This is a genomic window from Prevotellamassilia timonensis (genome assembly GCF_900106785.1).
Taxonomy (GTDB): Bacteria; Bacteroidota; Bacteroidia; order Bacteroidales; family Bacteroidaceae; genus Alloprevotella; species Alloprevotella timonensis.
Map to the genome: position 1 here is coordinate 115,343 of NZ_LT629839.1, position 48,699 is coordinate 164,041.

The 48,699-nt window shown below is 54.0% G+C and carries 37 protein-coding genes (1 of these 37 running past the window's edge); 16 read left to right on the plus strand and 21 right to left on the minus strand.

From position 1 onward, the window contains the following. The 7 genes from BQ5453_RS01255 to queA form a co-directional block, all read left to right on the plus strand. On the plus strand, positions 1 to 199 hold the 3' portion of the coding sequence (locus BQ5453_RS01255; protein ID WP_071121806.1) for a BamJ family beta-barrel-assembly machinery protein. Its footprint begins 659 nt before the window's first position; the window shows 199 of its 858 coding nt (coding positions 660–858); its start codon lies off the left edge, out of view; its stop codon occupies positions 197 to 199. 198 nt (positions 200 to 397) lie between these two features. Next, complete coding sequence (locus BQ5453_RS01260; RefSeq protein ID WP_083361080.1) at positions 398 to 1,297, plus strand: BamJ family beta-barrel-assembly machinery protein; 900 nt, start codon at positions 398 to 400, stop codon at positions 1,295 to 1,297. Between the two features lie 329 nt (positions 1,298 to 1,626). After that, the gene (locus tag BQ5453_RS01265) at positions 1,627 to 2,520 is read left to right on the plus strand and encodes a cell division protein FtsX (protein ID WP_071121843.1); all 894 of its coding nucleotides are present in this window, start codon (positions 1,627 to 1,629) and stop codon (positions 2,518 to 2,520) included. A 143-nt stretch (positions 2,521 to 2,663) separates the two neighbouring features. Continuing rightward, the gene (locus BQ5453_RS01270) at positions 2,664 to 2,918 is read left to right on the plus strand and encodes a DUF3098 domain-containing protein (protein ID WP_022101455.1); all 255 of its coding nucleotides are present in this window, start codon (positions 2,664 to 2,666) and stop codon (positions 2,916 to 2,918) included. A 36-nt stretch (positions 2,919 to 2,954) separates the two neighbouring features. After that, positions 2,955 to 3,779: an undecaprenyl-diphosphate phosphatase gene (locus BQ5453_RS01275; RefSeq protein ID WP_071121807.1), complete on the plus strand. Its 825-nt coding sequence runs from the start codon at positions 2,955 to 2,957 to the stop codon at positions 3,777 to 3,779. Between the two features lie 228 nt (positions 3,780 to 4,007). Beyond that, the gene (truB, locus tag BQ5453_RS01280; RefSeq protein WP_071121844.1) at positions 4,008 to 4,679 is read left to right on the plus strand and encodes a tRNA pseudouridine(55) synthase TruB; all 672 of its coding nucleotides are present in this window, start codon (positions 4,008 to 4,010) and stop codon (positions 4,677 to 4,679) included. A gap of 91 nt (positions 4,680 to 4,770) precedes the next feature. Further along, positions 4,771 to 5,823 carry a tRNA preQ1(34) S-adenosylmethionine ribosyltransferase-isomerase QueA gene (gene queA, locus BQ5453_RS01285; RefSeq protein WP_071121808.1) on the plus strand — a complete coding sequence of 351 codons (1,053 nt, stop codon included), beginning with the start codon at positions 4,771 to 4,773 and terminating at the stop codon, positions 5,821 to 5,823. Positions 5,824 to 6,011: 188 nt separating this feature from the next. Here queA and BQ5453_RS14265 read toward each other — a convergent pair whose 3' ends face one another. The 9 genes from BQ5453_RS14265 to BQ5453_RS01325 form a co-directional block, all read right to left on the minus strand. Continuing rightward, entirely contained in the window at positions 6,012 to 6,179 is a 168-nt protein-coding gene (locus tag BQ5453_RS14265; RefSeq protein WP_154668726.1) for a hypothetical protein, read from the minus strand. After that, on the minus strand, positions 6,176 to 6,991 hold the full coding sequence (locus tag BQ5453_RS01290) for a hypothetical protein (protein ID WP_143033245.1): 816 nt from the start codon (positions 6,989 to 6,991) through the stop codon (positions 6,176 to 6,178). The genes BQ5453_RS14265 and BQ5453_RS01290 overlap by 4 nt, the downstream gene beginning before the upstream one ends. Next, positions 6,933 to 8,147 carry a hypothetical protein gene (locus BQ5453_RS14405; protein ID WP_071121810.1) on the minus strand — a complete coding sequence of 405 codons (1,215 nt, stop codon included), beginning with the start codon at positions 8,145 to 8,147 and terminating at the stop codon, positions 6,933 to 6,935. Before BQ5453_RS14405 ends, BQ5453_RS01290 begins: the two co-directional genes overlap by 59 nt. A gap of 1,112 nt (positions 8,148 to 9,259) precedes the next feature. Beyond that, on the minus strand, positions 9,260 to 10,561 hold the full coding sequence (locus tag BQ5453_RS01300) for a THUMP-like domain-containing protein (RefSeq protein WP_235860003.1): 1,302 nt from the start codon (positions 10,559 to 10,561) through the stop codon (positions 9,260 to 9,262). Positions 10,562 to 10,732: 171 nt separating this feature from the next. After that, a complete protein-coding gene (gene argH, locus BQ5453_RS01305) occupies positions 10,733 to 12,076 on the minus strand; it encodes an argininosuccinate lyase (RefSeq protein ID WP_071121812.1) in 1,344 nt (447 codons plus the stop codon). A 155-nt stretch (positions 12,077 to 12,231) separates the two neighbouring features. Then, positions 12,232 to 13,104, minus strand: a complete 873-nt coding sequence (gene murI, locus BQ5453_RS01310; RefSeq protein ID WP_083361083.1) for a glutamate racemase — start codon at positions 13,102 to 13,104, stop codon at positions 12,232 to 12,234. After that, positions 13,082 to 13,624: an OmpH/Skp family outer membrane protein gene (locus tag BQ5453_RS01315; protein WP_071121813.1), complete on the minus strand. Its 543-nt coding sequence runs from the start codon at positions 13,622 to 13,624 to the stop codon at positions 13,082 to 13,084. The genes murI and BQ5453_RS01315 overlap by 23 nt, the downstream gene beginning before the upstream one ends. A 416-nt stretch (positions 13,625 to 14,040) precedes the next feature. Beyond that, a complete protein-coding gene (gene typA / locus BQ5453_RS01320) occupies positions 14,041 to 15,840 on the minus strand; it encodes a translational GTPase TypA (protein ID WP_022101394.1) in 1,800 nt (599 codons plus the stop codon). 531 nt (positions 15,841 to 16,371) lie between these two features. Beyond that, positions 16,372 to 17,232, minus strand: coding sequence for a hypothetical protein (locus BQ5453_RS01325; RefSeq protein WP_071121814.1), 861 nt, complete (start codon positions 17,230 to 17,232; stop codon positions 16,372 to 16,374). Positions 17,233 to 18,007: 775 nt separating this feature from the next. Between BQ5453_RS01325 and BQ5453_RS01335 the strand changes: the two genes are divergently transcribed. The 7 genes from BQ5453_RS01335 (at position 18,008) to BQ5453_RS01365 (ending at position 24,136) form a co-directional block, all read left to right on the plus strand. Next, positions 18,008 to 18,433 (plus strand): HU family DNA-binding protein, encoded by a 426-nt coding sequence (locus BQ5453_RS01335; RefSeq protein ID WP_022102253.1) that lies wholly within the window; start codon positions 18,008 to 18,010, stop codon positions 18,431 to 18,433. Then, on the plus strand, positions 18,426 to 18,671 hold the full coding sequence (locus BQ5453_RS01340) for a hypothetical protein (RefSeq protein ID WP_071121816.1): 246 nt from the start codon (positions 18,426 to 18,428) through the stop codon (positions 18,669 to 18,671). Before BQ5453_RS01335 ends, BQ5453_RS01340 begins: the two co-directional genes overlap by 8 nt. Positions 18,672 to 18,690: 19 nt before the next feature. Next, entirely contained in the window at positions 18,691 to 19,086 is a 396-nt protein-coding gene (locus BQ5453_RS01345) for an N-acetylmuramoyl-L-alanine amidase (RefSeq protein ID WP_071121817.1), read from the plus strand. A gap of 264 nt (positions 19,087 to 19,350) precedes the next feature. Next, the gene (locus BQ5453_RS01350; RefSeq protein WP_071121818.1) at positions 19,351 to 19,731 is read left to right on the plus strand and encodes an HU family DNA-binding protein; all 381 of its coding nucleotides are present in this window, start codon (positions 19,351 to 19,353) and stop codon (positions 19,729 to 19,731) included. A 571-nt stretch (positions 19,732 to 20,302) separates the two neighbouring features. Beyond that, positions 20,303 to 21,538: an anaerobic sulfatase-maturation protein gene (locus tag BQ5453_RS01355; protein ID WP_071121819.1), complete on the plus strand. Its 1,236-nt coding sequence runs from the start codon at positions 20,303 to 20,305 to the stop codon at positions 21,536 to 21,538. Positions 21,539 to 21,763: 225 nt separating this feature from the next. Next, a complete protein-coding gene (locus BQ5453_RS01360) occupies positions 21,764 to 23,305 on the plus strand; it encodes a glycine--tRNA ligase (protein WP_022102258.1) in 1,542 nt (513 codons plus the stop codon). A 168-nt stretch (positions 23,306 to 23,473) separates the two neighbouring features. Beyond that, a complete protein-coding gene (locus BQ5453_RS01365) occupies positions 23,474 to 24,136 on the plus strand; it encodes a BamJ family beta-barrel-assembly machinery protein (protein WP_071121820.1) in 663 nt (220 codons plus the stop codon). A 188-nt stretch (positions 24,137 to 24,324) separates the two neighbouring features. On the opposite strand, the gene BQ5453_RS01370 is transcribed toward BQ5453_RS01365, so the two are convergent. Beyond that, entirely contained in the window at positions 24,325 to 24,978 is a 654-nt protein-coding gene (locus BQ5453_RS01370; protein ID WP_071121821.1) for a response regulator transcription factor, read from the minus strand. A 390-nt stretch (positions 24,979 to 25,368) separates the two neighbouring features. Here BQ5453_RS01370 and BQ5453_RS14410 point away from each other — a divergent pair, with 390 nt between their 5' ends. Next, positions 25,369 to 28,050, plus strand: coding sequence for a hypothetical protein (locus BQ5453_RS14410; protein ID WP_071121822.1), 2,682 nt, complete (start codon positions 25,369 to 25,371; stop codon positions 28,048 to 28,050). A gap of 245 nt (positions 28,051 to 28,295) precedes the next feature. Here BQ5453_RS14410 and BQ5453_RS14650 read toward each other — a convergent pair whose 3' ends face one another. Further along, positions 28,296 to 28,418, minus strand: a complete 123-nt coding sequence (locus BQ5453_RS14650; RefSeq protein ID WP_262503117.1) for a hypothetical protein — start codon at positions 28,416 to 28,418, stop codon at positions 28,296 to 28,298. Between the two features lie 72 nt (positions 28,419 to 28,490). On the opposite strand from BQ5453_RS14650, the gene BQ5453_RS01380 reads away from it, so the two are divergent. Continuing rightward, complete coding sequence (locus BQ5453_RS01380) at positions 28,491 to 30,407, plus strand: tetratricopeptide repeat-containing sensor histidine kinase (protein WP_071121823.1); 1,917 nt, start codon at positions 28,491 to 28,493, stop codon at positions 30,405 to 30,407. A 61-nt stretch (positions 30,408 to 30,468) separates the two neighbouring features. Here the strand turns inward: BQ5453_RS01380 and BQ5453_RS01385 are convergent, their stop codons facing one another. The 10 genes from BQ5453_RS01385 to BQ5453_RS01430 form a co-directional block, all read right to left on the minus strand. Next, a complete protein-coding gene (locus BQ5453_RS01385; RefSeq protein WP_071121824.1) occupies positions 30,469 to 31,890 on the minus strand; it encodes an outer membrane protein assembly factor BamD in 1,422 nt (473 codons plus the stop codon). Next, positions 31,887 to 32,624, minus strand: coding sequence for a hypothetical protein (locus BQ5453_RS01390; RefSeq protein ID WP_071121825.1), 738 nt, complete (start codon positions 32,622 to 32,624; stop codon positions 31,887 to 31,889). The genes BQ5453_RS01385 and BQ5453_RS01390 overlap by 4 nt, the downstream gene beginning before the upstream one ends. A gap of 15 nt (positions 32,625 to 32,639) precedes the next feature. Next, positions 32,640 to 33,494, minus strand: a complete 855-nt coding sequence (locus BQ5453_RS01395; RefSeq protein WP_071121826.1) for a hypothetical protein — start codon at positions 33,492 to 33,494, stop codon at positions 32,640 to 32,642. Between the two features lie 75 nt (positions 33,495 to 33,569). Then, on the minus strand, positions 33,570 to 35,450 hold the full coding sequence (locus BQ5453_RS01400; RefSeq protein WP_071121827.1) for a hypothetical protein: 1,881 nt from the start codon (positions 35,448 to 35,450) through the stop codon (positions 33,570 to 33,572). Between the two features lie 5 nt (positions 35,451 to 35,455). Next, positions 35,456 to 37,081 (minus strand): outer membrane protein assembly factor BamD, encoded by a 1,626-nt coding sequence (locus BQ5453_RS01405; RefSeq protein WP_071121828.1) that lies wholly within the window; start codon positions 37,079 to 37,081, stop codon positions 35,456 to 35,458. Between the two features lie 20 nt (positions 37,082 to 37,101). Next, entirely contained in the window at positions 37,102 to 37,770 is a 669-nt protein-coding gene (locus BQ5453_RS14415; protein WP_202614957.1) for a DUF805 domain-containing protein, read from the minus strand. Between the two features lie 23 nt (positions 37,771 to 37,793). Next, on the minus strand, positions 37,794 to 38,888 hold the full coding sequence (locus BQ5453_RS01415; RefSeq protein ID WP_143033246.1) for a hypothetical protein: 1,095 nt from the start codon (positions 38,886 to 38,888) through the stop codon (positions 37,794 to 37,796). 5 nt (positions 38,889 to 38,893) lie between these two features. Next, positions 38,894 to 41,605, minus strand: a complete 2,712-nt coding sequence (locus BQ5453_RS01420) for a S8 family peptidase (RefSeq protein ID WP_071121830.1) — start codon at positions 41,603 to 41,605, stop codon at positions 38,894 to 38,896. Between the two features lie 17 nt (positions 41,606 to 41,622). Next, positions 41,623 to 44,442, minus strand: a complete 2,820-nt coding sequence (locus tag BQ5453_RS01425) for a virulence factor SrfC family protein (RefSeq protein WP_071121831.1) — start codon at positions 44,440 to 44,442, stop codon at positions 41,623 to 41,625. A gap of 14 nt (positions 44,443 to 44,456) precedes the next feature. Further along, positions 44,457 to 47,522 carry a virulence factor SrfB gene (locus BQ5453_RS01430; RefSeq protein ID WP_071121832.1) on the minus strand — a complete coding sequence of 1,022 codons (3,066 nt, stop codon included), beginning with the start codon at positions 47,520 to 47,522 and terminating at the stop codon, positions 44,457 to 44,459. Positions 47,523 to 48,699: the final 1,177 nt, after the last annotated feature.

The following is a 48,699-nucleotide window of genomic DNA, read 5'->3' on the forward strand; positions in this document are numbered from 1 at the left end:
CCAGCCTGGTGGCACAGTCACATTCAGCCTCCGCAACGTCATCAAGGGTTGGGGCATCGCCATTCCCAAAATGACCGTTGGCTCTACCTGGGAAATCTACGTACCTTACCAGGCCGCCTATGGCGAGCAGGGCACAGGCCCCATCCCCCCATTCGCAGCCCTCACATTCAAGGTAACCCTCGTTAGCATTAACAAGTAATAGGGCAGGGTAGAGCCAGGCTTATTTAGAGGCTCTAGCTTTTCTAGAGCTTCTAGTTTTTCTAGAGCTTCTAGCTTTTCTAGAGCCTCTAGCCTTTCTAGAGCCTCTAGTTCTTCTAGAGCCTCTAGCTTTTCTAGTTCTTCTAGAGCCTCTAGTATTTCTAGCCTATCTAGCCCCCTCCCAAAAAAAGAAAGCTCAATGAAACTTCAAACCATCATAACCCTTGCCCTTGCTGTCACCCTTGGCAGCACCGGCGCCATGGCCCAAAAAGCCAAGAAAACCAGCAAAAAGTCAGCCCGTAAGGCACAGCCCGCAGCCACCCTCACACCAGCCCTCAAGGCCGTCGATGGCAAAACCTTCAGCTACGCCCTCGGTGTAGCCCAGGGCGAGAGCCTCAAGCAGTACCTCGTAGGCCAGCTCGGCGTAGACTCAGCCTATGTGCCCGAAGCCATACGCGCCATGACCACCAACATCTCTCCTGAAGAGCGCAAAAAGGCCGAAGCATTCGCTGCCGGACTCCGCATTGCCGAAATCAACAAGCGCAACCTGCCCATGATCAGCCAGCAGGCCGCAGGCAAGGGCGACTCAACCTACGTCAGCCAAGCCGAATTCGAGCGCGGTCTCACACAGAGCGCACTCGGCACAGCCACCACCCTCACACGCGACAGCGCCATGCAGATAGTCGAAGGCCAGTTCCAGTACCAGGCCGCCCGCTACAAGCAGGCCAATGCCGACTACCTCACGGCCAACGCCAAGCGCAAGAGTGTCACCACACTCCCCAGCGGCCTGCAGTACGAGGTGCTCACCAAGGGCAACGGCCCCGTAGCCACCGACTCCACCCAGGTTGAGGTACACTACGAAGGTTCACTCATCGATGGCACCGTGTTCGACTCATCATACAAGCGTGGCAAGGCAGCCACCTTCCGTCCCGACCAAGTCATCAAGGGTTGGAAAGAGGCCCTCACCCTCATGCCCCAGGGTTCAGTTTGGAAGCTCTACATTCCTGCCTCACTCGGCTACGGCGAGCGCGGCACCCAGAGCATACCAGGCAACTCAACCCTCATCTTCACCGTCGAGGTCATCAAGGTTGGCAAGTAAGCAATAGGTAAGCAGTAAGCAAGCAGTATATTATGCCTAATGGGCCTAATATGCCTATTATGCCTAAGCTTATTGGGCATAGCCTAAAGCCTATTGGGCCTATTAAGCCCATTATGCCCATTATGCCTATTGCCCATTATCCCCATTCCCAGGCTGGCGCCATAGCGCCAGCCTTTTTTTTGCCCCCACGCCGCCCATCAACGCGTTAATCAGCGTTAAAGCCCCCCACCAATCCGCGCCAACCCCCAATAATATTGTACATTTGTACCAATTTAGCCGCAAAGTGCACCAGTCACAGCGGCACAACCCCACAACAACCCACACACCACATGAACAAAGCCCATAAGCGTCCGCGCCGTCACACAGGCCGGTTCGGCACATTCACCACCTGCATCAGCATCACCATGGTGCTCATCATGATAGGCATCATCACCCTCTTTGCAGGCATGGCCACCAACTACAGCAACCAGCTGCGCGAAGGACTCACCGTCGAGCTAATGCTCACCGACAGCATCACACCGCAGCAAATGACAGCCACCCAGGCACGCCTCAAGGCAGCACCCTGGGCGCGCCAAGTCACCTACATATCACAAGAGCAAGGCCTGCGCGACATGAACGAGGCCATGGGCACCGACATAGGCACCTTCGACGGCACAAGTCCCGTGCCCGCCGAGTTCGAGGTAAGTCTCAACGCCCCCTACGCCAATCTCGACAGCATCAAGCATTACGAGCCCTCCATGCTCGCAATGCCCGGCGTGGCCGAGGTCAACTACCCCCGCGACATCATGCAGAGCCTCGACCGCACCATACCCGCCGTCACCCTTGGTTTGCTGGCAGTAGCCGCCCTTCTCGCCCTCGTGTCGTTCTCACTCATCAACAACACCATGCGCATGAGCGTCTACGCCCGTCGTTACAGCATACACACCATGAAGCTCGTCGGAGCCAGTTGGGGCTTCATACGTCGTCCCTTTATGTGGCAAGCCATGCGCATAGGCTTTGTGTCAGCCATCATAGCCGGCGGACTCCTTTCCGCCGCCATGTGGTATCTGCAAACACAGGCCGGAGCCGGCAGCATCTACCTCAACACCCTTGTCACCCCCCTTGTGTGGGCCACCACCCTCGGTGCCATAGTTATTTGCGGCCTTGGCCTCACCGCCCTCTGCGCCTCCCTCTCGGTTAACCACCACCTCCGCCTCCGCGGCGGCGAAGTATACCTCAGATAAAGAAAAGATAGAAGCTATAAAAGGCTAGAAGGGCTAGAAGCTCTAGAAAAACTAGAAGCTCTAGAAACTCTAGAATATCTAGAAAAACTAGAACCCCTAGAACCCCTAGCCCCCCTAGAAACCCCCAAAAACACAACCAAACAATGCAACAGCAGCAAACACCCCTCAAAACTCCCAAGCAGCCAGTGTTCGCCTTTGGCCGCACCAACTTCATACTCCTTGCCGTAGGCATGGCAGTAGTCATCATCGGCATGGTGCTCATGTCAGGCTCAGGCTCAGGCGAAACCACCTTCGACGCCAGCATCTTCGATGCACGTCACATCAAGTTAGCCCCCGCAGTATGCCTCCTCGGCTACCTCTTCATGATATACGCCATCGTGCGCAAACCACGCAAATAACCCCCTCCTATATTATTATAGCACACCCCCGATAGCATGACCACCATACAAGCCATCATCATGGGCCTCATACAAGGCCTCACCGAGTACCTGCCCGTAAGCAGCAGCGGCCACCTCGCCATCGCATCAGCCCTCACCGGCGTCGACGGCGAAAGCAGCATGACCTTCACCATAGCCGTACACGTAGCCACCGTGCTCAGCACCATCGTCGTGTTAGGCCGTCAAATAGGACAAATCATAGTCGGCACATTCAGTCCCCTCGGCCCCGGCACAGGACTGCAGCGCCTCAATCCCAGCCAGCAGTACCTGCTCAACATCGTCATCTCCATGGTGCCCATAGGCATTGTCGGCGTATTCTTCAAGGACCAGGTCGAAGCCATCTTCGGTTCGGGCCTCACCATCGTAGGCATCTGCCTCCTCGTCACAGCCCTGTTGCTCACCTTCAGCTACCTGGCACGTCCGCGCCAGCGCCAGAGCATCAGCCCCCTCCACGCCTTCATCATAGGCATCAGCCAGGCCCTCGCCGTGCTCCCCGGTCTCAGCCGTTCGGGCACCACCATTGCCACCGGCCTCATGCTCGGCAACAACAAGGCAACCATGGCCCAGTTCTCATTCCTCATGGTCATACCCCCCATATTGGGTGAAGCACTGCTCGACGCCATCAAAATGATGAAGGGTGAAGCCATTGGCGGCGACATAGCCATGCTCCCCCTCATAGCCGGTTTCATAGCCGCTTTCATCTCGGGCTGCGCAGCCTGCAAGTGGATGATAGCACTCGTCAGCCGTGGCAAACTCATCTATTTTGCCTACTACTGTGCCATAGCAGGTGCCGCCACACTCATCTATAGCCTTGTGGGGTAACGGGTTAACTCCTCAACTTTTCAACTCCTCAACTCCTCAACTTTTCCCCCCCCCATGTTCCCCACCCACTACCTGCTGCCCGACGCAGCCCTGCAAGCCCTCACCCCCGCAGAGCGTCAAGCCCTGCCCTGGGCCGGTTTGTCAGAGTTAAGAGCCTACATAGCCCAACCAGCGGCCTTCAACACCCCCGACGGCAATCCACCCTCGGGAGGCATAGTGCCACTCATCATGGCCTTTGACAAGCCCCTGCACCAAACCTCCTTCCAGCTTGTGGCACAAGTGCGCCGCACCCTCACCCGGGCCTTAGGCGGCCAGAAAGTCAAGATAGGCCATGCCGGCACCCTCGACCCCCTTGCCACAGGCGTCATGGTCATTTGCGTGGGGCGCGCCACCAAACTCATAGAGCAGATGCAAGCTGGCGAGAAAGAGTACACCGCCACCCTGCAATTAGGCGCCACCACCCCCAGCTACGACCTTGAGCACCCCGTCGACCAAACCTATCCCACGGCGCACATCACGCGTGAGGCCATAGAGCAAGCCCTCGAGCAGTTCCGCGGCCCCATCATGCAGGTGCCCCCGGCCTTCTCGGCCTGCAAGGTCAACGGCAAGCGCGCTTACGACATGGCCCGTCAGGGCCAGCAAGTGGAGTTGCAGGCCAAACCCCTGCACATACACGAGCTCGAGCTTGTCAGCTTCGATGCCGCCACCATGCAGCTCGACTTGCGCATAGTGTGCTCAAAGGGCACATACATTCGCGCCTTGGCGCGCGACATTGGCCAGGCCCTTGGCAGCGGTGCCCACCTCACGGCCTTGCGCCGCACCCGCGTGGGCTACTTCACCGCCGCCCGCTGCTTCGACCCCAACCAACTGCCCGACGACCTGAAACAAGAGAAGAAATAAATAGGCTGGAGGCTCTAGAAAAACTAGAAACTCTAGAAAAGCTAGAAGCTCTACCCCCAGCCCCCCTCCTCGCAACTACCAACAGCAAGATATGAAACTCTCACAATTCAAGTTCAAGCTCCCGCAGGAGAGCATAGCCCAGTACCCTGCCCCCCACCGCGACGAATGCCGCATGATGGTGCTCCACCGCACCACAGGCGACATAGAACACCTCATGTTCAAAGACATACTCAGCTTTTACAGCCCCCACGACGTGTTCGTGTTCAACGACACAAAGGTGTTCCCCGCGCGACTCTACGGCAATAAGGAAAAAACCGGTGCACGCATCGAAGTGTTCCTGCTGCGCGAACTCAACCAGGAGCTGCGCTTGTGGGACGTGCTCGTCGACCCCGCACGCAAAATACGTATAGGCAACAAGCTCTACTTTGGCGACGACGACTCCATTGTGGCCGAAGTCATTGACAACACTACCAGCCGCGGACGCACACTGCGCTTCCTCTACGACGGCGACCACGACGAGTTCAAACGCTCGCTCTACGCCTTGGGCGAGGCGCCCATACCACGCTTTATAGGCCGCGAAAGCGAACCCGAGGACCTTGAACGCTTCCAGTGCATCTTTGCAAAGCACGAGGGCGCCGTCACTGCCCCTACGGCCGGTATGCACTTCTCACGCGAGATGCTCAAGCGCATGGAGATAAACGACATCGACCGCGCATTCATCACCCTGCACTGTGGACTTGGCAACTTCCGCAACACCGATGTGGAGGACCTCACCAAGCACAAGATGGACTCTGAACAGATGTTTGTCGACACCCCATGCTGCGAACTTGTCAACCGTGCCAAGGACGAGGGACGCAAAGTGCTCGCCGTAGGCACCACCGTGCAGCGTGCCCTTGAGGCTGCTTGCAGCACCGACGGCCACATCAAGGAGTATGAGGGCTGGACCAACAAGTTTATTTTCCCGCCTTACGATTTCACCGTGGCCGACAGCATGCTTGTCAATTTCCACTTGCCTTACTCCACGCTGCTCATGCTCACCACTGCCTTCGGTGGCTACGACTATACCATGCACGCCTACGATGAGGCACTCAAGCATGGCTACAAGTTCGGGCCGTTTGGCGATGCCATGCTGATAATTGACTGATGGCTGCTGACAGGCAGCTGATATGCTAATGGGCTGACGCCTTAGTGTTGCAAATAGTAACGCTAAGGCGTTAGCTCTTTTTTATTATTGGGCCTAATGTGCCTAATGTGCCCAATAGGCCCATTATGCCTATTACGCCTAATAGGCCTAATATGCCCAATATGCCCAATATGCTTAATATGCCCCCCTTACCGTATATATCTCAAAAATGTGCGGTAGCCTATGCCCAGCTGCGGTTCGGCAAAGTGGCGCCATACATACTTCAGGCTGCGGGCCTGGTTGCCAGGCTCATAGTGCGCCATGGCCAGACGGCGCGCCTCAGAGCGGCGCACCAAGGTAGAGTGGCGTACGGTCATGGCTGCAAGGCCCTCCGTAGCCCGGTAAACTTGTTGCCCTCCGCGGGGCACACCCACGAGTCCGACACACGTAGCAAGCCCTCGCTCTCGGCACGCACCACCGCCGGCAACTGCTGCACACCTACCTCCACACACAGCGCCTCGCCACGCCCCGCCGCACTCACCATGGCCTCGGCACGCGTGCCAAGCAACTGCGCCACGCCACACACACGGCCCGCCGACAAGGCTGCCGCCCGGAGCCACACCTTCAGCCCCACACGGCCCCCGTCGCGCTGCAAACGCAGATAATCCTCACGCGACACGGCATGGGCCGCACGCAACCGGCGCTCCTCGCCATCGCGCCCAGCTGAGGCCTCGGCCTCAATGGCCTGCAACTCCTGGCGGCGCTGCTGCACAAACTCGTGGTGGAACGTCTGCCCCACATTGCGTACATCGAAGGCAGCAAACGAACGGCCGTACACGCCAGCCTTGTAGCGTGCCAGGAAGAGCATCACCTCGGTAAGCTTGAACTCTGCCACGGTGCCCACAAACGAGCCTACAAAAGCCTCAATCTGTGCTGCGGCTGCCGAGGCGTCGCGGCTCTGCGATGTGAGGAACAGGTGCGTCACCTGCTCGTCGAGCCACATCACCGGGCAGCGTGGCCCGAAGAGCGGCGCCAAAGCCCCCACCGTGGGACACACCCACAGGTACGCCCGCCGTGCCGACTGCGCCACCACGCCCCAGTTGGCGGGCGAGTAGTTGCGCATCACCGCCTCAAAAGTCGGGTTCTTCAGCCCCCATGCTGGCGAAATACCGCATTTGGCGAGCTGCATACTGCTCGAGAGCTTCAGCGCAAGCGCCTGCCTTTGTAGCGCACTGCTGCCGCTGCCACAGGCTTGGCTGGGGGTGGTAACTGAATACCCTTGGCTGGGGCTGCTGGAGCTGGGGCTGCTGGAGCTGGGGCTGCTGGGGTTGTTGCAGAGGTTGCTGGAGTTGTTGTTGGGATTGTTGCTGTTGGAGTTCTGCCCCGTCGTGAGCGGGTTGCACTGCATAGGAATGTTCATGGTTATTGGCACAGTTTGGTTCGGTAAAAAGGTTAGTTTGATTGATAGCGGCCATCGCGGCCGGTTGTTGGTATTGCAGTTCGCGTCGCTGCCAGTTGCGTGCAGCGGCCTGCCATGAGCGCATGGGGTTTCGTCCCACCTTCCAGCCATTAGCCTCGTAGTAGTCCACAAAGCGCTGCGCATCGACCAGCTGCAGGCCCTGTGTGCGGCAGAAGTTCTCCACCTCCCACACGGTGGGCCGCTGCATGGGTGGCGTTCGGCGGCGGGTTGCGGGCTTGGGGGCTGCGGGTTCTGCCTTGGTCTCTGCTGCGAGTTCGCTTACTGCGGGTTCGATGCTTGCGGGCTTGATGCTTGCGGCCTTGGTCTCTGCTGCCACTTCGACAACCTCGGCTGCTGCTGCCTCGGGCACTGCTACCACCTCGGCCACTTGGCTCACCTCAGCTTCAGCCACCTCACCCTCAGCTTGGGCGTGGGGCGTGGTGTCACACACCACACTACTCTCTACACTCTTCTTTGTAATCTTCTTCTTTGTAATCTTATTCTTATTGTGTGCAGTAGGTGTGTGGTAAGGTGTGTGGTAAATTTCAGTATCGTCCTTCGTAACGTCTTGATACACAGTTATTAAGGAACAAGTAGGTGTGTTGTAGAGATGTATAGTACCTTTGTTGCAAAGGCTGTCAATAAAGTGGCGCACCTTGTAGCGCGACCACTCCCACCTTTGGCCCAGATATGCTTGTGTGGCAGCAATTTGTCCGCTGCGCACCGTCACTTTTGCTCCACCCACTTCTCTTTCAGTTGGTTCGGAGCCATAGTAGGCCATTTGTAGCAAGTCGAGGTATGCCTCGCTCTGCGTAAAAACTCGTTTGCGCCGCCACTGAGCAGTGTCAAAAAAATCGCGCGGCACGGATACATAGCCGTTGTTCATGGTAAAATTTGGTTTTATGGTTATGTTGTAAGGTCTTGTATGCCCCTCTGCGGGGGCTGTATACCAAAATGGGGAGGCCGTCACGCCTCCCCGAGTACTTGTGTGTCGGGTTCCGAAAAAAGGAAGTGCTTACCCGATATACAATTTGGCCTTTCGGCCCGGCACACTAAGTAACATACAATTTGGTTGCGTTTTGTATCTAATACCGATGCAAATGTAATACGCTTTTTCCAATTTTCCAAATCGGCAAAATTGGGCTTTTTTGCGTGTCAAAATATGACACTCCAAAAATCTGAAATGTTAAATTCGTGACGTAAATCGTTGAAAATCAGTATCTGCTTTTTGAGCCTCGAAGTCCCGTATTTATCTAAATGGTTGTTAATTTTCGGGGTAAAAAGGTGGTTGTTTTTTATTGTTTATTAAGAAAACGCGGCTCGTGCTGAGGCGGTGGTGTGGTGGGGGGGGGTGTTGGTTGTGGGTGGCTGGGCAGTTATTGTTTTATTGCTGCTTTGATGGTTTTTCATGGCTGCGTGCAGGTTTTGGCGCATGGCGTGCAGTGGGGCAAAAAACGCAATAATTCTGCACACAATATACAGAAGTGTGCAATAAGGTATGTGATGTTGTTAAACTTTCTTGCATATATGCATTTTTGTGGTGCGAGGGCTTGCATTTTTCTGAAAAGGCCGTATCTTTGCATCGTGTTTTTCATAGTATTAGATTTAAGGTTAACAAGGTTGGGATACAGTGGTATCCCATTTTTTTTGTCCCTATGTCAAGATGCCCCCGTTGCGTGAGGCTTGAAAGACACATGTGCCACCCCGTAAATTTATTTGCTCCGAAAGATTTTTTGCCCTGCCGTTGTTGGTGGGGGACATGGCTTGTATCTTTCTTCTCTTTTCTTCTCTTTTTTTCTTCTCATTTTTCCGACGCGAGACGCGTCGCCCCCATTAGAGGTAGCGTTTGGTGGTAGCGTTTGGTGGTAGCGTTTGGTGTTAGCGTTTGGTGTTAGAAGAAACGCAAGCTCTAATGGGGGCGACGCGTCTCGCGTCGGGATAGAGAAAGGAGAGAAAGGAGAGATAGTAGAGAAAGAAAGTGTGCTCGCGCTATGAGTTTCACACGCGCTCGCACAGCAGCAGGGTGTGGGTGCCGTCGGCCAGTGTGGTGGCAAAGATGTAGTAAGGGCCGCCGTCGCGGAGTTTGAGCCTTTTGCGTAGGGAGTCGACAGAGGCGGGAAAATTGCGCACGGCAAGGTTGGCCTGCGTGGTGACGCTGCGCAGCGCCTTGAGTTGCGCCTTGCCAAAGGTGTAGGTGGCCCGGAGCTCGAAGGTGCGGCCCTGGAACTCGGGCACGAGGTGGCTGGCGGTGTAAAGGTGGGTGTTGGTGTGCAACTTTTGCAGCTGGTAGTGCAGGGCGGTGGTTTTGAAAGCACCCGCCTTCATGATGGCCGGTCCCGGCTCGTAGATGTAGCGCAGCGGCTGCGCGGCAATGGGCGGTGTGGCTTCCGCCTCGGTTTGCGGGGTGAAGGTGAGAGAGCCGCTGATTGTGCCGTCGGGCAGGAGACTGGTGGCTGTGATGAGCGGATTGGTGCCGCCCTGGGCCTTGGCCTGGCGTGTGATGACGAGCAGGAGGTCCTTGCACTCGCCGGCGGTGGCCACGATGTGCACCTGGCTGACGCAGCCGAGGGCGCGCACGGCGGCTGCTATGTCGAGCATGGTGGATAGTTTGACCACTACCACGGGGGCTGCTTTGAGCATGCTTGGCGCGAGGGTTATGATGTCGGGCTGGCAGTCCTCAATGAGCACTGTTTTGCGGCCTGTGGCGGAGCGCCTTGCGGGGTCGATGAATATGAGGCTTGCGCTGTCGGGTGCGAGCTGTGTGAGGTGTTGTGTGGCGTCGGCATTGACGATGTGTGCTTGTGGCAGTGCGAGGAGTGGCAGGTTGTGTGCTGCGAGCTGGCAGAGCTGTGGTTGCTGCTCTACGTAGGTGGCTTGTGCAAAGAGTGGTGCCATGAATGAGAAGTCTACGCCGAGTCCGCCGGTGAGGTCGACGAGGTGTTGCCTTTGTGCGGGGAGGGGCAGCAGTTGCTCTACAAGGCTGGCTTTGTACTGTGCTGCGGGTTGCCCGGAGCATTGCTCGAGGGCGAGTCGGGGTGGGTACTCTATGCCGGGGGTTTGTGCCCAGAGTGGCACTTTGGTGGCCATGCGGCGGCGGCCTTCTTCTTGCTGGAGTATGTGTGCTGCGTTGGGCACGTGGTTGGCGGCAAGGTGAAGGGCCAGGCGGTCGAGTGGGAGGGTGGTGATGGGGTTGTTGGGCATGGGGATGGGCTTAATGGGGGATATTGGGCTTAATGGGCATAATAGGCGATGGGCATAATAGGCATAATAGGCATAATAGGCGATAGGCATATTAGGCATAATATTAGGCGATAGGCATATTAGGCTTAATAGGCATATTAGGCATAATATTGGGCGGGGGGCATATTAGGCGAGCGCTTGCTTGATGGGCGCTTGCCTAATGACAATAGGCATAACAGGCTTGCTTGGTGGCTTGCTTATTATGCCTATTGTGTTAAGTTTGGTGGGGTGTTATTTGGCTGGTTCGTTGAGCAGGCTGGCTATGGCTGCGTCGACCTTGGCAAAGTCGATGCGGGCGAGCGTGTTGCTCATGAGCTGGGCTATGCGGTCGTTGCACAGGTTGCCAATGCTGCCGGCGTGGGTGTGGTGAATGTTTTTGTCGGGGTGGAACTGGCCGGCTTCGATTTCGAGGCCTACCTTTTTGTAGGCGTCGCGGAAGGGGGTGCCGGAGGCTGCCAGACGGTTGACCTCCTCGACAGAGAACATGGGGTCGTAGCGCGGATCGTCGGTGATGTGCTCGTTGACCTTGATGCGCTCGATGATGTAGGTGGTCATGTGCAGACAGTCGATGAGGCGGTCGAAGGCGGGGAGGAAGGCCTCCTTGAGCTCTTGCAGGTCGCGGAAGTAGCCCGAGGGCAGATTGTTCATGATGAGTGTCATCTCCTGTGGCAGGGCCTGCAGGCGGTTCATGCGGGCACGTATGAGTTCGAACACGTCGGGGTTCTTTTTGTGCGGCATGATGCTTGAACCTGTGGTGCATTCGTCGGGGAGCTTGATAAAGCCAAAGTTTTGTGAGTTGAACATGCAGGCGTCGAAGGCGAGTTTTGCCACTGTGCCTGCCACTGAGGCGAGTGCGTAGGCCACGTTGCGCTCCATTTTGCCGCGTCCCATTTGTGCGTACACCACGTTATAGTCCATGGAGTCGAAGCCGAGCAGTGTGGTGGTCATTTGCCGGTTGAGGGGGAATGATGAGCCGTATCCGGCTGCCGAGCCGAGCGGGTTGCGGTTGGTGAGTCGCCATGCGGCTTCGAGGTAGAGCATGTCGTCGGCCAGGCTTTCGGCGTAGGCTCCGAGCCATAGTCCGAAGCTTGAGGGCATGGCCACTTGCAGGTGGGTGTAGCCCGGCATGATGATGTGTTTGTAGCGTTCGCTCTGCTTTTGGAGTTCGTCGAAGAGTTGTTTTACGGCCTCGATGACTTGTTGGAGTTTGTGGCGTGTGTAGAGTTTGAGGTCGACGAGCACTTGGTCGTTGCGTGAGCGTCCGGAGTGTATTTTTTTGCCCATGTCGCCGAGTTTGCGTGTGAGCATGAGTTCTACTTGTGAGTGCACGTCTTCAATGCCGTCTTCGATGACGAATTGTCCGTTTTGTGTGGTGTGGTAGATGTGGCGCAGTTCGTTGAGCAGTGGCTGGAGTTCGTTGTCGGCAATGAGGTTGATGCTGTGGAGCATGGTGACGTGTGCCATGGAACCGAGCACGTCGTAGGGTGCGAGGTAGAGGTCGAGCTCGCGGTCGTGGCCTACGGTGAAGCGGTCGATTTCTTCGAGTGGTTGTGTTGATTTTTCCCAGAGTTTCATAGTTGGATGTTGATTGGGTTATTGGGGGGGGTGGGCATATTGGGCTTGATAGGCATATTAGGCTTGATAGGCTTATTAGGCTTGATAGGCATATTAGGCTCAATAGGCATATTAGGCTTGATAGGCATATTAGGCTCAATGGGCTTGTGTGTGCCTTATAGCTCTATTTGTTCGGCGCTGACATTTTCGTGCATGAACATGGTGGCGCTTTGGTTGAATTTGTCGGGGCTCTCGGTGCTGAGGTAGTGGCATGTGCCGCGCTGTGAGAGCATGGTGTTGAGTTCGGGGTGCCGCATGAGGTACTGGCGCAGCGCTGCTGCCACGTACTCGCCCTGTGGCACGATGCGCACGCCGGGTGGGGTGTACTTCACGATTTTGTTCATGAGCAGCGGGTAGTGTGTGCAGCCGAGAATGAGTGTGTCGATGTCGGGGTCGAGGCGCATGATGCCTTCGATGCGCTTTTTGACAAAGTAGTCGGCGCCTGGCGAGTCGTACTCAAAGTTTTCGACGAGTGGCACCCACATGGGGCATGCGAGTGATGTGACGGTGATGTCGGGGCATAGTTTGTGCAGCTCGAGTGTGTAGGAGCCGGAGTTGACGGTGCCTTGTGTGGCGAGCAGTCCGATGTGGTGGGTGTGTGTGAGCGGGCCTACGGCCTCGACGGTGGGGCGTATGACTCCGAGCACGCGGCGTGTGGGGTCGAGTGTGGGGAGGTCGCGCTGCTGTATGGTGCGCAGGGCTTTGGCCGATGCGGTGTTGCAGGCGAGTATGACGAGCTGGCAGCCTTGCTGGAAGAGTGCTTGTACGGCTTGCAGTGTGTATCGGTAGATGATGTCGAATGAGTGTGAGCCGTAGGGTGCGCGTGCGTTGTCGCCGAGGTATATGTAGTCGTACTGTGGCAGCAGTTGGCGTATTTGTCGCAGTATGGTGAGTCCGCCGTAGCCGCTGTCGAAGATGCCTATGCGTGCCTGTCCTGGTGTGATGGACGGCAGTGGCGTGTGGGGGTTAGTGTTGGGTGTGTTGTTCATCGCGTAGGGGTTGTAGTTTTTCGATGACGTAGGGTGTGGCGTCTTGTCCGGCTTGTGGGTGTATGAAGGGGTAGGCGCCTGTTGAGGTGTCGATGATGTATTCGTAGCCGTGTTCGAGTCCGGTGTCTTTGATGGCTTGGTTGAGTCGTTGGCGCACGGGGGCGAGCAGTTGTTGCCATGTGGCGGCTATGAGTGAGTCGGCTTGTTGCCGGAACTTGATGTTTCGGTCGAGTGCGGCTTGCAGGTCGGCTTGTCGCTTGGCGAGTATGTTGGGTGTGAACTGGCTTTGGCCTTGTAGGAGTTCGGTGTACTGGCGCTGGAATGTTTGCTCGTTGTATTGTGTTTCGGCCTTGTAGCGCTGTGTGAGCTGCTGGAGGTCGGCTTGTGCCTGGTGGTAGTCGGGCATGGTGTGTAGTATGGAGTCGGCGTTGATGTAGCCGAACTTGATGGTGCTTTGTGCCATGGCTGCTGCGCTGATGAGTGTGGCGCAGATGAGTGTGATGGTGCGGTGTGTGCTCATGTTGTGTTGGAGGGATTGGTTTGTGCTGCGAAGATACGAATTTTAGGAGGAATAGGCGTAATGGGGGTGGGCATATTAGGCTTGATGGGCTTAATGGGCGCTGCAAGAAACGCAAGCTCTAATGGGGGCGACGCGTCCCGCGTCGGAAAAATATGCAGCTATTATTTAGTAGCGCTTGTATCTTTCCTTTTCATTTTTCCGACGCGGGACGCGTCGCCCCCATTAGAGCTTGCGTTTGGTGGTGGGGTTTGGAGCTTGCGTTTGGAGCTTGCGTTTGGTGGTGGGGTTTGTTGGTAGTTTTTTGTTGGGGTATTGTGCTTGATGCCCAGAGGTGTATTATAAGGAAAAGGCTGGCGCCTGGCGTTGCTGCTTGCAACGCTGAGGCACCAGCCTTGTGTGTGGGGTGTATGTAGTTATTACTCGCGGTTGGCACGTTTGCGTGCGAGGTGGTCGAGTATGACTTTGCGCATACGCATGGACTTTGGTGTGACTTCGACGTATTCGTCCTCCTTGATGTATTCGAGGGCCTCTTCGAGGCTGAATACGACGGGGGGGATGATGCGGGCCTTGTCGTCGGCACCTGATGCGCGCATGTTGGTGAGCTGCTTGGCTTTGGTGACGTTGACCACGAGGTCGTTTTCGTGGACGTGCTCGCCTACTACCTGTCCGGCATATACTTCGTCCTGTGGGTTGATGAAGAAGCGGCCGCGGTCCTGCAGTTTGTCGATGGCGTAGGCAAATGCGGTGCCGGTTTCGAGTGAGATCATTGAACCGTTGGAACGGCGCTGTATCTCGCCCTTGTAGGGCTGGTACTCCTTGAAGCGGTGGGCCATGATGGCTTCGCCTTGTGAGGCTGTGAGCACGTTGGTGCGGAGGCCGATGATGCCGCGTGAGGGTATGTTGAACTCGATGTCGACGCGCTCGCCCATGTTTTGCATGGAGGTCATTTCGCCCTTGCGGCGTGTGACCATGTCGATCATTTTTGATGCGAACTCTTCGGGCACGTTGATGGTGAGCTCTTCGATTGGCTCGCACTTTTGTCCGTCAATTTCCTTGTAGATAACCTGTGGCTGGCCTACTTGCAGCTCGTAGCCTTCGCGTCGCATGGTTTCGATGAGGATTGAGAGGTGGAGTACGCCGCGTCCGCTGACGATCCATGAGCCTTCGGTTTCGGAGGGTCGCACGCGGAGTGCGAGGTCTTTTTCAAGCTCTTTGTTGAGTCGGTCGGCAATGTGTCGTGATGTGCAGAATTTGCCTTCCTTGCCAAAGAATGGTGAGTCGTTGATGGTGAAGAGCATTGACATGGTTGGCTCGTCGATGGCGATGGTGGGGAGCGGTTCGGGGTTTTCGAAGTCGCAGATGGTGTCGCCGATTTCGAAGTTTTCGAGTCCGACTACTGCGCAGATGTCGCCTGAGCTTACGGCGTCGGTTTTTTGTCGTCCCATGCCCTCGAAGGTGTGCACTTCTTTGATTTGTGTTTTTTCGAGTGTGCCGTCGCGGTGTGCGATGGTGCATTTCATGCCTTCGCTGATGGTGCCACGGTGTACGCGTCCTACGGCTATTCGGCCGGTGTAGTTGGAGTAGTCGAGTGATGTGATGAGCATCTGTGGCGTGCCTTCAAGCTGCTGCGGCGCGGGTATGACTTCGATGATTTTGTCGAGGAGGTAGTTGATGTTGTCGGTGGGCTGGTTGTAGTCGGGGCCCATCCAGCCGTTTTTGGCTGATCCGTATACGACTTGGAAGTCGAGCTGGTCTTCGGTGGCTCCGAGGTCGCACATGAGGTCGAATACCATTTCGTAGACTTCTTCGGGGCGGCAGTTGGGTTTGTCGACTTTGTTGACTACGACGATGGGTTTGAGGCCGATTTGCAGTGCTTTTTGCAAGACGAATCGTGTTTGTGGCATGGGGCCTTCGAAGGCGTCGACGAGGAGTATGCAGCCGTCGGCCATGTTGAGCACGCGCTCGACTTCGCCACCGAAGTCGGAGTGTCCCGGTGTGTCGATGATGTTGATTTTGACGTCTTTGTATCTGATTGATACGTTCTTTGAGAGGATTGTTATGCCGCGCTCGCGCTCGAGGTCGTTGTTGTCGAGAATGAGTTCACCTGCGTTTTGGTTTTTGCGGAAGAGGTGTCCGGCGAGTAGCATCTTGTCTACGAGAGTGGTTTTACCGTGGTCTACGTGGGCAATGATGGCAATGTTACGAATGTCTTGCATTTTACTAATACCTTTTATCTATGTGGGTGCAAAGTTACGTATTAGTTTTTTTTTGTGGTGTGTGTCGGAGGGAAAATGTGTGGCGGGGGGGTGCTTGGTAGCCGCTAACGCGGGAAACAGAAGGATATAAGGACATAAGGACATAAGGCCGCTGCGCGGCTGTTGAAGCGCTTACCGCGGGAACATAAGAACATAAGCTACATAAGAAACATATAAGGCCGCTGCGCGGCTGACGGCCACGGACTGCGTCCGGGTGGCCTCAAGAGACATAAGGGCTGACGCCGTAGCGGTGGTTTGGTAGTGACGCTATGGTGTCAGCCCTTATATAAGGTTGCTGAAAAATGCCCCGACGCGAGACGCGTCGCCCCCATTAGAGCGCGATTTCCTGGCATAACAGTTCTTTACATGGCTTCAAATCCGCTTTTTAACCTGTTAATCTGATAGGAAACGCAAGCTTTAATGGGGGCGACGCGTCTCGCGTCGGGGCATTTTTCAGCAGCTTTTATATATTATAGGTGTGTGAGGGGTGTGTTATCTTTGTCCGAAACCTCGTCCGCTACGGGTGCTGGTGGGGCGGCCTGTGCCTCGCTGGGGGGTGTCGTGGCCTGTCTGACGGTAGTTGATGTAGGTGTCGCGGAAGGCTGGACGGGCTCCTGAGTTGTTGTTATTGTTGTTGGGACGGCCTGGTCGGCCGTAGTTGCCGTTGTTGTTATTGTTGGGGCGGTCGGGGTGGTTGTAGTTGCCGTTGTTGTTATTGTAGGGACGGTCGGGGCGGTTGTAGTTGCCGTTGTTGTTATTGTAGGGGTGGTCGGGGTGGCCGTTGTTGTAGGGCCAGTTGTAGTTGTTGTCGGGGCGGTTGTGATGGCCGTGGTGGTTGTGTGGGGGTGGCGGTGGTGTGGCGGGGCCGTATCCGTGCATGCCGGCACCGCGTCTGGGACGCCATGAGGCGTAGGGGCTTGGGCGGTCGGGACGGCGGCGGTGCCATGTGCAGCCGTGGTAGGTGATGTAGATGTTGGGGCGTGTGTAGTAGTAATAGCCTATGCGGTAGTGGTCGTAGACGGGGTAGTACCAGCGTGAGGTGTACCAGCGCACGGGACGGTAGAAGTAGTCGAGTGTGCTGAGTAGGTTGTACTGCCAGTCGAAGAGTATGCAGCGGAGGTCGATGTCGCGGTATTGCCAGTAGGCGCCTGTGATGTCGGTGGGGCCGTTGAGGCTCATGAGGTAGTCGAGGTTGATTTGGTAGGCGCGGTCGTACTGCTCGGGGGTGAGGTTGAGCTCGTAGGCCATTTTGTCGGTGATGAACCATGCTTGCTGGCGCGCGTCGTCGTAGCTGATGGCGCGTGCTGTGAGTGCCATGATGGCTATGATGAGGGTGAGTAGTGTGCGTTTCATGATTGTGTTGTGTGTTTTAGGGGGGTGTTGTGGGCAAATATCGGTATTTTTTGGGAGGTGGGGGGCGTGGGGCGGGGTTTTTGTGGTGTTTTTGGGTTATTTAACCTGGGGGCGGGGTGGTAGTTGATGGGATGGTAAGTAAGGGGGCATAATAGGCATATTAGGCTCATTAGGCGTGGTGGAAGGGTGGGCATAATAGGCATAATAGGCTCATTAGGCATGATGGGGAGGTGGGCATAATAGGCATAATAGGCTCATTAGGCATGATAGGGAGGTGGGCATAATAGGCTCATTAGACATGGTAGGGAGGTGGGCATAATAGGCATATTAGGCTCATTAGGCATGATGGGAGGGTGGGCATAATGGGCATAATAGGCTCATTAGGCATGGTAGGAGGTGGGCATAATAGGCATAATAGGCTCATTAGGCATGGTAGGGAGGTGGGCATAATAGGCATAATAGGCTCATTAGGCATGGTAGGGGGTGGGCATAATAGGCATATTAGGCTCATTAGGCATGATAGGGGGATAGGCTTGTTGGGTTGCTTGCTCCGAGTGTGGGGCGGGTGTGGGCGGTGGGGCAGAAATAGTGTACAATTTGTACACTTTTTTTGGTGTTGGGGATGGGGTGGTCGTATCTTTGCACCAGAAAATAGATGAGGGCGCTGCCTTGCCTGGTAAGCCGGCTATGATGTATATATATATTAAGGTGTATGTGCGGCGCGCTTGTGATGACCAAATTGTTTTACTAACTAACCAAATTGAAGTAATAGACCATGATTAATTTTGTAGTACGTTCGAGAAAGAATTTTAAGCTTGACAAGAAGCAGTATTTTCCTACCATTGCGGCCTCGGTGCCTGTGAAGTATGATGAGGTGGTGCAGCAGGTGGAGAAGTTTTGTACGCTGTCGGAGAGTGATGTGGCGGCTGTGCTCGAGGCTTTGGAACATGTGATAATAGATGCGCTGAAGCAGGGCAAGTCGGTGAGGCTTGGCACGCTGGGGTCGTTCCGCCCGACGATAGCTGTGGTGAAGAGCCGTGAGCATGAGGAGGATGTGTCGGCTTCGGACATAAAGTTTTTGCGCTGCCGCTTTACGCCGAGTGGCAAGATGGCCCGCAGCTTGATGATGAAGGAACTGAAGTTTAAGTTGCTGAAGGGCATTGGTGCGGCTGTTGGCGGCAAGGAGGTGGGCAATGCCTGATGGCGCTGCGGGTAAAGGCCCGGCCGGCTCTGTGGGGTCGGCTTGGGCTCCTGCCTCGGCCATGCTGATGATAGTGGCGGGTATTGTGCTGGCTGGCGCTGGCTTTGTGGTGGACCCTTTGGGCGAGCTGAGTGATTCGGTGCTGTGGTTTGTGTCGCAGGGGCTGATATATGCCGGGGCCATATTTGGTGTGGCGGTGAGTGTGAGTGCGCGTCATGGCGGTGTGCGGAAGGTGTGATTGTAAAAATGTATTGTATATGCGTAAGATAGATGATATTATTATTCATTGTACGGCTACTGCTGAGGGGCGTGATGTGAGTGTGGCTGATATCAGGCGCTGGCATAAGGCGCGTGGGTTTGTGGACGTGGGGTATCATTATGTGGTGTATCTTGACGGGAGTGTGCATGAGGGTCGTCCTCTGGCTCAGGTTGGTGCTCACTGTCGTGGGCATAATGCGCACAGTGTGGGGGTGTGTTATGTGGGGGGACTGGCTGCTGACGGGCGTACGCCCAAGGATACGCGGACTGCGCGGCAACGTGTGGCGCTGGAGGCGCTGGTGCAGCTGCTGAGGCTGAATTTTCCCGGGGCGGGGGTGCATGGGCATAATGCTTATGCGGCTAAGGCTTGCCCTTGCTATGAGGTGAATGGGTGATGGCGGTGGCTTGATGGCGGGTGATGGGCATAATAGGCATAAGAGGCCTAATAGGCGGGTGTGTGATGGCGGGTGATGGGCGATGGGCATAATAGGCATAAGAGGCCTAATAGGCGGGTGTGTGATGGCGGGTGATGGGCATAATAGGTGATGGGCATAATAGGCTCAATAGGCCTAATAGGCGGGGGGGGATGGCGGGTGGTGTGATGGCGGGTTGCTTTGATTGATTTACTTTATTTACTTACTTTATTTATTTTTGATACCATGATTAAGTATAAGATTAGTTCGGTGAAGAGCCCTAAGAGTGGCTTGAAGGTTTATTTCCCAAGTATTGTGCAGGTGGCTCACTTGTCGTTTGACGATGTGGTGACTGCTGTGGAAAAGGAGTGTACGCTGACGCGTGCAGATGTGAGAGGTGCGCTCTCGGCACTGGAGTATGTGGTGCTGAAGGAGCTGAAACAGGGTAATACTGTGCGCCTCGGTGGTGTGGGGTCGTTCAGACTGACTATCGTGTCGAAGAATGGCGAGGACGATGCGGCTAAAGTGTCGGCACGAAACATTGCACGGGTGCGTACGCACTTTACGCCAAGTGGGGCTATGAGTGCGGCCTTGCAGGGCAGCGAGATTAACGCGGTGGTTCAGTAACAGGGCGACGGGTTAATATGCAGATGCGTGGGGGAGTGGGTGCGAATGGCGCGCGCTCTCCTTCGCTCTTTTTTGGGTTGCTGTAGGGATATTATGCTCACGGATTACACTGATCGCACGGATTTTTTTGCTCGCGCAACGTGCTTTAGCCCCACGGAGATGGCGGAGATGACGGATTTTGTGAGCATTGCATGCTCACTTCGCTATTGGCCCGTAACGTACCCGTGGCGAAATATGTTAGCACAGATTATGTAGTAAGCTACCTGTCCGCAGCAACGGGCTAATAGCGAGGTGGGCATGCAATGCTCACAAAATCCGTCAAATCCGCCATCTCCGTGGGGCTAAAGCACGTTGCACGAGCGAAAAAAAATCCGTGCAATCGGTGTGATCCGTGAGCATACTTTTTTTGATGTTTGTGTGCGGGGTGGGTGGGGTGGTGGTTCTTTTTTTGGTGGCGGAGGGTGGGTGTGTGGGGTGTTTGTGCTAATTTTGTAGGGCGAAGCGCTTTAAGTTGTCAACTTGTCGGCTCTTTAGCCTGAAATTCTGCCGACGGATTAAAATATTATATATAATGGATATATCACCATTTGCCTCGCCGCTGTATTTGCTGGCCAAGCCGGCGGGGGCACGTTGTAACTTGGCCTGTAAATATTGTTACTATCTGGAGAAAGGCAAGCTCTATGCCGACCGGCCGACAGAGGTGATGAGCGAGGAGATGCTCGAACGCTTTGTGCGCGAATATATCGGTGCGCAGACTATGCCCGAGGTGCTGTTTACATGGCACGGCGGTGAGGCGCTGATGCGTCCGCTGTCGTTCTATAAACGGGCGGTGGAACTGCAGCAGAAGTATGCTGGCGGCCGCAGGATAGACAACTGCATACAAACAAACGGTACGCTGCTGACAGATGAGTGGTGCCGCTTTTTTAAGGAGCAAGGGTGGCTTGTGGGCGTGAGCATAGACGGGCCGCAGGAGTTTCACGACGAGTACCGCCGCAACAAGGGTGGGCGGCCGTCGTGGGCACAGGTGATGCGTGGCATTGACTTGCTGAACCGCCATGGCGTGGAGTGGAACGCGCTGGCTGTGGTGAATGACTTTAATGGCGATTATCCGCTGGACTTTTACCACTTTTTTAAGGAGATAGGGTGTCACTACCTGCAATTTACGCCCGTGGTGGAGCGCGGGCAGCATCATGCTGACGGGCGTGGCCTGGCGTCGCCCACTGAGGCCGGCGAGGGTGGTGTGCTCGACTTTAGTGTGAGCCCCGAGCAGTGGGGACGCTTTTTGTGTGCGATATTTGACGAATGGGTGCGTGAGGACGTTGGCACGTACTTTGTGCAGCTGTTCGATGCCACACTGGCCAACTGGGTGGGGCAGCAACCGGGCATTTGCACGCTGGCTCCCACGTGTGGCCATGCGGGGGCTATAGAGTGGAACGGCGATGTGTATGTGTGCGACCACTTTGTGTTTCCGGAGTATAAGTTGGGCAATATCATGACCGACTCGATAGTGGGCATGATGCACTCTGAGCGGCAGCATGCCTTTGGGCAGGCCAAGCGCACGGCGCTGCCGGGGCAGTGCAGGGGGTGCAAGTATTTGTTTGCGTGCAACGGGGAGTGTCCGCGCAACCGCTTTGCACATACGGCCGCTGGCGAGCCCGGGTTGAACTATCTGTGTAAGGGTTACTACCAGTTCTTTGACCACGTGGCTCCGTATATGGACTTTATGAAGGCACAACTCGAACGGGAATTGCCGCCCGCGGCTATTATGGAGGCTGTGCGGCGCGAGCCCGGGAGGTTTGGGGCGTAGTTCTTGGTTCTTAGTTTTGAGTTTTGAGGTTATGAGGTTAGTTCTAAGTTTTGAGGTTATGAGGTTATAAAGTAACCTCTGCGAGTTAAACAGCAAAAGGTAACTTTATAACCTCATAACCTCAAAACTTAGAACTCCCTCCTCCTCCCTCCCCCTGCCCCCCTCTCTTGTTACTTATAAAATAAATTGCTAACTTTGCGGCCATAACAATATATATCAATTAATATGGCACAAGAAGACGTATTTAAGAAGATTGTATCACACTGCAAGGAGTACGGTTTCGTATTTCCTTCGAGCGATATATACGATGGTCTGGCAGCCGTGTACGACTATGGCCAGAATGGCGTGGAACTGAAGAATAACATCAAGCAGTATTGGTGGCAGAGCATGGTGCTGCTGCATGAAAATATAGTGGGCATTGACTCGGCTATATTTATGCACCCCACCATCTGGAAGGCTTCGGGACACGTTGATGCCTTTAATGACCCCTTGATAGATAACCGCGACTCGAAAAAACGCTATCGCGCCGATGTGCTCATCGAGGACCAGATAGCAAAGTATGAGGAGAAGATAGACAAGGAGGTGGCTAAGGCACGCAAGCGCTTTGGCGATGCTTTTGACGAGGAAAAGTTCCGCCAGACTAACCCCCGCGTGCTCGAACACCAGGCTAAGCGCGACGCCCTGCACGCACGCTACAGCGAGGCCATGAACAAAATGGACCTTGACGAGCTGAAGCAGATTATACTCGACGAGGAGATTGTTTGCCCCATTTCGGGCACACGCAACTGGACCGATGTGCGCCAGTTTAACCTGATGTTCAAAACCGAGGTGGGCTCTACTGCCGATGGCGCAAGCACGATCTACCTGCGTCCGGAGACGGCACAGGGCATATTTGTGAACTACCTGAATGTGCAGAAAACTGGCCGCATGAAGATACCTTTCGGTATAGCACAGATAGGCAAGGCCTTCCGCAACGAGATTGTGGCCCGTCAGTTCATCTTCCGCATGCGCGAATTTGAACAGATGGAAATGCAGTTCTTTGTAAAGCCCGGCACGGAGATGGACTGGTTCAAGCAGTGGAAAAAGACCCGCCTGGCCTGGCACGAGGCTCTTGGCTTTGGCGATGAATGCTACCGCTACCACGACCACGAAAAGCTGGCTCACTATGCCAACGCTGCTACCGACATAGAGTTTAAGATGCCGTTCGGATTTAAGGAGGTGGAGGGTATTCACTCGCGTACCGACTTCGACCTGTCACAGCACGCCAAATTCTCGGGCCGCAAGATTGAATACTTCGATCCTGAGGAGAACCGCAGCTATACACCGTATGTGATTGAAACATCAATCGGTGTGGACCGCATGTTCTTGAGCGTGATGTGCCACTCATACCAGGAGGAGAAGCTCGAAAATGGCGAAACACGCGTGGTGCTCAAGTTGCCCGCCCCGCTGGCTCCCGTAAAACTGGCAGTCATGCCGCTCGTGAAGAAAGACGGACTGCCCGAAAAGGCTCACGAGATAATGAACGACCTGAAGTTCCACTTCAACTGCAAGTATGAGGAGAAGGACTCTATTGGCAAGCGCTACCGCCGCATGGACGCCATAGGCACGCCTTACTGTATCACCATCGACCACGACACGCTCAACGACAACTGTGTGACACTGCGCGACCGCGACACCATGCAGCAGACGCGTGTGGCCATCAGCGACCTGCGTGCCCTCATCGAGGACAAGGTGAGCATCACTTCACTGCTCAAAAAGTTGCAGTAAGTGTCTTGCTGACTACACATAGATTTTACACATACACACACGCATTTACCACGTAACGTAATGGGGGCTTATGAGGCTTGTATTGCCCCATAAGCCCCCAATTTTTATGTTGATGGCGGTGATATGTGTGGGTGTGAACGCAAAAACTCAGATATTAAATCTCTACTTATGCGCAAAATACTTAACACGCTTGCGGCCCTTGCCCTGGTGGTGCTGCCCATGGCCATGGCTTCGTGCAGCGACAACACGGGCGAGAGCGATGATGCCGAGTTTGCCAACTGGCGCAACCGCAATGCCGCCTTTTACGACAGTCTGCTTGCTGTGGCCCGCACCGATGTGGCACAGGCCAAGGCTGCTCACCCCGACAACTGGCAGGCGTACACGCCGTGGCGCTTGTTGCCCAGCTTTTCAAAGCCGTTTGCAAGCCAATCTACCGACACGGTGGTGGCCCGCGTGATAGAAAGTGCCGCCACACCCGGTCTGACACCTTACTACACCGACAGTGTGCGCGTGAACTATATAGGCCACCTCATGCCTACCAAGAGTTACCCCAAGGGCCGTGTGTTTGACCACAGCGGGGTGTATGAAAACGAGAGCTACGTGTTCAGCGCGCAGTACTCTACGCCCACAAGTTTTGCCGTGTCAAACCTGGTGGAGGGCTATACCACGGCCCTTATGCACATGCAGGTGGGCGACCGCTGGCTGGTGTACATTCCCCAGCAGTTGGGCTACCGCTCGTCGGCCAGCGGGGTGCTGCTCCCGTATTCAACCCTCTGCTTTGACATGCAGCTCAAAAAGGTGGCTCGAAAGGGCCATTCGCTGAGCGAGTAGGGGGGGCGGGAGTTTTGAGTTTTGAGGTTATAAGGTTATAAGATTACCATTGTTTACTCAACACGCAGAGGTAACTTTATAACCTCATAACCTCAAAACTCAAAACTCCCGCCCCCCCCTAACCCCCTAAAAGTGACAAGACTCCGACACACGTATAGCGTGTGTCGGAGTCTTGTCACTTTTAGATCCTACTGTCCGAGCTTAAACTCCACCATGCCCTTTACAAAGGCCTTGATAATAAGTTCCGTAGTATTGGTAGCGTTAAACTTCGACAGCAGATGCGCCTTGTGCGTGTTGATAGTGTTCACACTCACGTTAAGAATGCGTGCAATCTCGTTAGCCCTCAGTCCGCGCGCCAGTTGTTGCAGCACATTGTGCTCCGTGGTGGTAAGGTGTCCGCACGAGTCGGGAATGTGCATCTCGATGTGCCGCACCAGCTGCTGAAAACGTTTGCAAAAGTAATTGTCGCCCCTCGCAATATTGGTAACAGCCATCTGCAGCTCCTCCACGCCACAACTCTTAAACACCACCCCGTCGGCCTCAGAGCGCATAATGGCATTGATGTTCCATATCTCCTCGTGCGAGGTGTAAACCATTGTGCGCACCTCAGGCAGCACCCGTTTAACATGCTCAATAAGCGCTATGCCCGAGCCGTCGGGCAAGTCGAGGTCCACAATGCACAAATCGACGTGGCCCCCGGAGTCGAGCAGCTGCATGGCGTTGTGCATGGTTGTGCACAAAAGCACATTGCCCACACCGGGTGTGCGCTGCAGGCACACCTTAAGCCCCTCGAGCAGTATGGCGTGGTCGTCGCAGATGAGTATGGAGTATTGTTCAGGCATGATATGGCAGATAATTTTCTTAAACTGCAAAATTATACGTTTGCTTTTGTTTGCACCTCATTAAAAATAATGATTTGCACCACTGCGCGTGCAGTACGAGGCATCTTTATGCCCACAAATGTAGCAATTGGAGTACAAAACGAGCGTATTGGGGGGGATAATTTCATTAATTTTAATGACAAAAACTATAAACAAGAATTATATATTTGCAACAGAAACCTAACGCAATGCCGTTGGCAGAACTTCTGGTTAACAAATTAACGGGTTGACAAGTTAACAAGTAAGCATGCCATACAATAGTTATAAACTTAAAAAGCTTGGCAAACTTACCCGTCACCCCGTCAACCAATTACGCCTAACGCAATACAATCAACAAAACATTTAATACGTATGAAACTTACCAACCACCTGCGCCGCGTGCTGGCCGCCACCTTGTTCGGCCTTGGCTGCCACACCGCAGCCCTGCACGCGCAAAACATCATGTTGCACCTCGATGCCCCGCAAGGCATTGATGCACAAACCCTTGCTGCCGACATCGGTACGCTAAAAATCACATTCTCAAACTCCAAAGACTTCTTCGACACCAGTCTTTACGCCGCCAACACCCTCGACCTTGGCAGCGACTACTATAATGAAGGAGGTTCTTCCAAAGACAAGTACCACAAGTATTACAGCCGCGAGCTCACCCTCAACGCCGATGATGGCAACGGCAATGCGTGGTGGGGCAACACAAACAAGATTGAATTCAAGTTTGACAATTTGCGCCGCTATGTTAGCGGCCGCACGGACCAACCCATCTACTACCGCATCTACAGCCCCCACTTCAGCCGCATCATCACGGGGCAGATCGACCCCACCGATGCCGAAGAGGTGACACTGCACCACACCGAGCTGACACAAGCCCGCCGCGTGGCCTTCATGCCACCCGTGGGACGCGACGGCAATGCCGTGCCAGCCATTCTCGCCCCCGACCTGCGCATAGGCACCTGCAACGGCTTTAGAGAGTACAACCCCAATATGCAAGACCTCACAGAACCCTTTGCACGCTACGCCTACAAGGGCGACACCCTGCGCTACCTTGTAGTGCCCAACAGCAGCGAACTCGCCCTGCATGCCGACTCCATCGTAGTGACCGACACCACCACCTGCGTCACCACCGACTACCGCAAGGCCGTGGAGTGCCGCTTCTACATCACCGACAGCCAGGGCCAGCTGTGCCCCGTCACCAACGGCCAGTTAGCTTCGGTATACTACAAGTTGCAACCAGGCTTCAAGTCTGACACAGGCTTCCGTGGCTACGGTGACTACAATTTTGGCGGCAATATTTTTGAACCCACCGCCCCCGACGGCACACATGCCGCCTATGCACTCCCGGGTCGGCAAACATTCCAGCTCCGCATGCCAACGGTGCAAACCACCGACCCCGACTTCCTCATGCCCTACAATGCCGATGGAGGTTATATTTTAGGCGAGGTGACCATACCCGCCAGCACCGAACCCGTCAGCCTGTCGATAGCCAAAAGCAAACCCCTGCGCGTCACCACCACACTGGCCGATGCCGCGCCCTATGCCGACCACCTGCAGTTTAGCGCCCACACCTATGTCAACCCGCCTTATTCATGGGCAGACGATACCAAGATGTCTGTAGAGTGCAAGGAGGTGAGCCGCCAAATCAAAGGCAACGACCTCGTTGTCACCACCCTTGTTGAGGGCAGCACATGGCCCATTTTAGCCCTCAACGCCCAATATGGCGCACAGAGCGACACCATAGCCAGCGTGCTCAGCACGTATTGCAGCCTGTACAGCGATCCGTTCGACCCCCGCACCGAGTTCAGCCTCACACTTAAAAATTTCCATTTACCCCCATTCAGCAAACTGCACCCCGTCAAGTTCATTGTGCCCTGTCACCTCTTGCAGCAAGGCGAAGAACTCTACATACACGGACAATTGTCTGTTGCCGAGGACTGGCGCTGTAGCACATTTGCCACCCATCACGAAGGCTGCGCCAAATCACTCAACCCCGGCACCGCAACCCCCGTTCCCCACGACACACTCACCGTCATACTGCCCGAGGGCAACCACGAATGGTGCGTGGGCAAAAAAGGCGAAAAACTTGACTCTGCCAACATCCACACCTTCACCCTCGGTGCCACCGACACCCTCACGCAGACTATCTACGACCGGGAGTTTGCACTGCTGCGCGTCAACTGCCTGGGTGCCGACAGCATCTATGTGTACAACAAGGTTCCTGCATGGCATCACTACTGCCAGAGCAAGTTCACCAAGGGCCGCTTTTACTATGCCGACGAAGCAATTCCTCTCCGCCCCGGCTACAACGAGCGCACCATAACCTGGCGCGAGGCAAAACTGCAAAAGGACACCCTATACAGTCTGTCATACTGGCTCGAGGCCCCAATCACCTATGTGGACGAGGACGGCAGTTACTACACCTCCTACACCTATTTCAGCCACCCCGACAACTATCTCAGCTTAGAAAAACTGCAAACCGCCACCCCCGACAGCGCCATCTGCATATCAACGGGCAGCAGAGTCAACCTTGCAGTATATACAAGAGGCACGTTCGACCCCGCACGCTTCATTACCATCAACCCTTCTGAGGCCGACACCACCGTGGCAGTTTATACCCAGAAAACCGTTCGTGTCAATTTCTTTTACAAGGGCGGAATCGTGCCAGGCTTTGAACGCTTGAACATGTGCTATGGCAATGAGCAAACGCACATCGTGCCACATAGCAGATTCTATCGCCGCAGCCGCATGGATCTCGAGCCAGGTCACTACACCATGTCGGGCGTTGTGGCATACGAGGATGACAACACTGGCTACTACGTCACCACCCCCTTCAGCATCGCATTCGATATCGAGGCCAACCACCCCACCACCATCGAGCTATGCCCCGACCCCACAGCCGTAGCCGCAGCCCCCGCCGATAGCGCCCCTGCCAAGGCAGCAGCCTGCTACGCCCCCGACGGACGCCGCATCAGCACACCGCAGCCCGGCCTCAATATCATCAAGATGACCGACGGCACTGTGCGCAAGGTGATAGTCAAATAAAAAAGTATTGCTCTACGTTCAAGCACCAAGCACAATCTCAAAACTCTACCTCAAAGCGCAACCTCCAAACGCAACCTCTAATGGGGGCGACGCGTCCCGCGTCGGAGCATTTTTCAGCAGCCTCGTCTCGTGGAAAAGGGTAGGGTAGTGATAAGGAAATGCGCCCCCCATTAGAGATTGGGGTAAGAGAAGTGATAGAGTGTACCCCAGGTGCTAAAGCGCGCAATAAATAAAAAAGAAAGCAATTACACATCACGTGCCAACTGCAAAGCATACCATGCTTGCCAGTTGGCACGTTTTTTATATATTTGCAATTCATAGGCAAAATCCTTAGTAAACAGGTCGACGAGCAGGTATGCGCTACACATATATATTATATTAAAGTAACAATAGCAAGAGACTTAGCAAACTTACCCGTCACCCCCAAACCCCAACACACTATGAAAAAACTCCTCCTCCCCCTCCTCATCACCCTCATGCTCACACCCGTGCTTGCAGCCGCACAGCCGCAAGCCGACTCCCTGCGCCACCTCCTGCGCACACAGCCGCACAACCCCCACCTGCTGGCACAAATGGCACAAGCCTTCAGCACCTCGTGCCCCGACTCCGCACTACACTACGCCCAGCTCGCCACCCAACACAAAGCCAAAGGCGCCGACATCGTCACCCTCGAGGCCGCACGTGGCGAGGCACTCGCCGCACAAGGCCACATACAGCAGGCACTCGGCCACTTTACCCAAGCCTACAAAGTGGCCCAAAAACACCACCTCGCCGACCAGCAGCACAACCAGCTATGCAGCATGGGCATCTGCCACAGCCGCCTGCAGCAATTCGACCAGGCTGCCAAATGCTACGACCAAGTCATAGCCTACGCCACACGCCACCACAACCACCAACTGGCCTTTGCAGCCTACCAAAACTATGGCGCCATGTGCAGCCGCATAGGCCGCCCCGACGACTGCCGCACCCTACTGCTCAACGCACTCAAATATGAACGCGCCGCCGAACCCGCACAACGCATCTCCGTATATGCCGGCCTCGGCACCATCCTCACCTACAACCCCGCCACCTTTGCACAAGCCGAGCAATACCTGCAGCGCGGCATCAACCTCGCACGCCAGGCCCACGAACCACTAGCCGAGGCAAGCTGCCTGTCGCCACTCATCACCCTGCTCACACAGCAGCCCAACCGCTACGCCGAAATACCAGCCCTCATAGCCCGCGCCAACACCATCGTCAGCGGCCTCGCTCCCGGCGGCACCGAACGCATGCAGCTCGAGCACGCCAAGGTCAACTACTACTTCGTCACACGCCAGTGGGCACCCGCCCTGCAGTCCGCCCTCATGCTCTATCACAACGGCCCCGCAGTATCATCAGAGCGCGACAAAGTCATGCTTATGGTAGCCCGCGCCTACGAGGGCACAGATCAGGCACCACGCGCCTGCTACTTCTACCGCGAGGCATACTACATAGCCGACTCCCTTCACCAGCTCAACATACAGCAGCAAGTAGCCGATGCCGCTGCACGCTACGATGCCAAGGAAAAACAACTCAAAATAGCCCAACTGCAAAAGGACGCCGCACAAGCCGAAGCACGCCAGTGGCGCCTTGGCGCAAGCCTTGCCGTAGCCACCCTGCTACTCATCATCACCATAGCAGGCGCCATCATGCGCCACCGCCACCAGCAGCGCAAGGCCGAGCTCGAACAGGCCCGCCGCTACATCGACGGCATCGAAACCGAGCGCAAACGTCTGGCACAAGAGCTCCACGACGGCGTGTGCAACGACCTCCTCGTGGCCGAAATGCAGATAACCAACACCGCCTCCACCGCCCAGGCCACCCAGCAGCTCAACGCCGTGCGTCAAAACATACGCCACATCTCCCACCAGCTCATGCCCCCCAACACCGCCTTTGCCACCCTCGACCAAACCCTCTCAGCCCTGGCCTGCAAGCTCCACGAGATGGGCAGCATAGCCATCACCTTCAGCGCCACCCCCGCCCATCACAACTGGGCCGCCCTGCCCGCCGCCCAGGCCCACCAGCTTTACCGCATCGCGCAAGAGCTCATCACCAACCTCATCAAGCACACCCCGCAGCTCACCCACATCAGCATCACCCTCACCCACAGCCCCGCCGCCCCCCACACCACGCTCACCATCGCCCACACCGCGGCCACCACACCAGCCGCCCCCTCACCAACTGCCGCTCCGTCTTCCGCTGGTGCCGCCCCGTCCCCCGCATCGTCCACCCCCGGCATAGGTCTGCGTTCCATCAGCGAGCGAGTCAAGGCCATCAGCGCCACCATCACCCACGCCACCGGCCCCCAGGGCCAGCACATCACCACCATCAGTTGCTAAACCAAACCCGTTGGCGGGGACAGGAGTTGGAAAATCCAACGCTTGTCCCCGCCAACGGGTTTTAGAAGTAGTATGATATAGAAGTGGCAAGATAATCGTTGTCGAGATGTCGCTTGTTGCCGAGGTCGGCTTTGTAGTAAAAGGACCAGTCCCAATGTTTCCAGGCAATGCCAATACCGCACGAAGCAGCAAATTCGTTTTCGATAGACTTGTCTCGCACAGCATTGAAATAGCCCGTGGCATCAACAAAAAGTTTGGCATTTTTACTGATATTGCACACATTGACCTTAAGCTTGGCAAAGAGTGGCAGGTGGAAACAGGTTTTCGACTCATCGTTGTAACCATACCAAACGGTATATCCCACAAGCCCGATCTTGGCGCCCAGCAGGAATTGTACGGGAGTATTATAATTGCCAAATTTCAGACCAAGTCCAACATTATAGAACCATACAATGTCAAGGTCGTTGTCAGTGTCATCATAGCATGACGGATTAAAGCCGACGTCCATCCATTCAAGGCCAAACTGAATGATGTTGCCGTTGGCACGCCGCGCGGCCATTCTGTTGCGTTTGCAGTACAGCTTGTAGTTCTTCTTTTGCCAGTCAATGTAGCGTTGCACAGCCTGTCGTGTGGAGGAGTCTTTGGCATAGCTCAAGGCTTCAGCTCCTGCGCTGTCGTAGGAATATATGGTTATGGACTGTGCTATGGCCAATGCCAGCAGGTTTGATATCTCTTTGCTGTAACAGCTGTAGGGGTAGTTTGTCAGAAAAGCTCTGAGTGCCCCTTCAGTGTTTCTGTTGCGTGCCGATGTGTAGTCAACATACTCCTGTGCTTGTTTGTAGCAGGGCTGGCTCGCAGGCGACAAGTCTTGCTCCCCGCCCGCCAGGTTGAACTCATTCAGAGCCTGTTCATATTGTTGCAGTCTGAAGTGTGCCAGGCCGTCAAGCTCGTGTATGCGCCTGTACGCATCAGCCACGCATGAGGCATCGGGGTACTTTGATATGAATGCGTAGATGTCAGACTTTTGGGCCGACAATTTTATCGCGTTCCATGCTGCAGCCGCTTCCAAATTGTTGATAGTGCTGCGCGCCTGCTGTTCAAAAAAACGGAATTGCGACATTCGCAAGTATTCCTGGCAGGCCGCTATGGTGTTAGCCTCTTTTGCTTTATCCCATAGTTTGAAGTCAGCTATGCGGTTTTGTACATCGGCGACATATTTGCCTTTAGGGTAACGTTCCAGATATTTTTCGAGAGCGTCACGTGTGGCAGTTTTGCACGCAGTTTCGTAACACTTCCTTTCTGCTGCTTGCTGTTTCGCAATTTCTTCTTTCTTCTGGTTGATATATTTCCTCAGGGGTGTTTGTGTCACCGTCACCTTGCGGGGTTTCGGGCGGTGTCGGGACCTGATGGTGTTTTGGGCGTATGCCATGTTGCAGGCGCATAGCAAGCAGACGATGTGCAGCAGCCGTGTGAGTTGTGTCATAAGTCGTTAGTTGTGTCAAGGCAATCTTGCAATTCCTTCTTGATGGTTCCGAATTTGAGCTGGCTGCGATCGCCCTTAAAGTTTCTCAGTACAGCCTCCACTTCGCACAACCTCTTGCCGAACCAAGTGCCCTTCCAGTCACTGTATTGCTTGTAGTTGATGTAGGCCGGCAAGTTGTGCAGTTTGCGCAGCTGCTCGTCAGCGTTCTTGGCAAAGGGGTTATCTAACATCTTCTCAGCTGACGTGATGAAGTCGAGCAGCTGCTTTATGTCAGCTTGATAAGATTTGAGCAACTTATAGTTTACAGAGTGCTGTGTTATAATATCCTTGTCCGTAACAGCCTCGAAAGCAGGTATGGCCAATTTCTCTACGCTGTAAGCCTCGTAGGGTATGTAAAGGAAATTTGAGGCAATGTTGAACAGACAGACATTAGCCTTTCTCTGTGCCTGCTGCAGTTCGCCACATTTGAGTTTGAATGTGGCACATTCGGTGCGTGCCGTTTGCAGTTGGGCCGCCAGTGCCGAGTCATTCTTGACTGTTTTGCTGTATTGGGACAGTAACGCCTTGTAGGCGGTCATGGCACTGTCCCGTTCGCTTTTCAACTTTTCGAGGTCGCGCATGCTGATTTTAATTTCCACTTCATTGTCAGCGTGCGCAGTAGAGTCCGCCTTGTTTTGGGCGAGTGCAGGTGCTGTCGCAGCAAGTGCGAGCAGCGGCATAATGTGCTTCAACATTTTTTGGGGGGAGTGTTAGTAATTATAGTAGTTAGTAGCCTCATCGTAATAATTGCGTGCCCTGTTCCACAGATTGTCGGTGCTGCGCTTTGAGCCGTACAGTGCCTTAGCCTGCTCGTCGTACTGGTTGACAGCCCGTTCAACGGTGGGCACTAATGAGTTCTCGTAATACTGCTGCGTCACAAAGCGGTAGTTGGCCAGTTTTTCAACCATGCCTGCCGCATAGTTGTAGTGCGCTGCGGCAATGCGCGGTCGCACACCGTTAAGCGCATTCATCAGATTGGTGCAGTTCGACAGATAAGGGTCGTTGGCCAGCTGTCGCGCCCGGTCTATGGTGCTGCGTGCTGCGGCAATGCCCCTGAACCCGCTTGCGCGGCTCACGGCACACGCCTGCTTGTAGTTGCCAATGATGTTAACTATCAGCGCCAGCGAGTCGGCCGTCGACCGCTTCAGCGCACTCGAATGGTCAATATGCTTTATGCCTCTCAGTTTGGCCACCACCGCAAGCATGTGGCTCTGGTCGTCGGTGTGCCACACGCTTTGGCGGAATTTGCCGAATGCACTGTCAAGAAACGCGGGCGCATAGATGGCCAGCAGTTTGTCAATAGCAGCATTGGCCGCCTCGTCCTCCACCTTGCCCTCGGTGGCGTAAATGCGTATTTTGCTCTGGGCGTCAGGTAGTATGGAGTCCATGCCAGCCAGGTCTGCGTTGGCCATTGCGTTGCAGCAGTTGTCAATCTGCTTGGCATATTGGTTGACAGCTTTGGTGGCCATGGGTGGAGCCACCTGCGTCTTGGCATAAAACATGACACCCCCTATGGCAAGCGCAATGGCTACGATGAGTATGATTATTTTGATTGTTACTTTCATTTTCTTTAGAGTTGAATGACGTGTTGGTGGGATAACGGGGTGCTGCCCTGAAATCCGCCAACACGTTCTGCTGTATTATTTTTTTATACTACCGCGTTTACCGTCTGTGCCGTCATTCTTACCAGCCCCACTTTTATCAGTTGCCTTTTTGGCATTCTTTTTCGCCGGCTTCTTATTTTGGGCGCTGGCCGGCCTTATGGTCTGGCCTTTGCTGTGACTTCGTGGGCTGGCTGGTGCCGGATCAGGGGCTGGGGCCTGCGTTGGCACATCATTCTGTTGGGGAACTGATGGCGTTGTCTGGCTTTGGGGCGTTGCGGTATTGGTAATGCTGTTAATGTAGTTGTTGATGTTTATCTGCTTGTCATCTTTGGTATTGTACTTACCGTCATGCGTGCCGGGGCGGCTGTCGGCAGGTATTTGCTCGAGCGCTTCCACAATTTTGCCCAGCTTGTCATTGTTCAGTGTGGCATTCCTGTCTTTTATCTTGTTAACCTCAAACTCGTTCAGTTCGTCGAACAACCCATGCGTGGCGTCAAATCGGTCAAGGCTGTCCTTGTGCCAGGTGTCATTGTTCTGCAGGTAGTTGAGAGCCTTTTGCGTGTCGGTGAGCGTGTCGTCCTCATCTTGCGTAGCTGTCACCCCCGCCGCCTGCTTGTCCACAAACTTGAATTCGCGGTCCATCACAAACACGTTCCAGCCCACATACAGCCCTACGGCCAGCAGGCACGCTCCGAACCCTATGCCAAAGTACATGATCTTTTGCAAAATGGCGCCGTATGACAGGTGGTTGACGTCTTTCTCCGAAATGTCGTCATCAGCCGAATAGCCCTTGATGGGCGATTTTGTCAAGCGACGTTGTGTCGTGAGGATATATTCCTCCTTGCTGCCCTCCAAGGCAAAGCGGTAATGGTGCAGCTTCTTTTCCAATTTGATGCCCTTATCGGAGGTGAGTCCTTTAAGCGTAACATCCTTGTCCTCATACTCATCAGCCTTGATGGTTATTTGGCATTCACCGCGTGTGGGCACGTATAATGTCCTGTTCTGTGGCAGCCTATTAAGCAAAACCTTAAAATTATCAATGGGGCTGCCATCAGAGCCATACACCTTGATATTGTCGCAGTGCACCTCTTTGTAAATGTCTTCTTTGGCATCAATCTTTATGCTATTCTGAAAGTCCTCCTCCTTGTCTGTCACCTTGGCCTTTTTGCTTATGGACTTGTAGCCCTCCTTCTTCCATTTTATGCACACATCAGCCCCGTCTGGATATTCCACAGCTTTGGTAAAGGGCACGTCCTCCCTCGCCACAACGATGTATGGCTCAAAGCCTTCCTGCGATTTAGGTGCCTGCAGGGTGCGCACCTTTTTGAGCTCAGCCCCTAATTCCTCGAAGTCGTTGCCGAAGCCAACCGACTGGTTGAGCAAGAATATGCCTTTGTACTTGGCATACTCATGTTGTGCAATATTATTGCCAAACAGTTCTTTCAGCGTAAAGTTAGAGAGTCGCCTTACGCCGTACTTGCTGGCCTTGGGGGCAGAACAGATGGTGCTGACGGCGGGCACCAGTACACCCTTGTCCTGGTACGTCTTGTCGGCTATTTCGTCAAAGATAGGATTGCTCTTAAAATTGCCAGTCTTTGCGACCTCCTTTATTCGCTCAATAACTTCGACAGTCTCTGCGCTCGATATGTTGCACGCGGCGGGCACATGCACCCACACCGTGGCGTTGTCGGCGTCGCGAGCGCGGTCGGAAAATACTAATGCCAGCAAATAGCCCTTCTCGCCTAAAAACTCGACGTAGATGGCAGGCTCGGTGTCGTCTTTGCTGAAGGTGAGACCGTTCATCGGTTTTCTCAATTCGTGAATAGAATTGGCCCAACTTTGTTCCTTGTTACTTTGAAATATTTCTTGATTTCCTTGGTTGGCTGCTTGAATAACTATGCCTAACTTGTGTTCCATGATTTTTATCCTCTAAATATTTTACCAATAATACCTAACTTGCCACCGTGGTTGCTCGCCGAATGCTTAAGCATGATGTCCACCACATTTTCGGCAGGCTTGGTGTCGAATTTGCAGTAGTCCTGAAAGCATACCTTGCCTAACGAGAATGCCACAATTTCAACCTTCTTGCCGTTAATCTCGTTGTCTTCGCATATCTTGTTCAACCTGTTGTAAAAGCCCTTGTATTTGTCCTTTACATATTGGGTGATGGCATCGCGCGTGACGTGTTTCATCTTGTCCACCTTGGTCACCATGATAAATATGGCGTCAGTCTCTTTCTTGAAGATGCCCGTATCCTTGATGTACGACAATGCACCTTCAAGGAAAACGGGTTGGCGGTAACCATCGTAAATGCGGTCCTCGCCGCCATATTCAATCACAAAAAAGTGTATCTTGCGGTTGGTCGAGCGGTTGTCTATCAGCACATTGGTCATAGTGTCGAGCATGTTCAGATGGATGTCTGTCAGTGGCATGTTGGCATTGCTCTTGAACATGCAGCTCATCAGCTCGCCAGCCATGTCAATGCAGGTGATGGGGTGCGTGCGGTTGTCATTGTCAGTCAGGTCAAATCCCATTTCGTAAAAAGCATCAATCGGCGTGCCGCCCAACAGCGTGCCCACCTCGCCGTTCTGCGGGAAATGGTTCATCAGGTAAGTCATGTAGCCATAGCCCTGCGAGGCTGTGTCGGCGTCCATCACCTTGGCCACCTTGCCGCTGCCGGCCACACTCAGTATGGCCCCCAAGGCACAGCTCTTGCCCGATGAGGGGATGCCCCAAAAGTACACCTCGGTGCTCTGCTTGTGTATGCGGTCCAAACTGCGGGTGTAGGTATAACTTTCGGTCTGCTTGCCATTTTGCATGGCCTTGATAAACTGCTTGTCAATGCCTATGCCATACAGGTCGGCAATGGTAATGAGGTGTTCGTTGTCTATCAAGTACTTGACAGTCGATGCATTCAGCAGGTTGCAGTCCTCCCTCAGTTTGTTAAGGAACTCCGCTTTGGTGGCATAGCGTTTTTTTATGTAGTACCTTATTTTGTTGGCAATGTTGGGATCCTTATATAAGGCAGTGGTACCTACTTCGTTCAGAATTTGCTTGATCTCGTCAATCAGCGTGTCAATGTCATAGTCCATGATGCTGTCAAGCAGCAGATCGTTTATGCGCTGGTTGGCCTCCGCTGCATGCACGCTGTCAGGATTGTTAGTCACAAAGTCGTTCAGCGCGTCAATGTCGTTCTTGTCAAGCGCGTCCCAATCGTTCTCTGCGCTCTCCTGAGCCGCGGCATCGGCTTGTTCACGTTCAATCTGCGCCTTCAGCGCACGGGCCTCTGGGCGGAACTTGCCTTCGGCAAAGGTGTCCAAGTAGTGCTGCACCGCCTCAATGGTGTGCGCGGCCTGTGCGCTGGCCCATTCGTCATCGTCGCCATGCTCAAGCATACGCTTCAGTTCCTGGCGCACCTTGGGGCTGAACTCGCCATTGGTGTCGTTGCACAGTTCGTCAAAGGTGACAAGCCCCTTGTTTATAAAGCCGTACAGGTTCTCGGCCTTATAGCCTGCCACGTTATCTAATATGTAATCTTTTGTTGGCATATAGTGTGTTGTGATGTATGTTACTCTTTAGGGTTCTTGCCATACTTGTTGTCACCGATGGTGCCGCGTTCAAATAGCAAGGCAAAGACGTAGAAGGGAATAAGCTGGCTCCAGCCCGAATGCCCCACATCGTGGCACCGCTTGCAGTTTTGGGCAATGAAGAACCAATAGAATGGTATGGAGATAATCAATAATATCGTAAGATAGCCTTGATACTCAGCGCTTGATACGTCGCCGTAAGCGTATTTGTAAATGATATCATCAGATACTATCTGGCTAATTACTATAAAGACAAAATATATGATGAACGACAGCCCATACTCGAGCCTGCGTATGCGCCCCTTGAATGAGAATGGGTTGCGGAACATTCCCTTACTGTCAGTCTGCGGCTCTGCATGGTCCGCAAGCGCGCTCTGAGGCTGAGGCTCTGCAGCAGGTTCGGCAACGGGCGCAACGGGCGGTGCAACGGCAACCGTGTTCGTTGGCACACTCTGGGGCTGAGGCTCAACGGCAGGCTCGGGCGGTGCGGCCAAAATGGTCTCAACCCTTTTTCGGAGCAAAGGCGTGAAAGCCCCTTCTGTGCCTTTCTCTAACTCATAAATCGTTACAACTCCGCTACGTACCGCCTCGGCTATCTCGCTGGCAGAGTACTGTTGTAGGTCTTTGAGCAATTTCTTCTTCTGTATCATGATATATTATGGGCAATGTGGTGTTAAAAGGTTCCACTAAATATGTCGTCGTTGTCGTTTGCATGATTGTTTGCGGGGGCTGGTTGTGTCGGTTTGCGCCCTTTGCTCTGCCTTTGTGGCGTAAGCGAGCTGCCGCGTCCACGATGCTTGCCCCCGGGCAGCAGCGTGTAGTAGCCCTTGGCCTTTTCGTTGCGCCGCTGCAACAGGTAGGGGAATAGCAGCATGGCATACAGCAGCACACCGCTCCATACGGTGGCCATACACACACCCTCGTCGGCTTTGGTGTAGATGCTGCTCAGTTGCTTCAGGCTTTGCTGCGCTTCATCGTATGATTGGTCGGCCTCGCTGTAAGGCATTACCTCTTGTCCCGTGGCCGTTTCATTGCTCAGCACAGGGGTTGACACTTCGTTCAATTTGTTGTGCCAACCCTCAATGGCCGACGAAATGAGCTTGACGTTGCCCACGAGGAAGGCATTCCACACGCTCACCCCCTGTTCGGCCTTGTCAATCCAGGCCGTGGCCGACTGCCGCAAGCTGTCGGTGTTCTCCGATAGCAGCTGCAGCCTGAGAGCCTCAATGTAGTTGGCTTTCACCATGGCGTCGTTCGTGCCGTCAAGGCCCGCCTTGGCGCTTACAGCGTGGTATAGCACCTTTTGGCTGCTGATGGTGTTGAGCGTGGCCTCGTACTGGGCTATGCGGTTGTTGGCATACTGGTCGTAGCCGTCAAACATCTGCCGCGTTTTGCCAATCGACTGCTCAAACTCTGTTTCAATCTGCTCGCGTTCGCCAAAAACAGTCCAAAAGTGGTTGGCAGGCATCAGTGCCCATATAAGGGCCACAGGGCAGAGTATTATAAGCACGCGTTCTGCCATGATGCAACGTCCAAACTTGTGGTCGCTGCCCTTGCACATTTGCGCGCCAATAAAGGTGCCAAGCAGCACCACGTCAATGCAACATACCTTGACGGCGGCAGCACCAAAGTTGCCGCCATTTTGGTAAAATGCACCCATATAGGCCACGTAACTGGCAAATATCAGTGCTGTAAAGGCTATGATGTGGCCCCACGAAAACTTTAGCGTCTGGTTCCACGAATATTGGTTGTTCATTTTATTAGCCATGGTTGTTATTTGTGTGGTAAGAGTTTCTCAAGTTCTTCAATCTTTTGTTTGTAAGCCGCAATCTTGCGCCTGATGGCATCGTAGTCCGTGCCGCCTGCGGGCTGGGGCGTTGCAGCGGTGGGCGGGGGCATGTTGCCAGCAGGGCTTGCAATGGGGTTGGCCTGTGAACTGCCGCCAGCCCCCGCCCCGCCAGGCACAGGTGTGATAGCTCGCTCGGCCGGTGCACTGAAATTGCCCTGTCTTACCGCCTCAAGCGCCTTGTCAACCAGCACCATGGGGGGAATGTTGCCGTACACAGCAGCCCCCGTGCGGTAAAGCACGTTGCGTGCCTGAGCCACCGTAAGGTCCTTTTTGAGCGATTTCATCAGTGCAATGGTGCCCGTCACAATGGGGGCAGCCATGCTCGTGCCGTCAAGCATCTTAAAGGTGTTGACAGGGAAGGCACTGCAAATGCCCTTGCCTGGAGCCGATATGTCTGAACCTGGGCCGTAGTTGGTGAATGAGGTGGGACACAGTCGGGGGTCGACAGCCGTGACCACTATTGATGAGGCATTGCGGTTCTCGGGCGGAATGCTGGTGAGTATGTCGTCATTGCCTGCTGCAAACACCAATATGGCGCGCTTGCGGGCTGCAAGTTGGCACACACGCGCCCAAAGCAGCGCCACATTGCGAAACTGTGTGCGCGCTATTTCGGCCTGCTGCTCAACGGGCAGCACATTCAGCCCCTTAAACGACGGGCCTATCGATATGTTTACCACATCGGCATTGTGGTGCAGCGCATACATCACACCGGCCACCAGGGCCGACAACGGGCATCGTTTGTTGTCAAACACCTGAATGGGCATAATCTGACACCCTGGGGCCACGCCCGAGGCGCCTCTGTTATAATAGTCGGCACTTCCCGCTGCCAGTGCAGCGGTGTGTGTGCCATGTCCTTCGCCCATGCTCAGCGTGTTGTTCTGCGTAAACACGTTGTAGGCGTCAACTATCCGTCCCCTGAACATGGGGTGCCCAGCCTGAATGCTGTCGTCTACGATGGCCACTTTGACGTTGGCACTGCCCTTGGTACAGGCCCACCCTTGTTTAAGGTGAATGGCGCCAAGGTGCCAGCCGGCCGGCTCAGACTGGGTGCTCGCCTGGCCGTTTAGTTCGTACACCTCCTCGTCAAACACAATAAACTTGTGCCCTGGTATGCGGCGGTTGATTGTTTGGCGGATATGGTTCCGTTCGGCTTCGGGCACTTGTATAACAAGCAGTTTCACCTCCTTGTCATAGCCAATAATGCCGTATTGCTCGCCAGGGTAAGCGCGCTTAAAGTCGCGTGCAAGGGCCTCTACATTGTCGTTCTCCTCCTCCATAAACAGGAACAGGCGGTTGGCCATGATGCTCGGGGCTCCGGGCTGCTCAACAATGGGCGGTTCGCTGCCCCCCTCGCCCATGACGGGGGCCACAATCATTTCGTCGTCGGGCAACTGGCCGTCGTCGCCCGTCACGGGGCGGGCATAGCCGTTGTCGTCCACCATGCTGCCGTCGGCACGCGTCAGGGTGTCGGCAGGCACCACACCATTTACGGGGGTATGGTGGCCAGTGCAACCCTCGCACCCCTTGAGCACCCCAATGAGCAACAGCCCAAGCAGCAGGGCAAGCAGCAGCCACAGCAGCCATTTCAAGCAACCGCTGCCGGTGAGCCACAACCACCATCGCTTATACCATGGCACCACCCTCTCGTATTGTGCTACAAACACCTTGTCGCCATCAACCGCGACATTGATTGGCGAACTGCTCCACCCCGTAAAGCGGTAGCCTTTGTGGGGCGTGACAGCAGGCACCTCATTGCTGCCAATGGTGCTGCCAGCGGTTTTGTGCAGTGTGGCAGGCCCGTTCAGCGTGCCATGCTCGCCAGCCTCAAATCGGCAGTTGTAGCAAGTGTTCTCTTCCTCATCGTCCGCCCCATCATTCTCCTCTTCGGCATCGGGCGCACAATCTTCAGCATGCGGTGGCACAGGGGGCGGACATTGGTCGTACTGGGCAGTAAAGGCCATGTCGGCATTCACCACCTGTCCCACAGGCATGTCGGGTAACCAACCAGTCAGGGTCCAGCCCTCGTGAACTGTCACCTGCGGCACCTCTGTTTCGGTCAGCGTGGTGCCCCCTGCCAAGCTTACGGTTCTGTCAAGTGGTGCAATGGAACCATGTGCGCCGGCATCGAACCTAACCTTGAACTTTTTCACATAGTCATAGTCGTGAATAACTGTGCCAATCACCTTGTGCCGGTGTGTGGCGGGCTTCATGCCCCATGCCACAAGGTACACCTTTCCGTCGCCGCAGTACACCTGTCCAGAGTCCGCATATTTGATGGCACCGGCCATTATTTGCAGATCGTCGCCGTCCAGTTCCGAAGCGGCCATTTTATATGCCTCGACGGTGTGTTTGAGCAGTTCTTGATATTCGTCAAGCTCTTGGCCCGACAGTTCGCTCAAGCGGGTGGGGCGTTCGTCCCATTGATCCACGTACCAGCATATTTGATCGCTGTCCTCCAAGTAGTCGGGCGTGGCAAGAAAGTGCCAAAGGTGCTGAGGCACAACCTTTTTTACCACGCTCAACACGCTGTCGTACCTCCTGTATAGTGGGTCATGCCCTATGCCTTGAAAATCGGTAAAGTCGTTCACCTCCGTGTAGCACAACCTTTGCTTGCCACGAAATGTGTGTGCTGCCATATATCTTCTTTTGTTTGTTAATCATTATGCGTACCATACAGTTTGCTGCAACTGTCAATGATGCGCTTAATCTGCGCGTTGGCCACAGGGTCGGTGTGCGATATGTCACTGGCATATAGCAGGCCGATGGTCACCAGGTTCTCCCAACGCTGAAAATTGTCCCAAAGCGGCAGTTGCGTGAGTGTGTGCTTGTCCACATGGCTGATGTCTGAGGCCGCGTCAAATGCCCTCAGCGTCTGCAGCAGTGGTTGTGGCTTGCGACTTACAGTCCATGCAGCAGGGCTGAGGTCAACTTTGATATGGCACGTCTCTGCCTTGGCGCGTATGGCATCGGCCTCGCTGTCGCTGATGTAGCTGCGTCCTGCGGTACTCACAAAGTTGTTCAGCGTGAGCGCGGCATAGTCCGCTATGGCATTGAGTTGCTCGTCAGGGCTGAACACATTGCAGTAGTGCCCAATCCGTTCGGCCAGCACATTTCTCAACTTCATCTTTTTGAGCAGCGAGGCAAGCATGAACACCACTTCATCGGCATGGGGCAGCATAGGCTCAAGCATCTTGACCTGGCTGTTGATGTAGCCCGTCCAATAATCTACTATGTGCTTGGCCACTACATCGGCCACGGTGGTCAGGGTCTCTGTCTGGCTCTCCACCACCTCGTCCACCGTGCAGCCGCGGGCCTTCAGAGCCTGTTCGAGCTGAGCCGTGTCACAGCCAAAATACTCGCACAGTTTGCGCACATTGTCGGCCTTGTTGCCAGTGGGGTCAATGTCAACCTGCTTGCGCACAAAGTTCACCATCGAAAAGTCCCGGGGCGTGTCGGCGTGGCATATAATAATGTCGTAGGCTATGTCGCGAAGGTCGCTTACCGGCACCATCAAACTGTCAATGATACGCCCAAACACCTCGGGCCGCTCACCCACACTCAGTATTAGCGACAACCTTATGTCACTGGCTATTTGCTTTACCTTCAGATTCTTGGCCTCCTTGTCCTCTGGCTCAAAGTACACCGACAGGGCCTTGCACATCTCGTCCTTAATTTGGGCGAGCTGCGTACCATATTTCGTGCAGCGCGCAGCATCAAGCACACCGGCTATGGCGTCAAGATTGCGAATGATGGCCTTTGAACCGTCATTGTTGACTGTGGCCACATCATGCCACGTTTGCCCGGGGTTGGCAAAGTGACGTTTCACAAACTCATTGCGCATAAAGCTCTGCTTCAGATTGTCAAAGTAGTCGGGGTAGTCTTCAAAGGTATGCACACATTTTTCTTCACTCTTCACCACACCGTCGCTATAGCCGTCAAACACCCCGTTCTTGCCCGACCAATAAAAGTCGCGCAGCGGATAGATGTTCTGGAATGCCGCCGTCTTGAACAGCCCCCCTGGCTTAACCCAGTGGTCAAGCCATGTGTCGGGCTTGATTATTTCAGGAAACACCGTGTCAAAGCGGTTCCAGTGGGCGTCAAGCTTGTCCGGGTTCGACACATTGTCGGTCTTGGTCCTTTCAAGGTCGATGTTGAACTTAGTGGCTATCATGAACAGTGGCGCAATGCCGTTGGTGCTGTTCAGCATGTGTGCACGCTCCTCGGGGGTGGCGCCTATGTTGTCTTCAATCCAACTATTAATGGTCTCGCCAATAGTAGCCTCGGCTTTTTGGTCGTTGTGGTGGCAGAACAGCACACTGCTGATGCGCAGCGAACGCGAATACTTGTTGAAAAGGTACGCCACCTTGCCGCGACGCAGCATCTTGGGCAACACTGAGCCTATCTCGCGCTCCTTATATTTCTCGCGCGAGCGCGCGCCAGGAAAGTCAAGCAAGTCAAGCTTGTGCAAAAAACGACGATCCTCAGCCAGCTCGGCCGGCAGCTCAAAGGTGAGTTCGGCAGCCAGGGCCGAAAGGTTGCCCTTGTGAAAATCGCGCGCCAACACATTGCCTCGTGCATCATATACATCGGTGTAGATCTCGTCATGACCTGTGTCGGAGTGTATGCCACACACCGTGTCAAGCCACTCAATTTTGAGCAGCGTGCCCTTGTCGCGCAGCACAGCTGCAAACGGCACATACACGTCCGTTTCAAAATCAAGTTTCTTATACTCGTTTATCAGCACACCGAACAGGTGGTTTAGCTCTTTGTTACGGTTCCACAACAAGCCGAACACGTCCACCCACTTGTCGTAAGGCACATACTTTATCACCGGGGCCACCACCTTGCCAAAGTTCGACTGGTTCACTGCCCCGGCCGCATTGCCAGTCACGTCGTGCAGATAGTCCACAATGTCTTTCACATCGTCCTCGTCTATTTTGTCCTGCACAGCCACGCGCTTCGACCACAGAGCGCTCATCTCCTCTAATGCCTGGTTGATGTCGTCGTAGCGCAGCACATTGTCGGGGTCTATCTTGATATCGTTGTAGTAAGAGTCTGCTATAAGCAGAATGATGTCTACCACCGACAAGTTGCGCACACGCACGTAGTCGCGCATCAGAGGGTTACCCCCGTCCAGTGTGAAGCGTGTCACTACGCCAGTCGACTCAATTTTGGCATTGTTGCCACCGCTTGGGTTAATGTCGTCGATAAAGCTGTAAGCCTTGCCACCATTAGTAATGACAAACGGCGAATTGGGCGATGAAAGCAAACTGCTCATCAAGTATGACTTGCCCACCTGGCTTTCGCCATAGGCCGCCACCGAACACTTCTCCTCCAATGCCGCATATATGCGCTTGAGCCGGCGTCGCCAGTCCTTGAACGTGTTGCAGGGGAACGATTCTTTGCCGTGCTCCTTGGCCCACGCAATCGAGCCGTCAACCAAATCTATGTGTTGTCTTATATCTTGTAACATGATGAAACTACTTGTTAAAAGTCAAATGCTCCCGTGTCGAGCCAGTATTGCCCGTCAATGCCAAGGCTCTGAATGTGTACCTCCAAATTGCCCTCTGTCACATCGTTGTCGTTACGGTCCGTAATGGCAGTGATGCTAAGGTCCTCTTTGTTGTCTGCGTCGCGTTCAATGGTTATCCTGAACGGCATACGTTTCTTTAGCGTATCCACCGCCTCGCCCACAAGGCCGGCCACCTTGGCGTCGGTCGGACAACCCTCGTCGTTCAGCAGGGCCTTCTTCCTTATGCGGTCGGCCATCTTGTGACGGTTAAAGTCTATCGTATACAAGGCACGGCTTGGATACGAGTCCATACCAATCTGTCGCACATTGAGTGTCAGCGGAATGCTGCTCACTGTCAGGTCACCACAGCTCTTGTCGGGAGTAATCAAGTAGTCGATAGGCTGCCCGTCGCGCGAGGCTTCAATGTAGTTGACCGTCGACGTCAAGTGCTTGTCAAGCAAGTCAAGGTTGATGGAGAACTTGTCCAAATTAGAAAGTGCCGAAGCATAATGACCAATCACACCGCCCATGGCCACAATAGTCTTGGCATTCTTAACGTGGCCTGTATTCTCGCCAAAGGGGTACCAGTCGCCTACATAATAGTTGTTGAGCACAATGAGACGGTTGGGTGACACAGGGTAGTATTTCAAAAATATATCACGTATGGCCGGGAGCGATGCCGGACGCCCCGAAAGCAGCACCACATCGCAGGCGTACGAAAACATAATGGTGGCCACCTTCTTGAGCAAGGGCTCAAACTCCTTGTGCACAATTTGTTGCACCGCTTCACTGTCGTACTGCCACGACAACTCGGTCACATCTATGCCCATACGTTCAGCAAAACCATTTATTACCATCGCGTTAGGTGGGCATTCTGCAAATACATCGGCATATTTCACAACACAATTCTTGCTGCCTTCCTTCATCAATTCAAGAAAGTGGCACATCAGCGGCATCGAATACTGAATGTTAAAGTCCCTGCGAAGCATTCTGTCGGCTACTGTCTGACCATTGTAGTCCTTGCCAAAGAAGTCCTTCATCTTTTGACGATACTGCTTGTCCGTAAGGCCCTCCAACTTCTTCCTGAACGCACTCTCCGGGCCAAGTATCATGACATGTTTGACCAAGGCCTGCAACATGTCGTCGCCAGCAAAGTAATAGCTGTCGTAAAAGCGCGGGTCGGGTGTGATGGTGGTTACGTCTCCCTTAGTATAGGTGTATTTGCTCACCATCAAATCGGTAGTGCCGGCACCTATGTCGAGCGACCCAACCGTAATGCTTGGCTGCGTGTCGCCATCTTCCATCTTGCCATAAAGGCTGAAAAACTCGCTGCAGCAACCCTTGTACTTCTGACCGACCTCGCCATACATATACACCAACTGCGCACAGGTGGCCTCGTCGTAGTACCATGCACGTTCGCCACTTCTTGGTGTGACTGCAGGCACTATCTCAACCGATTTGCCCGGAGTGGTGTTGTCTGCAGGATCATCGTATCCAAAGTTTTCAAGCAGCACAACCGCATCTTTGGCGCATTGCACAAGCGCGTCGCGCTCCACTCCCGACATGGCAGTGGGGCATGTTACTACCACGCGGCGTATACGACGCGGCACTGAAGGCTTGCCAAATCCGTTGCGCACCGAACGGTACGACTCGCTATTTATCTGCGTGCGTGCTTGTACCAGCATTTCCAAAAAGGCAAAAGTCATCAGTGAGCGGCGAGAGTAATGGAACGAACTCCCGCCATGGCCGCCTAAGTCAAGTTGGCCGTCACGCTTCAGCTGGTTGGTAATGCCGCGCAAGTTCAGTATGTGGCTGTCAGGTTCGCCGTCAAGCACCATAAATTTCCATTCTTCCTTGTTCGGACGCCAGTCCCACAAATAGCGTTTGGGACTCGAGTAGGTCGATAGCGATTCTGCATCACCCGTGCTTAAATGTATGAGTGTGTTGGCCTCCTCGCCAAGGCGCACCAAACTGGGGTATACAAACTGACGGCTGTCTTTCATGCCAAAATCACCAAAACTGGCCTTACGAAAGGCCAAACGCATGTCAAAAGGCTTGTCATGCTTGTTCACAGCAAGGCCATCGTCTGTTTCAACCACCAAATTGGTATAATCCGTCAGCTCAAGTTGCCGCACTTGGTTGAAATTGGCATGGTCCTCAATAAGCAGTGCAGTGGTGCGCGAGTTGCCAATGTCAACCACCATGTCCACGTCCTTCACCTCCACATCTGTGTCTTTGTACAGCTTTATTCGGGGCAAAGCTCCTTTTTGCGCAAGATAGTTAATCAAAAATGCATACGAGGCTATGTAAGATGTGCGGCGCACGCGAGTGCCTTTTAATTGCTGCACCTGTTGTACATCGGGGTGAACCAAATGCAACAAATAAGTGTCCACATAGTTGCAGCTATTATCGGGCGAGCAATAATCCATCACCATAAACTCGTTACTGCACAACTCAAAGTCCATGTCATTCTTAAAGGCGTCCGGAAACACCGGGCACTCCATGTAGCCATCCTCCTCGTAGCACGCTCGCGTGTCAAACGCAAGCACCACGTTGTAATGCTTTATACCTTTGTCCTCACCAGCAGGCAGCAACTTCATGCGGGCCCAATTAAACGGACCAAACTCAAAACGCTTGGCTGTACGCTTGAAAAAGTATGGCAGCGGAAGCCACACTCCCTCGAAACACGCTAAATCGTTGCTGCGGTCTGAAAAACTCATGCAGTAGATTTCACCCTCCACACCATTACAATTATCATCATCAATCCTGAGCGGCATGATACCGTCAAGTTTCAAGTCGTTCACATCTATCTCTGCAGTCGAGTCATTCAAATATCCACCCCTAAACAGTTCCTGCTTGTTATAGTAATAGCAAGCGTCCTCTGTGCGCAGTTCATGTACTGGCGCGAGCAGCCATTCGCCTTGAGCTGTGTCATGCCATTCATGATACCACATCTTAAATTTATCCTGGGTGTTTATGTCTAACGATAGCGTAATAACTTGAATGCCCGAATTGGCAATCAGTGAGTGCTCTTGTGCCATATATAAAATCTAAAGTTATACCATATATGTCTCTGTAAATGCCCTAAGTCTGTTGATACGAATGGTGTAGTGCCAGTGTCAGATTTTAAGGTCGAAGCGTGGACGCAATGAGTTATGTGTGCCGAAACCAAAACTTATTGACTGATACCCTACATTATATAAACAAAATTTGAGCATATACTTTACACGTTGACTGAATTGGTTAACAAACCAATAAGTTAATGGATAAACGAGTCGATTCCTATTTTTGCAAAGTCTGCAATCTCTATTTATTATCAACAGATTGAAAGAGTCGGTATATCCTCTCATTATCCCGTTAGCTTTACTGCTCGAAAACTAATTCTGACAAAATGTATGCAAATGTAATTGTTTAGGAATTACCCCCCATTTTATACAAACATTAACACGGAGAATAATGTTGTATGTGTATTTGAGATAAACGCCATGACCAACACTTCATTCAGAGATAGCAGTTGTCAAAATGCTTGACTCCCCAAAAGCCCAATCGCGTAGCAGTGGAAGGATTTATTCCACGTCATAATGTCACTCCACACTTGCACGCCAAGGTTGCCATTCTGCAAATACACAAATATTGCACATATATATATATAATAATATACGCGCGAGGCCGTAGTATTATATATATGTATGAGCCCACCCCCTCCATGCCCAACCGCCCATCATGTTTCTACCCTCAGCCGCCCCGTCACAAAAACACCATCAAAACGCCCGTGCCACCTCGATTTTTTTCTCGGATTAGTACACAATCCGCTCCCCCGTAACAAAAAATCCGCCCTCCCGTAACAGAAAACCCCGCTTTGCGTCACCCCAAAAACAGTCCACCGCCCCCTCCGCTACGGCGTCCGCCCTTATGTCTCTTGAGGCCACCCGGACGTCAGTCCGTGGCCGCAGCCGCGCAGCGGCCTTATGTGTATCTTATGTAAATTAAGATGAGAATTTCCAATCACATGCCCACGAGATAAAAAAGGGACCGCAGCAAAACATAAATCAAGCCCGCTTCAGTTTCCTATATTGGCAAATGTTGCCAAAATCCCGTATATTTGTGGGAAAACAGGCTCTAACGCCTAATTAAATTAAAAGCTTATGAAAACTGTAGCAGGGCTTGATGTGCACAAAGATAGTGTATATCTCTGTATTTTGCGAGAAAACGGGGAGA

Excerpts from the sequence above, each read along its gene's own strand:
- BQ5453_RS01260 (WP_083361080.1), top strand. The coding sequence starts at position 398 with ATGAAACTTCAAACCATCATAACCCTTGCCCTTGCTGTCACCCTTGGC.
- BQ5453_RS01265 (WP_071121843.1), top strand. The coding sequence starts at position 1,627 with ATGAACAAAGCCCATAAGCGTCCGCGCCGTCACACAGGCCGGTTCGGC.
- BQ5453_RS01270 (WP_022101455.1), top strand. The coding sequence starts at position 2,664 with ATGCAACAGCAGCAAACACCCCTCAAAACTCCCAAGCAGCCAGTGTTC.
- BQ5453_RS01275 (WP_071121807.1), top strand. The coding sequence starts at position 2,955 with ATGACCACCATACAAGCCATCATCATGGGCCTCATACAAGGCCTCACC.
- truB (WP_071121844.1), top strand. The coding sequence starts at position 4,008 with ATGGCCTTTGACAAGCCCCTGCACCAAACCTCCTTCCAGCTTGTGGCA.
- queA (WP_071121808.1), top strand. The coding sequence starts at position 4,771 with ATGAAACTCTCACAATTCAAGTTCAAGCTCCCGCAGGAGAGCATAGCC.
- BQ5453_RS14265 (WP_154668726.1), bottom strand. The coding sequence starts at position 6,179 with ATGACCGTACGCCACTCTACCTTGGTGCGCCGCTCTGAGGCGCGCCGT.
- BQ5453_RS01290 (WP_143033245.1), bottom strand. The coding sequence starts at position 6,991 with ATGCAGCTCGCCAAATGCGGTATTTCGCCAGCATGGGGGCTGAAGAAC.
- BQ5453_RS14405 (WP_071121810.1), bottom strand. The coding sequence starts at position 8,147 with ATGAACAACGGCTATGTATCCGTGCCGCGCGATTTTTTTGACACTGCT.
- BQ5453_RS01300 (WP_235860003.1), bottom strand. The coding sequence starts at position 10,561 with ATGCCTAATATGCCTATCGCCTATTATGCCTATTATGCCTATTATGCC.
- argH (WP_071121812.1), bottom strand. The coding sequence starts at position 12,076 with ATGAAACTCTGGGAAAAATCAACACAACCACTCGAAGAAATCGACCGC.
- murI (WP_083361083.1), bottom strand. The coding sequence starts at position 13,104 with ATGAACAACACACCCAACACTAACCCCCACACGCCACTGCCGTCCATC.
- BQ5453_RS01315 (WP_071121813.1), bottom strand. The coding sequence starts at position 13,624 with ATGAGCACACACCGCACCATCACACTCATCTGCGCCACACTCATCAGC.
- typA (WP_022101394.1), bottom strand. The coding sequence starts at position 15,840 with ATGCAAGACATTCGTAACATTGCCATCATTGCCCACGTAGACCACGGT.
- BQ5453_RS01325 (WP_071121814.1), bottom strand. The coding sequence starts at position 17,232 with ATGAAACGCACACTACTCACCCTCATCATAGCCATCATGGCACTCACA.
- BQ5453_RS01335 (WP_022102253.1), top strand. The coding sequence starts at position 18,008 with ATGATTAATTTTGTAGTACGTTCGAGAAAGAATTTTAAGCTTGACAAG.
- BQ5453_RS01340 (WP_071121816.1), top strand. The coding sequence starts at position 18,426 with ATGCCTGATGGCGCTGCGGGTAAAGGCCCGGCCGGCTCTGTGGGGTCG.
- BQ5453_RS01345 (WP_071121817.1), top strand. The coding sequence starts at position 18,691 with ATGCGTAAGATAGATGATATTATTATTCATTGTACGGCTACTGCTGAG.
- BQ5453_RS01350 (WP_071121818.1), top strand. The coding sequence starts at position 19,351 with ATGATTAAGTATAAGATTAGTTCGGTGAAGAGCCCTAAGAGTGGCTTG.
- BQ5453_RS01355 (WP_071121819.1), top strand. The coding sequence starts at position 20,303 with ATGGATATATCACCATTTGCCTCGCCGCTGTATTTGCTGGCCAAGCCG.
- BQ5453_RS01360 (WP_022102258.1), top strand. The coding sequence starts at position 21,764 with ATGGCACAAGAAGACGTATTTAAGAAGATTGTATCACACTGCAAGGAG.
- BQ5453_RS01365 (WP_071121820.1), top strand. The coding sequence starts at position 23,474 with ATGCGCAAAATACTTAACACGCTTGCGGCCCTTGCCCTGGTGGTGCTG.
- BQ5453_RS01370 (WP_071121821.1), bottom strand. The coding sequence starts at position 24,978 with ATGCCTGAACAATACTCCATACTCATCTGCGACGACCACGCCATACTG.
- BQ5453_RS14410 (WP_071121822.1), top strand. The coding sequence starts at position 25,369 with ATGAAACTTACCAACCACCTGCGCCGCGTGCTGGCCGCCACCTTGTTC.
- BQ5453_RS14650 (WP_262503117.1), bottom strand. The coding sequence starts at position 28,418 with ATGTGTAGCGCATACCTGCTCGTCGACCTGTTTACTAAGGATTTTGCC.
- BQ5453_RS01380 (WP_071121823.1), top strand. The coding sequence starts at position 28,491 with ATGAAAAAACTCCTCCTCCCCCTCCTCATCACCCTCATGCTCACACCC.
- BQ5453_RS01385 (WP_071121824.1), bottom strand. The coding sequence starts at position 31,890 with ATGACACAACTCACACGGCTGCTGCACATCGTCTGCTTGCTATGCGCC.
- BQ5453_RS01390 (WP_071121825.1), bottom strand. The coding sequence starts at position 32,624 with ATGTTGAAGCACATTATGCCGCTGCTCGCACTTGCTGCGACAGCACCT.
- BQ5453_RS01395 (WP_071121826.1), bottom strand. The coding sequence starts at position 33,494 with ATGAAAGTAACAATCAAAATAATCATACTCATCGTAGCCATTGCGCTT.
- BQ5453_RS01400 (WP_071121827.1), bottom strand. The coding sequence starts at position 35,450 with ATGGAACACAAGTTAGGCATAGTTATTCAAGCAGCCAACCAAGGAAAT.
- BQ5453_RS01405 (WP_071121828.1), bottom strand. The coding sequence starts at position 37,081 with ATGCCAACAAAAGATTACATATTAGATAACGTGGCAGGCTATAAGGCC.
- BQ5453_RS14415 (WP_202614957.1), bottom strand. The coding sequence starts at position 37,770 with ATGATACAGAAGAAGAAATTGCTCAAAGACCTACAACAGTACTCTGCC.
- BQ5453_RS01415 (WP_143033246.1), bottom strand. The coding sequence starts at position 38,888 with ATGGCTAATAAAATGAACAACCAATATTCGTGGAACCAGACGCTAAAG.
- BQ5453_RS01420 (WP_071121830.1), bottom strand. The coding sequence starts at position 41,605 with ATGGCAGCACACACATTTCGTGGCAAGCAAAGGTTGTGCTACACGGAG.
- BQ5453_RS01425 (WP_071121831.1), bottom strand. The coding sequence starts at position 44,442 with ATGTTACAAGATATAAGACAACACATAGATTTGGTTGACGGCTCGATT.
- BQ5453_RS01430 (WP_071121832.1), bottom strand. The coding sequence starts at position 47,522 with ATGGCACAAGAGCACTCACTGATTGCCAATTCGGGCATTCAAGTTATT.